The following is a 56,390-nucleotide window of genomic DNA, read 5'->3' on the forward strand; positions in this document are numbered from 1 at the left end:
GCGATCGAAGATCGGCTCGCGCGGCGTGTCCAGTACATGCAGCGCCTCCAATGCGGCTAGCCTTTTCTGATCGTCCGGCGGATAAGGGTTCATTGCTGCGCAGGATATGCGATGGCGGGGTCGGTCTTTCGATCGTACGTGAGCATGAAATTAACCGTTTGTAGCTAATCAATAATTACTAAGGATCAGTTCTTAACGGAGAGCGGCGGCGCGCCAAAGCAGGGGGATGTAGGGTGAAATATTGGAAGACCGTGCAAGTGGTGGAAATCATGTTGCCGGAAGGCTAAACTTATATCCCCCTGCAGTGACCACTGCCAATCCCACCGTTGCCCGGATCGCGCGTTTTGCACTTCATGCGGATCGGGCGAGCGATAGCGCCGCCATGTACAGTTTTTCCAAGTTGATCCAGATTATCGAAGTCCTCGGCATCCTTGCGTTCGCGTTTTCCGGATTCGTCGAAGCCAGAAGAAAGGACATGGACCTTGTCGGCGTCTTTACCGTTGCCTTTATCACCGCGTTCGGAGGCGGAACGCTGCGCGACCTCTTGTTGGACAGGCGTCCCTTGTTCTGGGTCGAGCATCAAGAGTACACGCTGCTTGTGTTCATCCTTGCGCTGGTCGTGTCGCCGTTCATGCGCCACCTCCGCTTTGCCTTTTCGGAAAAGATCCTGGTGGCGGCAGACGCGTTCGGCCTCGGATTGTTCAGTGTTCTCGGTGCATCCCTAGCGCTGCAGGCGGGAATGCCGCTGTTTGTTTCAGTGATGATGGGTGTCATTACCGGCATCTTCGGCGGGGTATTGCGCGATGTAATCTGCAATGAAATACCCATGGTTTTCCGGCGCGGCCAGCTTTACGCGACCTGCGCGTTTCTGGGATGCTGGTGTTACCTCTTGCTCGACCGTGTCCGCGTCGCCGAAGTCGTGAGTCTCACCGTGAGCATCCTTCTTACCGTGGTGCTCAGGCTGGTGGCGGTGCGGTTCAATCTGCGATTGCCGGTATGACGCCGGAAGCGGGAAGGCAACCCGGCCGCAAGCCCGGCCAGAAGAAGGGCACCCGGCTCTGCAGGTAGCGCTCGTAGGCATCGCCATACGCATCCCGGAGCCGCGCTTCCTCGTGCAGCGATCCGAGCATCAGGTAAGCGGTGCCGACCACATTGAAGGCCAACCGCCGCGTGGTCATGTGCGGCGTCAGCCAGAACAGCGGCACGCCCGAGAAATTGAGCGGATGCCGGCTCCAGCGGTAAGGCCCGCCGGCAGCCAGCCTGCCGTCGTCCGCCAGTTCCGGGCCCTGCGCCACCGGCGCTGCCGGCATGTCCCGTCCCCGTCGCCAGGCCTGCAGCCTGTCCATGCCGGCCCAGCGCGTCAGGCCGACCTGGCGCAGGCCTGCCAGCAGGTGGACCACGCCGGCGAGCTGCCCGGCGCGCAGCAGCAGCGCGCCCGGCCCGCGGATGCGGTAGACGGTGCGTACCGGCAGGCTGGCGCAGTAGGCGGTCAGCGCGGCGAAGGTAAGCAGTCCCTGGCCGACGTAGAACACCCGGTAGGCGGCATCGCTGCGTTCTCTTCCGATCACGCTGGCGGCAAGCTGTTTCGCCTGCCGGGTGGCAAGCGCGCTATGGACGGCGGCAAAGGCAAGGGTGGCAATCGCGGTCTTTGTGATGGTCTGCATCTTTTGTCCTCGTCCGGGCGGGCGCCTGCGCGGCAATACCCGGCAGCGATGCAAGGCACATGCCCGCAAAGGCATACATTGCCTTCTGCGGTCCGGACCACGCTCGACTACAACCGCAATCCCCGGCGAGGCCCGACTATCGAGGCCGGGCGGCGCCGATGCTAAAAGCGGACCGGCAGGGCAACGGTAATACGGTAATCGGGCGCGTTCCCGGTCAGGCCGGCGCCAACCAGCACATCCAGCGCCGTGCGTTCACTCAATACCACGGAGCCGCCCAGTTCGAGCAGCGCCGACGGGTCCTCGCTGGCCTCGAGCGGCACCCCGCCGACTTTGGTGGAGTCATAGTAGGTAACGTTGAATGCCGCGCGTAATGATGTATTCGGGCCGGTGGCAAGCGCGGTGCCAAAGCGCAAGCCGTGGCTATTGCCAGGATCGACTTTGAGACCGTCGTAGTCGGCCGCATAAGCATGGCTGAAGCTGTAACTGCCGAAAAACACCAATGGATCGACACGCTTGATCGCGGTAAGCGAGGCTTGCAAGGTACGAAAGCCGCTGCCGAGGGCAACCGGAGCAGCGCTCTCGAACACGGTATTTTTTCCGGTGGACGCCGTATAAGCGAGTGAGCCGATCAAGCCCGGCAACGAGGCCCGCTCGGCCATGAATTGATGCGAGACGCCGAGCGTGACGTCGCCGATGCCGCTGGCGTCGGTGGTCAGGCCGGCGCTGCGGCGCCGTTCGAACACATACGGCAGCGAGAGGTCGATCTGGGAGCGCCCGGGGAGGCCGGCGCGCACGACAAGCGCCGGACCGTAAGCGTCGCGGCGAAAGGCGTTTGCGGCCGCCGTGCTGTGGGAGTACACCAGATTCGGTTCGATCTCGAAGCGGCCGGGCGGCAGCAGCACGCCGTTTTCGCGCACCAGCGCGCGCTCCAGTGCGCGGTTGCTGTCTTCCCGCGCGTCTTCCGGCATCGCTTGCGCGCCTTTCGCCTGTTTGATCCGGTGCGGGGTCACCTCGCGCTCAAGTATCTGAATGCGCTCGCGCAGACGCCGTGTTTCGGCTTCCTTTTCAGCGAGCTGGCGCTTCAGTTCTTCGACGCTCTGGCCAAGCGCCGGCAATGCTGCCAGCAGTGCCGCGCCTCCCATCCACATTTTTTTCATGTTATGAGCCTCCCGCACGCGCGCCTACCTGAAAGCCTATGCCGGGCCACGCAGCAGAAAATTCCGGGATCCGCATCCGGTAGTTGCCAAAGCCCGGGTCGGCGATGTCGACAGTGTGTTCCATCACGCGCCGCACGATCACGAAATGGTCGTAACCGCGCACCCGGATCGGCACGATCATCGGCGACTGCGTCGCCAGATCTTCCAGCGTCATATTGGTGTAGCCGTCGGCCTGGAAACCCAGGCTCGCGGCATATTGCTGCATGTCGAGCAGAGAAAAGCCGCCACGATGCCGCACCCGTAACGCATCGGTCTGGCGCAGCATGCCTTGCGCCACCTGCTGCTCAGTAACCGGATAACCCCTGTCAAAGGTAAGGATGGTCGCCAGCGCTGCCGCTCCACAACTATTGTCCCATTGCTGGATGATCAGGTTTTCCTGCCGCATTTCCAGCAGTGAGCGTACTGCACGCTCGGCATGCGCTCCGGCGGCAGGCAACAGCGAAAACGCTGCAACGAGAAGGAGGCGGATCAGCATTGGCGAAATGGGCAGAGAAGTCTCTGCCCGGCTTACGTATTGTTAACGTCCGCTGCTGAACTTGGCTTGCGGTGCTTCATTGACGCCGCCGCCCGAGATGGACGCGTTGTTGCTCTTCGACGGTTCAGTGGCGCCGCTGAAGCTTCCGGGGTTAGTGAAATCCGGACCATTACCCCAGCCATTATTGCCTTTGACTTTTACTTCCGGCGGGCAGACGTATTCGCCGGCGACGACTTGATCGAGTTGGGCTTTCGTCATTTTGACAGGTGCGGCAGTCACAGGTAGCGCGACAAATGCAGTAGTGGCGATGACTGCGATTAAGGACTTAATCATGACAATCTCCTTGGGTATCGGGCCGCGTCAGCGACCCTTCTTACAGATTCGTCGACGCCCATGAGAGGCGCTTGCGCCCGCTCAAACTCGGAGTTGAATCAAAAATTTCTACTCTCGGTTAAAGAATGTTTTTCCGTTCCGGTTCGAACGTCTCCCGATAATCCGACCTGGCAGGCCAGAAGCGGAAGTTCCGGGCTGATGGGGTGTCCCCGGACTTCGTCCAGGGAATCAAAGTCACGGCATCGCATCAAGCTGGATGCCGATCAACTTGATCGCTGCGTCCGTGTCAGTCGGGGTAATCGCCGACGCAATCGCCACGCCGCGCTGGATTGCGCTTGCGGGGTTGTTGTCCACCAGGCCGTCCGTGATCGAATATAGCTTCCCTACCGCTATTTTGTTATCCAGCAGATCGGCGACGTAACCGTACTGCGCGTCACCTTTGAATGTATGCGCGGAACCGAGGATCGTGCTTACCAGGGAGGCGCGCGTTTCGCTTCCCGTTGCGAGTGCGGCGGTCCAGTAGGACAGGCCGTCCGCATCCACAGTGTCCCGCCCCAGGACGTTCTTGTACACAATCTTCACGAACGCGTCGTTAGACATGTCCGCGGCATAGCCGGTCAGGCTCGCATATTGGACCGCGGCAGCATAGAAACTGTCGCTGATTGCCTTGAGCGACGTGCCATTCCTGAGTTCGCCCATCCAGTACGCCATGCCGTCCGCGTCGGGAACCCGGTTGAAGTAGGCGATGTACAGTTCGATCAGCGAATCGAGCTGTCGGGGCGCGAGGGTCGCGGCCGTGGCGCTGACCGCCAGGTTCATGCTCAAGTCGGCGAAAGACAGGCGCTCCACGTTGACCAGTGTGTCGGAAAGGCCCTGGCCCGTGACCCGGACCGTGCCGTCGGCGCTGCGCGAGATGCGATACGAAGAAGCGTCCCTGCTGTAGATGGCGGTGTCGCTGCCAAGCCCGCCATCGATACGGGCGCCGGCTGCCGCATTCGTGTCGCCTATGCTGTCATTGCCGGCCCAGGTGCGCATCCGGCCGCTGCCGTTGCGGTCATCGATCGTCACGTTCTGCGTGAAGTCGGTGCCTGGGTTGTAGCGTACCGGCACATTGACAAACATGTACTGATTGGCCCAGAGCCCCGGGGCCGCCCAGCGTCCCAGCTCTAACTGAGCCACGTAGTTGAGCGCGCCGTCGGCGGTCTGGTAGCCGACAAACTTCGGCACGCCGACAGCATCGAGATCGTTGCCGATGTAGTAGCTTTGATCGGTGCCCTCGTATTGCGGCTGTAATTGCTTGAGGAATTGCACGACCTGGTTGCCGAGGTCGATGAATTGCTCATGCAGCGCGCCATGGAGCTTGCCGGTTCCGTCGTTGAGCAACAGGTAGTTTTGGGAGCGGCTGTTATCGTAAGTCAGCTTGCCGTCGACGAAGTTGCCGGCAGATACGCTGGCGAGCAGGTAGCTGTTAATGCCGCTATTGTCCAGGTCCACCAGCTGCGTCTGGTAATCCAGCTCCACGCCATTCTGGTTGACCACGCCGGCCAGCTGATCCGTCTTGTCGGCGAACTGGTTGTTCCCCTGGTTCTGGATCATCTGCAGGGCAGTGGGGTAGCTGTCGCCTTGCACCCACATGGATTGTTCCGCGATCAGGTCCGCCTTGCCGTCATGGTTGAAATCGTCAGTGAGAATACGGTAGGTGTGGGTAATGCCGGCGCCATAGTGCGACGTGAAGCCAGGATGCTTGGCCGACAAGTACGGCGTGATGGTGGCAAGTGGCGTGGTGGAAGTAATGTCGCCGTCGGCGTAGCCATAAATTTTTATCTTGAAATTTTCACCGGGTGTGCTGCTGAAGACGTCGCCCATCGCGACGGCAGAAGACCCGTTTGCGCCAAAATTTCCGATGACCGCGCTCTGGTGGGAGACCTGCGAAAGCCTGGCGCCGATGGTTTGCTGAAGCGCACCGTTGTTCCAGGTGTAGATCGGGTTGGTATCGCCGGGGGTGAAGGTGGAGGCAATGACAGTCGGCACGCCGTTGACGACGCTCAGCTGCGCGTCATGCGCCATTACCGCATCATTCATCACGATCTTGTTGAACCCCCCCTCGTCGTTGGCGAGATAGAGCGTGCTCGGTTTGGCGACGAACGGGCTTTCGTTGTGCGCGGGCAGGAAGACATCCTCCTTGCCATCCTTGTTGAAGTCGACCACGGCGACGGCATTCGCGCCGTTGGTCAGGTCGGAATCAAGATACTCCGAGGTCGCCAGTTGCAGCGTGCCGTCCGCCAGCGGCTTTAGCACCGCCACGCGCACCGGCTCCGGCGTCGAGACGGTGGCATTCGATCCGAAACCGCCAGTCCAGCCCCATCCGGAAACGAAGAGGCCGTTGCCGCCGCCGAAGCTGACGTGGGCGATCGTGGTCTGGGCGAGGCCGCCGTAGTTCTTGTCTGGAACGAGATAGGCGCGGTCAACAGGCGTCCAGATGCCGGCGAGAGTGAGGGAGGGCTTGCCATTCATTTTATTGCTTTAATAAGTTTCACTAGGGAAACAATTATTATCCGATCCACGGGTGATGCTGGCAAGGCATCGACAGTCAAACAAAGTCGATCCGACGCAAGAAAGGACAGTATTCGCCAGGCGGTCGGTGACTTTGCGGGCAGAAGAAGAGCAGACGGATAGCCGCCTTGCCCGCTTGCAGCCGGGCGGCGTGCATGTCGGCAAGCGGGCGCGATGGGCCGTCTGAATGGAACCACGCACAAACCCGGCTTTCGGAATAAGCCCGGTTATCGTGCTCGATAACGCGTCTATTCCATCAGGCCGGACTGGACGACCTGATCCCTGGCAAGGGGGCCGCCAAGTGGAATGGAGACACAGAGGCAGGTACCGCCCCCCGGTATGGCGTCGATGCTTAACTGGCCGCCAATGATCCTGACACGCTCATTCATACCGAGCAGGCCGTATGCATTTGCTTTCCTCCTGCCCTCGGGCTGAATGCCTATGCCGTCGTCGGAAATTGTCATGATGAAGGCGGCGTTACGAACCGACAGCGCAATTTCCACAAGGTTTGCCTGCGCGTGCCGATGAATGTTGGTAAGCGACTCTTGCACGATCCTGAATACCGCGGTCGTGCTTTCGTCATTGAGCTCGGGAGTTTTTTCGTCCATGACCAGCTTGCACTCGATTCCGCTGCGGAAGCGGAATTGCGCGACCAGCCATTCAATCGCCGCCGCTAGTCCCAGGTCGAGTACAGGGGGGCGCAGGTCGTTGATTATGGCTTTTACGGTCCTGATGGTGGAGTCGATGGATTGAAGCGTGGCCGCACATCGATCGTGAAGCCTCGGATGGCTGGCGCCGGTCCGCGCATGGAGCGATGACACATCGAGGCGCAAGGCCAGCAAGGTCTGTCCGAGTTCGTCGTGAATTTCGCGCGCGATCCGTTTCCGTTCATCTTCCTTGATTCGAACCTGGTCGGCCGCCAGCTGCCTCAGTTCGCTTTGCGATTGCCGAAGTGCCTGCTCGACGACATTGCGGGCATTGATCTCGGCCTGAAGCAGGTCTACCGTTCTTTCCAGCTCGGCAGTTCTGCTGTGCACGGCTGTTTCGAGTTCGGCATTCGCTTCCAATTGCTTGAGCCTGGCGAGACCGCTCTTGCTCAATGATTCCGCCAGCCCGACAAGGAAGTGCATTACGTCCGGCATTCGCTCTTGCGGAACAATTTCGATGCTTTCGATGGCCGCAAGGTACTCTTCCTTGTTAAACGAAAATTCTATGGCCTGCTTCGTAAAGCGGTCGACGTCCGGCGGCCGGTGCAGCAACTGGCCGGTGAAGATGGTAGCCACATGCGCGCCGCCGATCATGACCGGGATCGCATACTCGAAGAGGCCGTTGAGGCATTCGTAGGAGACGTACGGCCCGTCGTGGAGATGCTGCAATATGTATTGATCACTTACCTCGCAGCGCTTGCGGCTTTCCGGGTGCGCCCGGTGAAAATCGGTGCAACACCTCTGCCAGCCGGCCGCGGTCAATACATTTCCTTCCGTGTCCAGTAACGCATGGTTGATTCCCGTTGCACGGTGGAGCGCATCCATTAGCGTTTGCAACTCGTCCAGCTCGACGAGTTCGGAAACGTGATATCTCATCTCTTTGTCGGGGACGGTGGATCGATGTTGAAAACAGTAACTAATGGTAAATGCAGGATTGCAACTTTACCTATCCCATAAACATGGGAGGGAGTGATGTCGGCGGCTTATACAGCGATCCCGGTCCGGGCCGCGAGGAAGGCGAGGACGGACCGCCTCATTTGCAATCCGCTTCCTTTCCCGCGCTTGCGCCTTGGCCGGAATCCCTCTTCATCTTCGTTTGGGCCATTTTTTTCTGCTCGGCGTACTCCCTCTCCGTGATATGCCCTGCCTGTTTCGCATCCTTTGCATTCGCCATGTCCTTCACGCAATCGTCGGGGCCATAGTTTGCTTTGCTTGCCGGGGATGCCATCTCCGATGATCCACTGCTTGTTCCGCTACTTTTACCCTGATCCGGAGGCGGGGAAGCCGATTGGGCGAGGGCGGCTGTCGAAAAAACCGTAGCCGCGAGAGCTGCCAGGGTGGGAAGTGGGCGCATCAGATGACTCCTTTTCGCAGGGTAATGAACAAGGCGGAAGCGCAGGACGACAACGACGCGTTGCGGCTGCTGCATCCTTAAGTTCTGACCATAAGGATGTGCACTGTATCCCCTGCAACCGCAGGCCTTTCCTGAAACATCCTGCGGCTGCCCGCCGCAACAGGTAATGCCGCACGCAATTGTTTTGCGTTTCCATGCCGCGGAAATAGCGCGCGCGGTTCGTGCCTGCCGCCGCAGCGGTAGATCTCCTGCCGTTCCCTTTTTCGCCCTGCCAAAGTCCGACGGGACCATCCGGCTCGGTACAACTTCCAGACGCGGGCTTCGCCTTTGTTCTACATCAATAGACAATTCGTGACGAAGGAACCGTGATCACTGGTTACAGCCCAATCAAGAACTGAACCTTACTCGGGAAGGAACGCATCCGGGCGAGAAACGGTAGCGCCTGAAAGAGTATTGCGCCGACGGCGCATCTGCCAACGACATTCTTTCTCACACGAGTCACGCAGGCGGCTCCACTTCGGGCTCAAGGCATTCCTCGGCGACTGTGAAAGCGCGCATTCGAACCGATGACATGACGCCAGCACTTCCCGCTCACGATCCGGCACTGACGCTCGGCACCGCCGTTATCGGCGTCGGCTATTTCGGCAGCCTGCATGCCTGCTGCTACTCGCGTCTGCCGGGAAACCGCCTGCTGGCTCTGGTCGATCCCGATCCGGCGACGCAAGCGCTGGCCGAGCGTCTTTCCGTTCCGTGGTACAAGCAGCTCGAGAGCCTGCCATCCTCCGTACAAGCCGTCTCCGTAGCAACGCCGGTCGCGTCCCATTACGAAGTGACCAGGACTTTGCTCCTGCGCGGGATCGACGTGCTTCTGGAGAAGCCAATCACCGAAACCCCGGCGCAAGCGGCAGAGCTTCGTTATCTCGCCGAAGCCAGTCAATGTGTATTGCAGGTCGGGCATATCGAACGCTTCAATCCGGCATTCGCATGCGGCCCGGCCTTGCTGTCCCAGGCACGGTCGGTCCGGTCGATACGCACCACGCGCCGCTCGCCTCGTGCCAGCGCACGGGATGTCGTCATTGACCTGATGATCCATGACCTGGACCTGATCCGTTGCGGCATCCGCGCCGATGTGGTGGAACTGCAAGCGTCCGGCCGCAGCCATGGTTTGAGCCCGATCGACGAAGCCGAGGTTGACCTGACTTTCGCGAACGGCTGCCGTGTCTGCCTGCACGCGCACTGGGGCTCCGCCACCGGAGCGGAAGACCGCTGCATGGTCGTCGAAGTCGGCGAGCATGAAACATGGGCGATCGACTTCCGCCAGCGGATCAGTTACCGAATGACAAAGGACAGGGCAAGCGAACCGGATTTCATGCCGGCGGCGAGCGTCCCCGGGCATGACGCGTTGAGCCTGGAACTCGAGTCATTCCTGGATGCTTCCCGCCGCCGCGCGGTACCCAGGGTGACGCCGGAAGATGGCCATGCCGCCCTTGGCCTGGCGCAGCAGATCCGGCTGCAGATACTCGGGGGGCTTTTCAATGAGCGTGCCTCCACTTGACCTGGGTGCCCAATACCGGCAATTGCGTCCCGCTCTCGATGCGGCAATACAGCGCGTCCTCGCCGAAGGCAATTACATCGGAGGGCCGGAGGGTGAAGCGCTGGAACACGAACTGGCCCAGTACCTCGGCGTGCCGGAGGTGGTTGGCGTCAATTCGGGTACCGACGCGCTTTTGCTGTCTCTTAAGGCGCTGGGCGTGGGCGCGGGCGATGACGTCATCGTCCCCGGATTTACGTTCTTCGCCACTGCCGAGGCAGTCAGCCTGGCGGGTGCGCGGCTGTGTTTTGCCGATTGTGCGCCGGGGCACTTCAACATTGACGCAGAGAGCGTGCGGCAGGCGTTGACGCCGCGCACGAAGGCGGTCATTGCAGTGCATCTTTTTGGGCAGCCGGTCGCTCTCGACCCTCTGCGGGATTTGTGTGCGCGGCAGGGCCTGTGGCTGATCGAGGATGCAGCGCAGGCTATTGGCGCTCGCTATCGTCACCGTAACATCGGGTCGTTCGGTTCCACAGCCGCCTTTAGCTTTTATCCTACGAAGAACCTCGGCGCTTTCGGCGACGGCGGCGCTATCGCCTGTTGCGATCCGGCGCTTGCCGCGCGCCTGCGCCGCCTGCGCAATCATGGACGGCAGAGCCGTTATGAACATGGCGAAATCGGTTGCAACAGCCGACTCGACGAGATCCAGGCCGCCATTCTTCGCGTCAAGCTTCCCCTGCTGGATGTGTGGAACGAAAAGCGGCGGCGACTGGCTGCGCTATACCAGGAAGGTTTGCGTGATACCGCTTGCCGCTGGCCGCCTCCCGTTGCGGGCAGCATTCCTGTGTATCACCAGTTTGTTGTCACCCATCCGGAACGAGACGCGCTGCAGGCATTCCTCTTCAAACACGGTATCTCCAGCGCGGTGTTTTATCCGATTCCCTGTCATCTGCAGCCGGCCCTGGCGCAGTCCCATGCGGGGCTCTGCCTGCCCAGGGCGGAAAGGCTGGCGCAGGAGGCGCTGGCACTGCCGATCTATCCCGAACTGTCCGAGGAATCGGTCATGCATATCACACAGCTCATACGGGCGTTCGAAGGTGATGTCGGATAGGTAACCGGAATGCTGGTCCGCTGGGCGGCGCGTTTCGCAATGCGCCTTCATGAGCTATTCCTGAAAGTCGGCTTCCAAGCGGCGGGATGCAGGATTTCATATGGGGCCCGGCTTCAGCTGCCGCTGCCGTGCAGACGAATCCGTCCATTTCCCGCTGCGCATGGGAATGATGATGGCATTGTGCTGGCGCGCGAGTGCCTGCGCCTCCTCGGTGAATACGGTGCCGACGATGAGCACCCCGCCTGGCGCCGGCTCTCCCATTCTGCGCAAGGCCCGCTCAAGCGGCGCAGACATCACAACGTCCCGCTCGCCGTGGTCGCATAGAATCAGCGTGTAGACACCGTCGGGGCGTGTCGCCTTCGCCGCAGCGTCACGGTAGGCCGGCGGCACAGCGTCCCGGATCCGGCTGCCCGGCACTTTTGCTCGAATGTTCGCTTTCATCTGGTTCCTCTGTTTCCAGTTTGGACCTCCGACAGCGTGTTCGATTCCGTGATGCCGGCGCTATGCGATCGCAGGGCGGCACCTGGTGTTCCCTCCCGATGATCTTCGAAATCTGGCTGCTGATTGCCAACGCAACTCCACAGTAACCAGTAGGTACTGACATGTCCCGCGATCCCCCAAAACTACAAGGTTTTTCTTGCAAACGTCGAATACGTTACGTTCGGCTACGGCATGCCGACAGTCAATTCCCCATAACTAGTTGACGCTTTCCACTTCCGTACCCGCACCGGCATGGATTCCTTATGCCGAAGCGCATGCATGACGACTGAAAATAATCCGTAAAAACAGGGGATAACCGCGTGTCCTTGTGGTCCTATGTAAGACAGTCAACATTCAGGCGGCGTCATGATGGACGATAACGAACGCAGCATCCTTGAATTCCCGCCGCCCGCCCCCGGTTTTACCCCAAGCACGCTTCCCTTCTTTGTTGTCGGTATCGGTGCGTCCGCAGGTGGAATCGAAGCACTGAGCCGGTTTTTGGAGGTGATGCCGGCTGATAACGGCATGGCTTTTGTGATCATCCTTCACCTCTCTCCCAAGCATGAAAGCAACATCGACAAAATCCTCCAGGCCAACACAAGGATGCCTGTCAGGCAGGTAACGGAAACGGTACCCATCGAACCGGGCCATGTCTATGTCATCGCGCCGACCCAGGACCTGCTGATGAACGACGGCAAATTGCAAGTCGTGTCTGCAGCGCGCCCGCGCGGACGCCATGTGGCCATCGATCTGTTCTTCCGTACCCTGGCGGAAGTCCATCGGGAGCGGTCGGTCGGCATCATCCTGTCCGGTGCGGGTTCCGACGGCGCGGTCGGCATTGCCCGCATCAAGGAAAAGGGCGGGATGACGTTCGCCCAGGCGCCCGATGATGCGGAATATGAGAGCATGCCGCGTAGCGCCATGGAAACCGGCGGCGTCGATCTGGTCTTGCCGGTGGTCGAGATGCCGCAACGGCTGATCGAACTGTACCGCAACGCGACGTCGCTGAAGCTCCCGCCGGCGGGACAGACGGACCGCAGCATACATAGCGACAGCGCCGAAGTGCAGGCGCAGGAAGCGGAGTACGCGTTGCGCGAAATCATGCAGATCCTGCACCTGAGGACCGGCCATGATTTCAAGCACTACAAGCGCGCAACCGTGCTGCGCCGCCTGGAGCGAAGATTGCAGGTCTCCGGGCTGTCGAGCGTCATTGCTTACCGCAGGTATCTGGAACAGCACGAAGACGAAACGCAGGCACTTCTGCAGGACATGCTCATCAGTGTCACCAATTTCTTCCGCGACCGGAACGCGTTCGAGGCACTGGAACGAGATGTCGTCCCGACCATCTTTCAGCAGGCGCAGGAGACCGAACAGATCCGTGCATGGTCCGTCGGCTGCGCCACCGGTGAGGAGGCCTACACGATTGCGATGCTCCTGGCGGACCAGAATGGCCTGGTGCCCAAGCCAAGGCCGATACAAGTCTTTGCGTCGGATATCGACGAGCGTGCCGTAAACATTGCACGCCGGGCCGCTTATCCGGCGTCGATCATCACTGATGTGAACCCGACCCGGCTGCGCCAGTATTTCGAGCGGGACGGAGAGCATTACTGCGTTAAACGGGAAGTTCGGGAAAAGGTCCTGTTTGCGATACATAACATCCTGCGCGATCCGCCGTTCTCCCGGCTACATCTGATTTCCTGCCGCAACCTCCTGATCTACCTCGACCGCGAGGTGCAGGCCAAAGTCATGGAGATCCTGCATTACGCGCTGCACCCGAACGGCTACCTGTTCCTCGGCACGGCGGAATCTGCTGACTCTGTCGCCCAGTTTTTCACGCCCGTGGACAAGAAAAACCGGATCTACCAGGCCGTTAACATGCGCTCTGGCTCGACGTTCCATGCGCCGCCGGCGATTATCCCCAGGAGCGAACGTTTGCCTTTGACCAAGACCAGGAGGGGGAATACTGAGCAACGCCACCTCTCACCGCAGGACTTGTACCGCCAGCTGGTTGAAGACTATGGACCCGCAGGCATACTCGTCGACCAGCAACACCAGATCATCTATGCGACGAAGCAGGCCGGACGTTTCCTTCATCATCCAGGGGGCGAGCCGTCGCGCGACATCCTGACGACGCTGCATCCCGATCTGCAGCTGGAGCTGCGCGCCGCGCTGTTCCGGGCCGTGCAGGATCACGTCGACGTGGAAACCAGCTACCTGCCGGTCCGGGACGGGGATAAAACGACTTTTGTCCGCATCCTCCTCCATCCGGCGCAAGACCGGCATGCCGCTACCGGCGTCACTCTGCTGGTGTTTGAGGAACGGAATGAAGCGGTAGATCGAGTGTACGCGAGCGACGTGACTGCGGAGAATCAGCTTGTGCTGCATCTCGAACGTGAGCTGATCGAAACCAAGGAGCAACTGCGGTCGGTCATTGAACAATATGAAACGACGCTGGAGGATCTGAAGGGCGCAAACGAGGAGCTGCAGGCCAGCAATGAAGAACTGCGCTCCACGGCGGAGGAGCTGGAAACCAGCAAGGAAGAACTGCAATCGATCAACGAGGAGCTCACGACCGTCAACTATGAATTGAAAATGAAGGTCGATGAGACAGCGAAAGCTAACGATGACCTGCAGAACTTTCTTTCAGCGACGGAAATCGCCACGCTGTTCATCGATCGCAGCCTGCGCATCAAGCGGTATTCGAAGCCGTGTACGCGGTTGTTCAACCTTATCGCGTCAGACATAGACCGGCGGATCCTCGACATCACCTACCGGCTCGTCTATCCGGAACTGGGCCAGGATATCGATCAGGTTTTCGACAAGCTGCAGGCCGTCGAACGGGAAGTGCGCGGCACGGAGGACGGGATGTGGTACATCGCCCGCCTGCTACCGTACCGCACGGCTGAGGACCGCATCGAGGGCCTGGTGCTGTCGTTCATTGACATTACCCGACGCAAGCTGGCCGAGGAAAAGCTGGGACGCAACGAGCAGCGCATGCGGCTCATTGCCGCCAGCACCAGGGACTATGCGATCGCAACATTGGACACGGATGGGATCGTCACGAGCTGGAACGCAGGCGCGGAGCGGCTGTTCGGGTACTCGGAAACAGAGATCGGTGGCCAAAGCGGGGAGATCATCTATACCCCGGAAGATCGTGCGAACGATGTTTTCCGGCAGGAGCTACGCCGCGCGCGGGATCATGGCCGGGCCGAGGATGATCGCTGGCATATGCGGCAGAACGGGAGCCGAGTCTTTTGCAGCGGCATCACGTCACCGCTGATCGATGAAAGAATGCGGGGCTTCGTCAAGATCGCGCGCGACCTGACCGATTCCAAATGGTTGCGCGACCAGCAGGAAGCCAAGCTGGAATGGGAGCGGAAGGAAAGGATTCGGGCGGAAGAAGCAGCGCGGGTACGGGATGAGTTCTTTGCAGTGCTGTCGCACGAACTGAAGCAGCCGCTCAACCTGATCCAGCTGACAGCGGAACTGCTCTCCCGCATCCCGGAGGCCGAGACGCTTCCAGCGATCGCGCGGGGAACCGCCACGATCAAGCGCATGGTCGAGGGCCAGACCCGGATCATTGACGACCTGATGGACCTGTCGCGCCTGCATGCCGGCAAGCTGACCCTGACGCACAGCCAGCTCGAACTGACGGAAAGGGTCAGTCATGTAGTCAGGCTGATGGAAGATGAGGCAAAGCAAAAACAAGTCAAACTTCTTCTCGACGTATCGCCGCGCGAAACGATCATCCAAGGCGATGCGATAAGGATCGAGCAGATCGTCTGGAACCTGTTGAGCAACGCACTGAAGTTTACGCCCGCGGGCGGCACGGTGCAGGTGCAGGTTTGCCAGGAAGGCGAGATGGCCTGTATCGAGGTGACGGACACGGGCAAGGGGATCGCGCCGGACTTCCTGCCGCACGTATTCGACATGTTCCGGCAAGCCAACAGTGGCCCGGCCCGGCAGCACGGCGGCATGGGAATCGGACTGGCGCTGGTCAAGGAACTTGTGCAAAGCCACGGAGGCCGGGTGGAGGTGGATTCCAGGGGCGAGGGGTACGGCGCCCTGTTCCGCGTCTGGCTGCCGGCCACAATCTTACAACCCTCAGCTCCGGGGCATGAAGTCCCGGCTACGCTCAAGCTCGCACGAAAGCGGGTTTTGCTGGTGGACGACGCTACCGAAACCCTGGAAGCTCTGGCAGCTCTGTTGACGTGCGAAGGGGCGCAGGTATCAACAGCGTCAAGCTCTGCCCAGGCGCTCAGGCTTGTGGAACAGTCCCCGGAAACCTTTCAGCTCATTATTTCGGATATCGGCATGCCGGACATGGACGGCTATGAGTTGCTTACCGCACTGCGCAACCTGGAGGCTACTGCAACGACACCGGCCATTGCACTGAGCGGTTTTACCCGTCCGGGAGACGTCAACCGCGCACTTGCTTCCGGCTTCGAGACGCACGTACGCAAGCCGATCGCGTTCGACCAGTTCATTTCGACGGTAGCCAGAATCAGCAGGTAGTCCTTCGCTGCATGCGTCCGGCACCGCCGGACGAAGCAACAAACCTACTACCACCGGCATCGGGTTGCCGTCGGTTGACCGTCATTCATGGATCGGACGCAGTAGTCTGCGGCCGCGCCGTTGGCCGGTCGGCCGCAATATCTTTGTTGTCATTCCTGGCAGCCCGGGCGACCCGGATGACAAGGCCGTGCTGCACCGGTGCGCCGGGCAGGGGCGGCGCGCACGGCCAGGGATCAGAACGCCGGCACGACCGCGCCCTTGTACTTTTCCTCGATGAATTTCTTCACCTCCGGCGAGGTCAGCGCCGCCGACAGCTTCTTGATCGCCGGGCTGTCCTTGTTGTCCTCGCGCGCGACAAGCAGGTTTGCGTACGGGGAGTTGCCGTCTTCGATGAAGAGCGAATCCTTCACCGGATTGAGCTTCGCCTCCAGCGCATAGTTGGTGTTGATCAGCGCCAGGTCGACCTGGTTCAGCACGCGCGGCAGCGTGGCGGCTTCCAGTTCGCGGATCTTCAAGTCCTTCGGATTGGATACGATGTCCTTCTTGGTTGCCGAGATGTTCCGCGAGTCCTTCAGCTTGAGCAGCCCCTGGCGCTCGAGCAGCAGCAGCGCGCGGCCGGAATTGGACGGGTCGTTCGGAATGGCGATGGTCGCGCCGTTCGGCAGGTCGGCGAGCTTCTTGTATTTCGTCGAGTAGCCGGCGAACGGCTCCACGTGCACCTTGGCCACCGGCACTTCGATGTCGTTCTTGTGCCCCTTCTTGAATTCGTCGAGATAGGGCTGGTGCAGGAAGAAGTTGCCGTCCAGGCGCTTTTCATTCACCTGCACCGCCGGCTGCACATAGTCGGTGAACACCTTGACCTGAAGGTCGACCCCCTGGCGCGCGAGTTGCGGCTTGACGAACTCCAGGATCTCCGCGTGCGGCACCGGCGTGGCGGCAATGGTGAGCTTGTCGGCGGCCTGGGCGGCCGACGGCTGGACGAGGCCCAGGGTCGAGGCGAGCAGAAGGGCAAGTTTGAGGCGCATGAATACTCCTGAAAAAAATAAGCGGAATTACCGGCGGGTGAAATGGCGCACCAGGCGATCGCCGCAGTACTGCAGCAACTGCACCAGCACGACAAGAATGGAAACGGTCACGATCATCACGTCCGTCTGGAAGCGCTGGTAGCCGTAGCGCAGCGCCAGGTCGCCCAATCCGCCGCCGCCGACGACGCCGGACATGGCGGCATAGGAAACCAGCGCGATGGTGGTGACGGTGGCGGCGGCAAGCAGGCCGGGCAGGGCTTCCGGCAGCAGCGCGCTGATCACGATCTGGTGCGTCTTCGCGCCCATCGCCTGGCATGCCTCGATCACCCCGCGGTCGACCTCGCGCAGCACGTTCTCCACCAGGCGCGCGAAAAAGGGTGTGGTGCCGACCACGAGCGGCGGGATCGTTCCTTCGACGCCGAGCGAGGTGCCGACCAGCGCAAGCGTCACCGGAATCATCACGATCAGCAGGATGATGAACGGCAGCGAGCGCAGCACATTCACGACGAGCGAAAGCACCGCATACACGCCGCGCTGCTCCAGCAGCTGGCCGCGCCCGGTCAGGAACAGCAGCACGCCGAGCGGCAGGCCGAGAAGCACGGTAAACACCAGGGAGGCGCCCGTCATGGTCAGGGTGTCGATCGTGGCCAGGCCGATGTCGGCCCAGTCGATGTTCGAGAATTCCATCAGTTCAGTACCTCGCAGTGCACGTTCAGGCTGCGGAACAGGCCGATCACGGCCGCCGCGTCCTCGTCCTTGCCGCCGATTTCCACCAGCAGCTGCCCGTAGGGCTTGTCCTTGATGCGTGACACCGCGCCCTGCAGGATGGTGATCGCCGCGCGCGTCTGCTCGACCACATGGGTCAGGATGGGCTGGTAGGCGGTGTCGCCGACGTAGGTCAGGCGCACCCGGCGGCCGCCGCCGGCCCGCAGGTCTGCGAGGCCGGCGTCGTCGTGCGTGTTTTCCGCTACGAGCGCGCGCGTGACCGGATGCCGCGGATGCAGGAACACATCGCTGACCTCGCCCGTCTCGACGATTTCACCCGCCTCGATGACCGCGACCTGGTCGCAGATGCTGCGGATGACCTGCATCTCGTGGGTGATCAGCACGATGGTGAGGCCGAGCCGCGCATTGATTTCGGCCAGCAGCGCGAGGATGGACTGCGTCGTCTCGGGATCGAGCGCCGAGGTCGCTTCGTCGCACAGCAGGAGTTTCGGCGCGTTCGCGATCGCCCGGGCGATGCCCACGCGCTGCTTCTGGCCGCCCGACAGCTGCGCCGGGTACTTGTCCTTGTGTTCGCCGAGGCCGACCAGGTCCAGCAGCTCGTCCACCCGGCGCTGGCGTTGTTCCCGCGTGAAGCCGCCGGCAAGCTTGAGCGGAAACGCGACGTTTTCGCCGACCGTCTTCGCCGACAGCAGGCTGAAGTTCTGGAACACCATGCCGATGTGCTGGCGCGTGCGGTCCAGTTCCGCCTTGCCCAGCGTCGTGATGTCCACGCCGTCGATGCGGACGGCACCGCGGCTGGGGCGCTCGAGGAGGTTGAAGGTGCGCAGCAGCGTGCTCTTGCCGGCGCCGGAACGCCCGATGATGCCGAAGATTTTCCCTTTGGGGATGTGCAGGCTGACGTCGTGAAGCGCGCTTACCTCGCGCTTGCCTACCCGGTAGCTCTTGTGCAGATGTTCAATGTGGATCACGTATGCGGACTGTCTGATTCCAGCCGGCTGCGGCCGGCGTCGTTATTCTGGAGCGACGATGGCGGGACCGGACACGGCGCCCGCCTCGCGCGAAAGGGCTGAAGATTAACGAAAGGGGTATCAATCAGGAACGAAGCATTTCTCATTTGCTTATGAGCCATATTCCCCATACCCGCGCCGGCCGCGGAATTTGCGTTTCTTCCCGAATAAACATCGGCGCGGCCCTTTGCCGGCCGAAGATCGTGAATGCGGAAGGCCGGGGGCTGAAACCCGGGCGTGCCACCCGGGACATTTTCACAGGCATTCCATCGCGCTTCCCCCCTGCTGCCGAAGGCTGGCACAGAAGCGTTACCATGTGTATTATCGCCACCGAATTGGCGGTGCCAGGCAACGCCGAGAACGATCCTGGGGGACACGAGCGAAGATACCCGGCTACCGGGGCGCCAGCCGTGGGGGCGGTCGAACGTGCTCCGCAGAAATCTTTTCAGGCAAGGAAAAGCCCGGCGCGCCGGCGCCGCGAGGGGGTTCACCGCACCTGCAGCCGCGCCCGGTGAACGTCGACTACGAATCGGGGAAAATCGATGAGATTCATTCACGCAGCGGATATCCATCTGGACAGTCCGCTGACCGGCCTCAGTGCCTATCCGGATGCGCCGGCGCAGGCGCTGCGCAGCTCCACCCGCGACGCGTTTACCAACCTGATCAATGAAGCGATCGACCTGCAGGTCGATTTTGTGGTCATCGCGGGCGACCTGTACGACGGCGGCTGGAAAGACCATAACACCGGCATCTTCTTTTGCCGCGAGATGGGGCGCCTGAAAAAGGCGGGCATCGACGCCTATATCAAGTTCGGCAACCACGACGCCGAAAGCGAAATGACCAGGAAGCTGATCCTGCCCGACAACGTGCATACCTTCGAATCGCGCAAGGCGCATACCTTCGTCATCGACGGCCTGAAGGTGGCGCTGCACGGGCGCAGCTTCAAGGATGCGGCAACCACCGAAAACCTGGTGCAGGGCTATCCCGACCCCTTGCCCGGCATGTTCAACATCGGCGTGCTGCACACCGCGCTCGGCGTCCACGCCACGCATGCCAATTACGCCCCGTGCACGATCGACGAACTGTACGCGAAGGGGTATCAGTACTGGGCATTGGGCCATGTGCATGAATACCAGATCTGGCAGGGCCCTTCGACCATTGTTTTCCCGGGCAACCTGCAGGGGCGCCACATCCGCGAAACCGGCCCGCGCGGCGCGGTGCTGGTCACCGCGGACGAGACCGGCGTGCAGAAGGTCGAACGGCTGTTTGTCGACGTGCTGCGCTGGCACAGCGTGAATGTCGACGCGGCCGGCTGCGGCTGCCTGGCGGACGTGGTGCACGCGGTCAACAAGGAACTGGAATCCGTCGTTGCAGGCAACCCGCCCAACATGCCCGCCGCGGTCAGGATCACGATCACCGGCAAGACACCGGTGCATGGCGAACTGTTCGGCATGGAAGCGCAGTTGCGGGCGGAAGTGCTGGCGTTGGCCGCGGCGATCGGCGCCGAGCGGCTGTGGATCGAAAAAGTCAAGACCAGCACGGCGCCGGTGGACGGGCCGGACGCGATCCGCGCGCGCGGTGACGCGCTGGCCGATCTGCAAGAGTTTTTCGAACAGGCGCAGACCGATCCGGAATTCCTCGCCAGCCTGAAGGGCGACCTGATGGCGCTGGTATCCAAGGCGCCGCTGGAATTGCAGAACGCCGTCCCTTACTTCAGGGATATCCGCAACGGCGACCTCGCCGCGCTGGTGAGCGAAGTGCGCCCCGGCCTGATGGCACAACTTGCGGCGATGGAGTAAGCGGCAATGCGATTGCACCGACTCGACCTGATCAAGTACGGCAAATTCACCGGCCGCTGCATCGAATTCCCGCATTCGACGCACGACTTCCACCTGATTGTCGGCCCCAACGAGGCCGGCAAATCGACAATGCGTTCCGCTGTCCTCGATCTGCTGTTCGGGATACCGACACGCTCCGCGCACGCCTTCCTGCATCCATTGAACGAGCTGCGCCTCGGCGCGTCGATCGGCACCCGGACGCAGGCGCTGGAATTCCATCGGGCGAAAGCGCAAAAGCAGACGCTGCGCACGCCTACGGACGCGGTACTCGCGGACAACACGCTGATGCCTTTCCTCGGCACCGCCGACCGCCATTTCTTCGACCAGATGTTCGGTCTCGACCATACCCGCCTGGTCGAGGGCGGCAACAGCATCCTGAACGCGGAAAACGATGTCGGCCAGGTGCTGTTCCAGTCGGCGGCAGGCATTGCCGGCCTGGGCAGGATACGGGATGTGCTGCTGGCGGAAGCGGACAAGTTGTGGGCGCCGAGGAAGGCCGCGGACCGCGCGTATTACAGCGGCGCCGATCTGCTTGACAAGGCCAACGCCGCGTTGAAGGAAGCGACGGTGCGCACCAAGGTATGGATGGAAGCCCATACGCGCCTGCAGGCGGTGACCGACGAGCTCGCCGGCGTGGGCGACCTGCTGCGGCAGCTGGAGATCAGGCGCAGCCGGCTGGAACGCATCCGCCGCGTCGCGCCGTTCCTGCAGGCGGTCCGCGACATCGAACGGCAGCTCGGCGAGCTCGGCCCGGCGGCCGATCTTCCGGCCGACGCCGCGGGCATCCTGGCGACGGCGGAACGTGACCTGTCGACCGCGGGGCAGCTGCTGGCGCTGCGCAGCGCGGACGTCGAAAAGGCACAGGACGAGCTCGCGCGCATCCGGATCGACGACGCCGTGCTGGACGCCGCGTCCGACATCATGGCGCTCGAGGAATGCCGCATGCGCTTTGGCTCCCATGAGCGCGATATCGGCAAGCGGCAGGAAGAGATTGACGCGCTGCTGTTTGACATTGAAAAGGCTTGCGTGCAACTGGGCTGGGAGCACGGCTCGGAGCAGGCGCTCGGCGCGCGCCTGCCGTCCCTCCTGGTGCGGCGCGAACTTTCCCGCCTGTCCCAGGCATATAGCGGATTGGCGCAGGCATTGCGGGCGGCGGAACAGGCCGGACAGGCGAAAACATCGGAAATCCGGCAGCTCTCCGACGAACTGGCAGGAATGCAAACCGGCGTGGTCCCGCCTGCGCTGCGCGCGGCGCTCGCGAGCGGCCGCGCACTCGGCGATACGGAATCGGCGATGCAGAAGCAGCAAAGCCTGCTGTCAAAGGCGAAAGGCGCGCTGGCCAATGCGGAGGCGGCGCTGGGGCGGTGGAACAAGCCGGCCGCGGAGCTGGCTGCGATGCAGTTGCCGGGGCAGGAGGAGCTTGCGCATGTGACCCAGGACCGGCTCACGCTGGTCAATGACAAGAAGGCGCTGGAAAAACGCATCCAGGACCAGGCCGGGGCCGTGTCGACCCTGAAACTCAGGATCTCCCAGCTCACCGAGCTGCACCAGCCGACGCCGCGGGAAGAGGTGATGCAGGCGCGCCAGGAACGCGACGCGTCCTGGGACGCGATCAAGACGGGGGCCGCCGGCGTCGAGGACGGCGCGCAACAGTTCGAATCACATCTCCATCGCGCCGACGAACTGGCGGACAGACGGTTTGAAAACGTCGAAGCGGCGGCGCAGCTGCAGAGCCAGCAGCATCAGCTGCAGCAGGCGATCCACCAGCAATCGATACTCGACGGCGAGTTATCCCAGCTCACGGAACAGCTGGCGCAATTCGACAGACTCTGGGCGGAGATGGCGATGTCGTTCGGCCTGCCCGGCATGAAGCTGGACAATATCGGTGAATGGATAGCCCGGCGCGACAAAGCGCTGGCGGCGGCTGCGGAATGCCGGGACGCGCAGGACAGCGCCGATGCGCTGGCGCGCCAGGTGGAGGAACACCGGTTGCGCCTGACCGCGGCGTTGCGCGATGCCGGACTGCAGGTCGAGGAAACGGACAAGCTGGCTGCGCTGTGCGCGCAGGCGGAATTCCATATCCAGACGGCCGACAGCACCAGGGTGCGCCGCGAAGCGCTGGAGGCGCAGTTGAAGACCGCTAAAGCGCAGGCGCATGTGCTGGAGCAGGCGACCATTGACGCAGCGGCCGCGGTGAACAACTGGAAGGAAGAATGGTCGCGCGCGCTGGCGCAGGCAGGCCTGGCGCAGGAGAGTGCGGTGGGCACGGTCAGCGGCGCGCTGGAGCTTTTCGCATCGCTGGATGAATTGCTGGGCAAGGTGCGGCAGATCCGGGTGGAGCGCATCGACGCGATGCGGGCCGATCTGGAAAAATTCGCCGAGGAAGCCCGGCGCCTGGCAAGTCATTTCGGCACTGAATTCGACGGGGCAGCGCCGGACCGTATCGCGCGCGAATTGGGGAAGCGGCTGGCGCGCGCGAAGGAAGCGCGAGCCGAGGCAGACCGGTTGAAAGAGACGATCCGGGTGGCGAAGGAACAAGCGAGACACGCACAGGAGTCGATAGAAACCGCCAACGCCATCCTGAAACCGCTGATGGAAAGGGCCGGCGTCAATTCGCGCGCGCTGCTGTCCGAAGCGATTTCACGCGCCGACGCGCGGCGGCGGCTGCTGCTGGATCTGGCCAGGGCGAAGGCGCAGCTGGTCGACGGCGGCGACGGGCTCAGCCGCGAACAGCTTGAACAAGAGATCGACGGCGCCGACTTGTCGCAAGTGGCGGGCGAGCTGGCGCACACCACCGCCGGGCACGGCGAAGCGGTGCAGCGCCAGGCAATGCTGGCGGCCGAAAAGGAAAAGGCGGGCAGCGTGCTCGAAGCGATCGGCGGCTCGGGCGCTGCCGCGCTGGCAGAAGCGCAGCGTCAGGAAGCGATTGCGCAGATGGCGGACGCGGCGGAACGCTATATCAAGGTCTTCACCGCGGCAAAGCTTCTTCGCTGGTCGATCGACCGTTACCGGCAGGAGAAGCAGGGGCCGATGCTGGGACGTGCCAGCGCCATCTTTGCGCGGCTCACGCAAGGGACGTTCCAGAGGCTGGTCGTGGATTTCGATGCGCAGCCGATGACGCTGCACGGCCAGCGCATGGACGGCAAGCTGGTCGGCATTGCCGGCATGAGCGACGGAACGAGGGATCAACTGTATCTCGCACTGCGCCTGTCAGCGCTGGAAATGCACCTGGAAAAAGCGCCGCCCTTGCCGTTCATTGCGGACGACCTGTTCATCAACTACGACGACGGCCGCGCGACGGCCGGCTTCGAAGCGCTGGCCGCATTGTCTGAAAAAACGCAGGTGATCTACCTGACCCATCATGACCACCTGGTAGAGACGGTGCGGGCCGCCGTCGGCCGCAACGTATCCGTTGTGTACCTGTAGGTGGCTGAGGGCCGCGCCGTCCTGCAGGAACGGTGCGGCTTTCCGCAACGCGCCGCCCGAACGCAGGTTCGCGGCCCGGCGCGGACTGTCGCGATCACGGCCGATATCAATCAACGCTACAGAACGGCGCTTGTTTCGCCTCGACCGGGAGGCGGCATTCGTCATTCCCATATATTCGGTATTGCCGGGCGCGGCGCTCCCGTGGCAGCATCCCGCCGGTATAACCATGGCGGCCGTCCGCCGAAGACAGTGAATTTCCGGCGAGCCGGCTCTCACCTGGCCGCAATTCCATTGGAGGAAACGTGCGCTTCTTTTTTCTCGCATTCGTTGTCACCCTTTTTTCGCAGCCATCCCTGGCGCAACTAAGGGATGAAAACCTCCTGCAAAATCTGCCTTCCGGATATCGGATTGCATATCAGGACAGGAAGGGCAACATGATCATCACCGAGATGATCCCTCAGAATGAAGCGCTGGATACCTGGACAGAAATGCTTACGACCCAGGTCTTTCTCGGCTTGAAGAATGCTACACCGCAGCAGTTTCGGGACCTCATGCAAAAACAATGGCTGGCCTCGTGCAAAGGCGGGGAATCTGCATCCATTGCAGAAGGTCATGAAAACGGCTACCCGTTTGCTGTTTGGATTCAAGCCTGCCCCGCGAACCGGAAAACCGGCAAGCCTGAGAAAACCTGGTTAAAGGCCATCAAGGGAACAGACAGCTTTTATATCGTGCAAAAAGCTTTTCGATTCGATCCATCCGCGGAGCAGATAACTAAGTGGGTTCAATACCTGAAGTCGGTGCAGGTCTGCGATACCAGATTGGAGGGAAGCCCGTGTCCGGATCTTGCAAGAGTGAGCCGGTAGGCTCGGCCATGTGGAGGCGTGACATGCCGGCCGCTACAGTAGCAGGAGGATTAATCTTGTATTGCACACGCCGATCCACGGGCAAGACTTGAAGCGGTTTGATTCCGAGGGCCGCGAAGACGCAGCAAGCGGATCCGATACATTCCAAGGAGAAACGCAGGCCGGCAAGCGCATGCCTTTGGTGCATTAGACATAAGGCACTTGCGGCCGGCCAACAGCGTCCTCCGCAGTACGACGAGATAAGCACGTAAAATGGGGAAGACTTTTTCGATGGACGCTTTTCCCATGAATGCAGCCCCACAATGCATTGCCCGTCATCCTTCAGCCGGATTTCTTTCCGGCGGAGGAGAAATGGGCGCACTTATGCGACTGTACGATTGGGAGGCAAGCCCGCTCGGGCCGCCGGAAACCTGGCCCCAGACCCTCAGGACCGCTCTCCGTCTGTTGCTTAACACCAATCACCCGATGTTCATCTGGTGGGGCCCGGACTTGATCCAGTTCTATAACGACGCGTATCGCCAGACCCTGGGCCCGGAGCGTCATCCGAGCGCGCTCGGCCAGGGAGGGCGGGAATGCTGGAGCGAAGTGTGGGACATCGTCGGGCCGCAGGTCGAGTTCGTGATGTCGGGGCAAGGAGCCACCTGGAACGAAGACCATCTGATTCCGATCACCCGGGACGGGACACGCCAGGACAGCTGGTGGACCTACAGTTATAGCCCGATAGAAGATGAATCCGGCGTGCAAGGCGTCCTGGTGATTTGCAAAGACGTCACCGCGCAGCATGAGTGTCGGCAAAGACTCGAACAGCTGAATCAGGCACTGGCGGTGGAAGTCGATATACGGAAGCGGGCACAGGCGCACCTGTCTGAAGAGCGCGACCGTATCGATGCCGCGCTGGAGAAGTCGCAAAGCGATCTGGCGCAACAGGTGTGTGACTGGCAGCAACTGCACGCAATGGTGAGCAAACTGTTGCAGGCACGCAGCCTGCGCGAGCAGTTCGAGATCGTTCTCCGGACAGTCGCGGATTTCCACCGGTGCCAGCAGGGCGTGGTGTCGCTGTATGACGCCGGCAAGGGCGGCCTGGTTGCGCAGGCCAGCCTGGGACTTACCGAAGAAGGCCTGGTGCAACTGGCTTGCGTGCCGCGCGGCGCGGGCGCGTGCGGGACCGCCTTCCGGGACAAGCGCCGCGTCATCGTGGAAGACACCGAGACCGACCCGCTGTATGCAGGCTATCGGGGCTTCGCGCGGGGGGAAGGGATACGCGGGCTGTACAGCACGCCGTTCTTCAACCTGGCGGGCGAGCCTCTCGGCGTACTGAGCATCTACTTTCCGGCGCCGGGGAAGCCGAATGAGCGGGAACTGCGGCTGACCGACATCTGCGTCGCGCAGATTGCATCGTTCGTCGAACGTGCGCTGGCGGAGAAGGCGCTGCGCCAGGTGCAGGAGCGCAGCCACCAGATCCTCGAAACGATGACGGACGGATTCGTGCTGATGGACCGGGATTTCCGGGTTCTGCAGATCAATGCGGAAGGGCTGAGGATGGATGGCAGGCCCGCCTCGGAGATACTCGGGCGCACCCATTGGGAGCTTTGGCCCGGCAGCGAAGAGCTGCCCGTCGGGCACGCCTACAAGAAGGTGATGCGGGACCGCACGCCCGCCAAGCTTGTGCAGTGCTATACCCATTTCGGAAACGAGATCTGGGTCGATATCCGTGCCTGTCCGCATGAGGACGGCATCGTGCTCCTCTACCGTGACATCACGGAGCAGAAGCAGGCGGAACGGGCGCTCGTCGAGCTGACAAGGGAGTCCGAGCGGCGCCGTCGCCTCTACGAAACCGTGCTGTCGAATACGCCAGACCTCGTCTATGTGTTCGGGCTCGACCACCGGTTTGCCTACGCCAACGATGTGCTGCTGAAGATGTGGGGAAAAACATGGGACGAGGCCATCGGCAGGAATTGCCTGGAACTCGGCTATGAGCCATGGCACGCCGCGATGCATGACCTGGAGATCGAACAAGTCAAGGCAACGAAGCAGCCGATCCGCGGCGAGGTTCCATTTTCCGGCACGTTCGGCCGCAGAATTTATGAATACATTTTTGCGCCGGTGCTCGGACCGGATGGTGAAGTAGAGGCGATCGCGGGCACAACGCGAGACGTCACCGACCGCAAGCGGATCGAAGACGCGCTCAGGGACGCCAATGTACGCAAGGACGAGTTCCTGGCGATGCTGGCGCACGAGTTGCGCAATCCGCTGGCGCCGATCGCCGCCGCCGCCGAACTCCTCGGCATGGCGCCCGACGGGGAACGGCTGCGGCAGACGAGCCAGGTGATCAGCAGGCAGGTCCGGCACCTGACCGGCCTGGTGGACGATCTGCTGGATGTGTCGCGGGTGACGCGCGGCCTGGTGACCATGAAGAAAATGCCGCAAGACTTCAAGAGCATCGTTTCCACTGCTGTCGAACAGGTGCGCCCTTTGGTTGAATCCAAGCGCCACCAGCTGATGATTGAACTCGCGGCCGAACCCGCGCATGTCCTCGGAGACCAGAAGCGGATGGTGCAGATCGTCGCCAATGTCCTCAACAATGCGGCCAAATACACGCCGGAGGGCGGCAGGATTTGCGTGAAGATGAACGTGGAGGATGGGCAATTGAGATTGACCATCCAGGATAACGGGATCGGCATTGCGCCGGAACTGCAGGCGCGCGTGTTTGAATTGTTCGCGCAGGCGGAGCGAACCGCGGACCGGTCGCAGGGCGGCCTGGGAGTCGGCCTGGCACTGGTAAAAAGCCTGCTTCAGTTGCACGACGGCACAATCGAATGCACGAGCGATGGCATCGGCAAGGGCAGCCGGTTCACGATCACATTGCCGACGTTGTTGGCAACCGGGAACGCTGCGGCCGGTACGAATTGCAATTTTCCTTCCCCAAACAGCCACAGGAAGCTCCATGTGATGATCGTCGACGACAATGTCGATGCAGCAGAAATGCTGGCCCTTTACATGGAATCGATCGGCCATTCCGTTACCGTGGCGCATGACGCCGCCAGAGCGCTCGAGCGCAGCGCAATTGAAGCGCCGGACATCTGCCTGCTGGATATCGGCTTGCCCGGAATAGATGGAAACGAACTCGCACGCCGCTTGAAGAGCAATCCCAGGCTGGACAAGTCGGTTCTCATTGCCGTAACCGGCTATGGCCAGGAACAGGATAAAAAAAATGCGCTGGCGGCGGGATTTGACTATCACCTCACCAAGCCGGTGGATCTTGAGCGGCTCAGTCGCCTGATCTGCGAGTTGTGAGTTGTGGTTACCGGAAGGATATCTCGCTGCGGACACGCAACAAACCATCCCGGTACACCGTCCGGCCCTTCGCTTTCAGGCGCCGATTGAATAAAAACATGAACAAAATTGAAACTTCTGCCCGGCCGGGAGTCAAACCCTCCTCGCCCGATACAGGGACCGGCAGTTGGAAACGGAATGATTGAAGGACGATGGAAGTGCTAGGAATGGCTTGTTTCAATGAACCAGAGCGTCTGGCTGCGGCGGCAGTTGTTGAGGCAAGGCTAGTGAAACTTGCGGAAGAGTATGGTATTACCTTCGATCATTGCGTGTGGAACCTTGATCAGGGGATGAATAATGGCGGTCCGCACCGCCTAGATATCCATTTTTGCGGAAGCGCCCTCCGTATCTACTTTACGGATTACGAGCTCGCCTCGTATTGGGGGATGGGCGAAACAACCACGACCGATGCGCGGCTGCGTGAACTGACTGCGGGCATGCATGATGTCTTGCTTGAACTCCTCAGGCAGCAGGATGATGCCGCAATCGAGGCCGAAACAACGAGCAATTCCTGGCTGCAGTGCCCGCAAAAGAGTGTGCCGCGGCGCGCCAGGTGACTTTGCAGCCATCGGCTCCACGCCATATGCAACGCCGACGGGAATGCATGAACCTTGTCCGGGTGACGTCCGTCGGCCTTCCGCCTTTTTCCGTGCTCTCCTGAAGGATTGGGAACAGGAGGGCGGGCACGGGTCAATGACTATGTTTCAGCACGCGTTGCGCCAATTCTTTCGCTTCTTCCACCTCGTCACGCCCGAAGGCGTGATCGAACACGACCGTGTGTTTCGACCGGATCGCCCCTTCGCCGCGGCCTGCCACCGCCGTGATGATCGCCATCCGCGATCTCTCGCTTAATTCATGAAAGACCGCTTCCACGGTCCATATTCCGGTTTGGTATTTGAGGGTTTGCATATGCGTCGTCAATGAGTTCTGTGGGCTCGCAGCCCGCCGGTCGACGGCAAAATGCCGCGGACCTTGCTGCGCGGTTCACGAGCACGCGGCGTTCATGCCCCTTGCCATAACTTCGTATGCCCCGACGCGCTCCGCAGCAACAGGCGGTCGGTGCGGATCGCTGTCATTTGCCGGAAGCGCTGCGGATGGCGCAGGTCATGTCCTTACTAAAGACATGTTCGTCACTTTGTAAAGGAAGCGGCAATGCTCGAAGTATGGGCCTGCGCAGGGCGCTTTTCTGTTTGCTACCTGACAAAGGGTGGAAAGAAAATCTGAAAGAGGATGATTGCGCCGCCGCGAGCAGGTCTTTGTGTATTTGAAGAGCACGCGTGCTGCTTCCATGCGGCGTTGCAATCCTCCGGTATTCGATGAGCGCTCACCAGCCTTTTGTCCATTGCAATCATCTTGCACGCCGCACCCATGGCGTCGCCAGCAGCTGGAGAGCAAGCTTGACGCGGACCACGAAAAAAAATCCCGCCGGGGAGGCGGGATAAAACGGTCAGGAGCGACCGAAGGAGACATGTGGCATTACGCCCGGATCATCAATGCAAGCGCCGTGCCGACGAAGCCGACGAGACATGGGAACGCATGCACGCCGTGCTTCCGCGCCCGCGCCGGGGCGCTGTCTGACAAGCTGCTGCGCGGCCCGGATTGACGCCTGCGTTGCTCTGCGTACCTCACATACGCGTGCACTGCTCGACGCCGATCCGGCCCGTTCGCTACGCTTGTCAAACAAAGCCTAGGCCGGCCCTTCGGCAGGAGCCGAAGTGGCATCCGGAACAGCGGATCTTTTGCTGGCCGGGCGGTGTTCGAGTTCGCAGTGTTCGGCGTCGGCCACCGCCACGCAGGCTTCAAATGCGTCGGCAAGCTGTACGCGTTCAAACAAGTAGATCGTGTCGTCCACCTGGACTTCGGTTGTCGATTTGCGGATGGTAGGCATGTTGAATATAACGATGAGCAGGAAATGAACGGCTGTTTGCGGTAAGTGAAGTGATTCATCCATGGCCGACCAGGGCCGCCTGTCCGGAAAAATCCTCTTCGTCGGCCTGCGCCTGCAGGCCCAGATAGCGCGAGATCGCATCGTCGAGCGGCGGCAGGAGAATCGCCTTTTCCGTTCCCAGTGCGCTGAACACCGGGCGCGCGGCAGCATGGCCGAACTGCGAGCATGACCATGCCTCGAGCCGGCTGGTATCGACGTTTGCCAGGGAAGCCGCCTTGCACGCGAAGTCCAGCCATGTGATCGGTTCGCCGTTGCTGAGGTGCCAGACGCCCTTTTCCTTGTCAATCAGGAGGTCGAGACAGGCGTGCACCAGGTCGGGCACATAGGTGGGCGAAACGGTGGTGTCGTTGGCAGCGACAAAGGAAGCGCCTGTTCTTAAGGTGTTGAGCGCCTGCGTGAGAAAGTTGTGACTGTCCCAGGGGCCGAAGAATGCGCTGGTGCGCACCACAAGGGCTTCAGGATGCGTATCCAGCACCCTGCGCTCCGCTTCGGCCTTGCTTCTGCCATAGACATTGAGCGGAGAAACCGGGTCGGTTTCGACGTAGGGAGCGTTCTGCTGCCCGTCGAACACGAGGTCGCTCGAAAAGGTCAGCAACTGCAGATTGTGACGGATGCAGGCAATGGCGAGCAGTGACGGCCCAAGGGCGTTCTCGCGGAAGCAGCGCTCGACATCCTGCTCTGCGTCGTCGACGCGGACATATCCGCCCGCATTGATGACCGCCCACGGCTTGTACTGCGCAATGGCGCGTTCGACGGACGCAGGGTCGGCGATGTCCATCTCCTGCCGGTTGACCATCCGAAAAGCGAGATTGCGGCTGCGGCAGATGCGGGCAAATGCGCTCCCGAGGGTGCCGGTGGCGCCGGTGATCAGGATGGGCTGCACATAGCCGGGAGTCTTGTTGCGGGTATCCGAATGGAGGGTGGCAATGGCGGCATTGTTTGCGACAGGCGGGCAAAGGAAGCGGCCCGGGCGGCGCCACCAGCCTTGTCCCTGGAGCACAGGATGGGACAAGGGGCGGCCGGCAGAGAGTTCCCGCATCAGGTCGGCAACCGCGGTCGGCCGCGGCTTCGCCGCCCGCACGTCGTACGGGCCGGGCTCGTAATAGCCTTTGCATTGCGTGACCAGGCAGTTCCAGTCATACGAGCCCAGCAGCGCCCAGACCGTCACCGCCCGGATATCCACGCCGCCGCGCCGTGCTTCCTGCGCGGCTTGCCAGATCTCGAGCAGCCAGCGCAACTGGTCTTCGCGGTTGGCATCGATGTGCGCCTCGGTGACGGCCAGTGGCAGGCGGTAGCGGTCCCAGGCTTCCTGCAGAAGCGGTCCGATGCCGGGCGTCGGGGTGGCAACAGCGCTCGCAGCATGAATGTCGGCATGCTGTTTCCCGCGGTAGCCGCCCACATACTCGCGCGGATAGCGCTCGACACGGTGGTCAAGCCAGCGCTCGCTGGTGATGTAGTAGTTGATCCCGATGATGTCGGGCGGGCAGCGGTTGTCCCTGAACCAAAGGAATTCGGCCGCATCGATGCCCGTGTCGAGGAGATAAGTCCAGAGCGGATGCGCTTCATCCACCTTGCCGCACAACAGGTCCCATGAGAGCCAGCGCCGCTCGTTGTAGAACTCCGCCAGTTCCGACATTTCCGATGTGCTGTAAGTTTTACCGAGGTCGTCGGTCTGGACCAGCTTGGCGTCCGGATTGACTTCACGGATGGCGCGCATCGACAGGACGACCGCCCGGCACTGGTTCAACAAGGCCTGGATGAAGCTGCGCTCGTCCCGGCCGTGCGGATACCACACCCCGTACAGCCCGCTGAAGCGAGCGGTGGTCAACGGTTCATTGACCGGCGTATAGTAGTCGATCCAGGGATAGCGCCGGGCGACAGCGCCGGCGAACTCAGCCAGTTGCCCGGCAAAACCGGGATCGACAAGGCTGGTGTGGCGCGGCCCGCTGCCGTGATGGACCAGGCCCACGATCGGCGTCACGCCGAGGCTTTGCAGTCCGGGCAGCCGTTCATCCGGCCACGACCAGTCGGCGTCGGCCAGGCCGTCCGGCGCTGTCCGCTCCCAGAGCACGGGATAGCGGATGGCGCGGATGCCCAGTGACGCAAACCGTTCGAGGTCGTCCCTGCGCGCGGCATGGCCGTTTCTTTCCATCTGGCTGAAATATTCGTCCAGCACGCGATTGACGGTGCATTCAAGGCCGCCCCATAGTTCGACGGCGGAATGATTTGTTTGTTCTTTGTTCATATTGGTCCAGTAGGAAGCGGGGACTTTCGGCGATGGCAGTCATGTCAGCGCAAGTTGGCGCGTCAGGTTTTCGCGCAATGCAGACGCTGCTGCAATCGTCGTGCCAATGTCTGCATGGAAGAAGCAACGACGATTCAAATGGGAAGAGAAACGACGCGATCTACAGGCGTCATCAAGCGCGGCCAAGGCCAGCTATCGCGCCCGGGTCGAACCAACGCCGTGCAGCGCATGCATCGTTGCGCGAAACCCTTCAGGCCAGGAACCTCGACAGGGTCGGCTCATGTGCAATGGCCCCGGCCGCAAGAAGCGCTTCGACAGCGCGGGCGCCACCTGCAGCGGCAGGGCGAAGCGCGGGACAGTACGTCCCGTTGTCCTGACGGCGCGCCGTTCAATCGTTCAGCTCTGCCTCGTTCATCCAGTCGCTTTGATTCCGGCGCGCGCCTGCCGGCATCCCATTCAGGTGCAATACGGCTTCGAGGAAGCGATGCCTCGTTCCTTCCTGTCCTGCCTCCTTAAGCCTTCGGTATGAGCCGTGTGTCGCCAGGCTCTACGCGTCGGATCGCGCTGCGAATGCCCTTCAAATGTTTGCCTGCCACGCGCGCCGGGACATACGCGCCTTGCACCGTCGATCTCCGAGAACGCGCCGTAATTCGTCGACGCCCTTGCCAGCACCTTCGGCCATCGTAATGAGGATGGAAGCCCTGAGAGGGAGGCTGCCTGTCCGGATGCCGCGCAGGATTTGCGGAGACAGCCTGAGCATGCGGGACAACATTCTGTCGCTGTGCGCGCCGAGCCATGTCGAAAGCGCGTCGAGCAAACGGTCAGGATCGTAGGTAAGGAAAACGCTGGAATCGGACATGACTCTTCCTACGAAGACGTTAAGACGGCGGTCGGCATGATCAGGCGTGAACGCATGAATGGCGTACGGCCGCGCCGCAGACCGGACCAGCGCCTGGAACCGGTCACTTCAAACAACTCAGCTGCCGCGGCTCGAACGTCATGTCAATCCAGTCCACGTCCTCGCCGCTTTCAAGTGTTACCGTCCCAAACGCTTGGGTACGCTTGCCGGCGGAGAGAAGGTCGTACGCTTGTCGTGCTGCGTGCAGATTCGGCGCGTACACGGCCAGGGAACCAAGGAGCCAGGGGCGTGCAGGGTTTGCTATAAACATGGCGGCTCGCAGATCAAAACAAGCAATGAACCGATTATCGCGATGCGTGAATGGCATTTCCGTTCGATAGCTGACATAAAGCGGCGAAAGCTTTCGAAATAGTTAGTCGCATTAATACGTGGAAAGTTCTGTTGATGAGATCGCAGGAATCTGAAGAAAGCCGGGCGGTTCGCCCTGGCGCCGCCGCCGTTCGCCGCTCCGGTCGTGACGACTTTTCTTCAAGGAATTTGTCGTTTTTGAACGTTGCGCTGGATTTGCCGTCATACCATGACGTTGCAGCGTTGCAGGTCATGCTCCAGGACTTGCCACACTCTTTCCGGCCCCGGCAGACATTCCCCTCTGCGTACTCACCGCTAAGACCCGCTACCAGGTCGATATTCATGCCAGGCCTCGCCTCATCGGGCACGGCTTCTTCGGTTGTCATCACACCTGTTGTTGAAGGAAGCGCTATGTCCGTGACTCTGATCGAGGCGCGCGGGTGCGCAAATCACCTGCTCGCCAGACTCTCCGATAAAGACTTCGAGCCTTTGTGTTCGCAACTCGTGCTCGTGCATACGGCACAAAAACAAGTTCTGCATGAACGCAATGGTCCGATCCGATTTGTGTATTTCCCGTGCTCCTGCGCCATGTCCAACATGATCTTTTTCGAAGATGGCACTGCAGTCGAGGTAGGTACGGTGGGCAATGAAGGGGTCAGTGGAATTGAGCTGCTGGCCCGGGCTTCCGTGGCAACGGAAACGTCCATCTGCCAGGTTGAAGGCAAGAGCCTGCGCATGGAAGCCGGCGAATTTGCTAAAGCGATTGATGGACGGACGCCGCTGCGCCGCGTCAGCGAGTGCTATCTGCAGGGGTATCTGTCCCAGGTGTCCCAGTCAGTGGCATGCAATCGCAAGCATTCGCTGGAGGCGCGGTTTGCGCGCTGGCTGCTGGTGACGCACGACCGGGTGCTGGGAAACGAGTTTTGCCTGACCCAGGAATTCCTGGGTGACATGCTTGGCGTACAGCGGCCCAGTGTCAGCCTGGTCGCAGCGGAATTCCAGAAAGAAGGCTTGATCCAGTATGCGCGAGGTCATATAAAAATATTGGACCGGGAGCGGCTGGAAGCGACCTCGTGCGAATGTTACGCCGCGGTGCGCGCCCAGTTCAAACGCGTCCTCGGCCTGTCCTACGGTTGACACCCAGCCGGCACGGTGCGTCCAGAGCGCAGCCCGGGAGCTGTTAGCTCATCCGCATGGATTCAACGGTAGAGAGTCCGTAGGGGGGCGAAGCGAAACCCGCCGGGCGCTCCGGATGCGGGCAGGCTGGTTGCGCTTTGCCCGACCCAGCCTGCCTCACTCCTCTGGTTCATCTGGAAATCGTCATCGCCTGCGCCTTTCAACTTTCGGCGTTGAAGGCAACGACAGTGGCCAGTGGCGTTGCAAGTGCCGCCCCCGTGAAGCAGGGGCGGCGTCGCCTTGCTATAGCGCGTCGCGCAGCGCTTGTATCTGCTGCATTATCGTCGTCACCTCTCCTCCGAGGCCGCTTAACAGCGTGCGGGCCTCATCGCGGTGAGCGGTCAGGGTGGGAAGCAGCGATTGCGCGAATGCCTGCGTCTGCGTGCCGGTCGGCCGTTGTGTTTCCTCTGTAAACCGCTCGATCGCCCTGTCATGCAGCCGCTCGTTGTAAAGGGCGAAGCCGGCGTTGAATTGCTGGCCCTGCGCTACCACCAATGTTCCGTACACCAGTTGCTGCTCCGGCGATAGTTCGATTGGCAGAACGACGCCCTGGGTCTGCGCCAGCTGCTCGAGCTGCAACTGCACCGGCGTGTGCTCGGTTGCCATGCGCTGGCCATAGCCCATCACGCTGGCATTGGTGGACCTGAGAGCGCCAAGGTAGCCAAACCGGATCTCGGCCAGGTTGGACTGCGCTGCGCTGTACAGGAAGCTCGGCGTGATGTTCCTTGCCAGTTCCGATGCGTGCGCCAGATGCCCGGCGAGGTCGGGTTCCAGCGAGCGCGCCACTGCGCGGACATCGACGTCACGGCCTTCGTTGGTCATCTGCGTGCGCGCGTACCGTACCGCTTTCGCATGCGCGACGACATTGACCTCCATGTACGCGCGGTCGAAATCAGCGCCGGAGAAGCGGGCAAGATCCTCCGCGATGGCTTGCTGCTCGGGCGCGATTTCGTCGGGCAACGGCAGTTCCTTGGTCTCGGCGAACGCGGTGATGCGGCTGTTGGCCTCGGTATGCTCGTCGATCATGTTTTGCGCGAAACGCCGCACGTCCTCGTCGGTGGCGCGCTCCACCGCCAGTTCCGCCCATTCGATTTCGGCAAGGCTGCTCTGGTAGGTGAAGGCGATGAATGCCGCCGGGTCGAGGCGTTGCAGGATGTCTTCCCCGACTGCGAGGTGGGTCTTCAGGAGCGGCAGGGCGATCGCGGCGAGATAGCGCGCATTCTGATCGTCGCCGGCGCGTGCCCGCCGCATCGCGTCCGCCACGGCGGTCCGGTGTGCGGTAACGGTTTGCCACATGAAATCGCGATCGAACGGCAAGCCGGTCAGTGCGGACAGCCTTGTCACCGCGGCCGCCTGGTCGGCCGTGATATCGGTCGGCAATGTCACGCCCTTCTGTTGCGCCAGCTGCTGGATCTGGGTATTGACGATCGAATGGTGTTCAATCATTGCGCGGGCATATTCCTGGACGCCAGTGCTTTCCGCACGCGTCGGTGCGAGTTGCGCCAAACGGATCTCTGCAAGGCCAGTCTGGTAGGCGGTAGTCAGGAATGCGGTCGACGCCGCAGTGGCCGGGGTGATTGGTATTGGATTCGGTATTGTGGCTACGGGCGGCGTCGCTCCCGGCGCACCGGCTCCCGGGGTGGCGGGCGTTGCCGGCGTCGCCGGGGTTGCAGGCGTTGCCGGAGTTGCCCCTTGCGCACCGGCTCCCGGAGTGGCAGGCGTTGCCGGGGTTGCGGGCGTTGCCGGGGTCGCTCCTGTTGTGCCTGCACCGCCTGCACCGGTATCGGTTGTTTGCAAGAGGGTGGAACCGCTTCCGGTGCCACCGGCGATGATGCCGCCGTCGCCATCACTGCCGCCGCATGCGGCTAGTGACATAGCCAAAGCCAGTACAGAAATTCGTTTCATCATTTTCTCCAAGGGGATTGTCGGGCTGCCGAAAGTCCCCGTTAGCAGGTGCCGGGGATGCGCGTAGGACGGAAGGTCCGCCAGGGTAAGCTGGGACGGGTGACAAAAAGTCGACCCGCCCACCTGACACGCGGTTATGGACAGAGTCGTTTTGGCAGTCTATTACGGCCCATCGCCTTTGCAAGACGAACCGGACAGCGGCATGTGCAAGCTGGCACGGTCTATGATCTGGCGCAAAAAGAATTCCCCATGGATCGAGCTTGTGACGCAAATACGCAGCATGCCTGCAGGAAGATAGTTGCTTGCTGGTGAAGGACCGGCCTGCTGTCTCCGTTACTTGCAGCGCACGCTCCCTCAGTACGGATCGCCGTATCGCTACGGACGCAGGGATGCGTTCCTGTTTTTCTAACTGTAAGTGGCTGGCTGCATCGTGGATGCCAGCGCCCGGTTGAACTTGTACTGCGTCAACTGGCATCGTCCCGCCACGCTTCCGCCATATTCATGGGATTGAACAAGTAACTTTTGATCAGGTTTAATACCGACACCTTTGGTTCGGCGAAATTGGAGGCGATCACGCCGCACCTCCGCCGTCGCCATGCCTGACCCGGAAGTGCGTCGCTAACTATCTTCGGTATCGGAGCGCAGGGTATGTTGAGTTCAATGGTTTGCCGCTACGCGGATTTCTCCCAGGCCTGGTACAAGGCAAAGGAATGCGAGCTGAGAATTCGCGAGATCTACCGGGGCCACTCGGCGACAGAAGTGGATTTCGTCGGACGAAAATTCTGGGAGTGGTGCGCGATCGCGCAGGCGCTGGACGAACGTGCGATGCTGCGGCCGGGGAGATCCGGTTTGGGCTTTGCGGTCGGCACCGAGCCGCTGGCTTCCTTTTTCGCGTCGCGAGGATGCCGGATACTGGCGAGCGATCTCAATCCGAAGGAATCGAATACGGGTTGGATCGAGCGCAATGAGCACGCGGCCTGCCTGGACGCGGTCTACCATCATCAATTGCTCGACCGCCGCGAGTTCGACAGGCTGGTCGACTTCCAGTACGCGGATATGCGTACCCTGCAGGGACTGTCCGGGACTTACGATTTCGTCTGGAGCTCCTGCGCGCTTGAACATCTCGGCAGCCTGCAGGCCGGGCTGGATTTCGTCCTTGCGTCCGCAAGCCTGCTCAGGCCGGGTGGCGTCGCCGTGCACACGACCGAGTTCAACGTGCGCTCCAATGTCGATACGCTTGAGACGGGCGACAACGTGATTTACCGGCAGCGGGATATCCTGGCCCTCTCGGAATCCCTGAAGAAACAGGGAATGACCCTGGCAACGCCGAACTTCGACTGCGGCGACCACCAGTTCGACATCGACTTCGACCGGCCGCCTTATTTTTCCTCCGGAAAGCCGCACATCAAACTGGAACTCGGCGGGCATGTCTGCACGTCTTTCATGCTGATCGTGGAAAAGTCCGAGAGCAAGGTTTCACGGAAGCACTCTCCGCTGGAAACATTGCGCCGTCTCGGTTCACGCTTCATTGCGGCCCATCCGCCCCGGTGACAGGGGCAAGTGCGCGATGATCGTGGTCCGGCTAAAGCTTTCCTGCGCGTGCCGACTGCGGCCCGCCCTTGAGCCATTGAAATCCTTCGTGCTTGGTGATGGCGGCGATTTCGATCGCGCCACCGACGGTCTTCGGCCTTGATACGGAAAACCGGACGAAGCCAATCGTGGTTTCGACCAGAAATCGCGCAAGTTCGGCGGCGTCCCGGATCGGCATGGCTTCCAGGAACAGCAGTTCGTACAAGGCGGGCGCAAGCCGGCTGCGAAGATCCTGGCCGTCAGGCGCCGTCGGGTAAAGTTCCTGGACCAGGTCATTGAAGCGGCCGCTCAGGCCCAGCACCAGCCGGTCCAGCGCCTCTCCGTCGCCGGCCCAGCGCGGCCCGAAATCGGCCTCATGCTGCACACAGACCGGCGGCGGGCAGCCGGTATCGTCCAGCAGGATATCCCAGGCTTCGGCAAGCGGCCGGCCGGCGGAGTATCCGCACAGACGTACCTGCGAGCGGACCGTGCCCGCGAAGGCTTGTACCTTTTCCTCGAACAGGAATTGCCGCACGCGCCACGCGAGCTGCTCCACCGTATAGCTTTCCGGCTGCAGTTTCCAATCCTGATAGCGGATGTCGCCGCCACTCAGGCGCACGCCCAGGTCCTTGAGCAGGGTGTCAAGCGACTCGTTGCCGATCCCGCCCGATCCGGCAACCATCACGCCTACCGGTATGCCGTCGACGATATTCCTGATTTTGTGCGAGTGGTGATAAACCATGCCGCTGGCAAACGAACTTGCGCTGTCGGCCGCCATCACGATGCCGTCATTGATCTTTACGGATACTAGTATGGTCATCCGGAACGCTCCTTTCCGTATCGGCGGTAGTCGAGAACAGGTCCCATGCGGCAATGAACAGGGCGGCGATCACCGGGCCGATGACAAAACCGTTGAGGCCGAAAAGCCCCATCCCGCCCAGCGTCGAGATGAGCACGACGTAGTCGGGCATCTGGGTGTCTTTGCCGACCAGGATAGGACGCAACACGTTGTCGACCAGCCCGATCACGACGATGCCGAACACGATCAAGGTCGCGCCCTGCCAGATCGCGCCGGTGAGAAGAAAATAGATCGCGACCGGACCCCAGATCAAACCGGCGCCGATCGCGGGCAGCAAGGACAGAAACGCCATGACGACGCCCCATACCAGCGGGCTCTGGATGCCAAGAATCCAGAACATCAGGCCGCCCAGGGCGCCTTGCGTTGCTGCGACGACGATGTTGCCCTTGACCGTCGCCCGGATCACGGTCGTGAACTTGCCGAACAGGTTGCGCTTGTGTTCGGCGCTGAGGGGGATCGCCTGCTTGATCGTGCGCGACAAACTCCGCCCGTCGCGCAACAGGAAGAACAGCAGGTACAGCATGATGCCGAAGCTGATGATGAACTCGAACGTGTTCTGGCCAATGGTGAAGGCCTGCGTCGCGATGAGCTGGCTGCCCTGGACCGCCGCGGCCGACATCTTTTCTTGCAGCGCCAGCAGGTTGCCCAGCTCGAAGCGGTTCAGCAGCCTGACGATCCAGGATGGCAGCGCGTTGATGATCTGCTGAAAATATCCACCGAAATCCAGCGTCCCCGACCGGATCTCCTGATACACCGCCGTTCCTTCCTGCACCAGTGCGGCGGCAATCAATGCGAGCGGGAAAATCACGATAATCAGCGACAGCAGCAAGGTCACGAGCGCAGCCAGGTTTTGTCTGCCAGGCATCGCGCGCAGAAACTGGCGGTGGAACGGTTCGAACAGAATGGCGAGCACGGTTCCCCAGAACAGGGCACCATAGAAAGGCCAAAGTATCCATCCGAATGCGAGGGAGACCGCCAGCAACAGGCTCAGAAACGCTGTCCGGTGAAGCTCAGGGTGATCCATCGATTCCTCCTTTGGGAAGAACCTTGCACGAAATGCGCCCGCTCCGGATTGCGAGCAGTCATCCCGGCGCGCAAAAACTTTTGCTGGATGATCGCCAAAAGAAAGGCGGGACAAAACAGAGGAAGGGCGGGACCTCGGCGGAGGTCAGGCAAGCGCGCCCTGGACAGACGTTGGTTGCCGTGAGTCAAACCGGAAATGCCGCGATGCAGCCGCGGCGCCTGCGGCGGCCGTAGCGCACGGTGCGTTTGGCACATTCCCGGTTCGCTTACGACCGGCTGTGCGGAAAGGCGCGCTTGAAGAATTCGATCGTGAGTCGAAGTTGCCGCCGCTTCGGCGCCAGGAGCGCGGTCACCGAACAGTTGAGCGCGACGGGATCGCTGGCGGGAAAAGTGAAGCCCAATGCTTCGTCCAGGGATGCATCACGCCGTTCCTGTTCGCGCCTGTTTTCCTGGCGTTGCTGCAAGCTTGCATCCTCGCCGGAGGTGGCTGAAAAATATTTGTCCATGATGCAGTTCCTTCCTAAAATTGTTGAGGCGCTCCGCATATCCGGCAGGTAAAAAGGGAATGCAACAGTGGAGACCTGCAAATCTATCATTGACCAAAACAGCGGCCGCGTCGGTGGGCAGCCGCACATAAGGCTCCTTGTCTGCAACGGCTTTTGGAGCCCCGGGAGGCACGGTGGCTGTCTTGCATACTCCACAGCAGAACCATCTTCTGGCGGTATTGCCTCCCGAGGAATTCGGACGCCTGCAGCCGCACCTTGAACTGGTTTCGATGCCGCTTGGAAAAGTGCTTTACGAATCGGGCAGCCAGATGCAGCATGTCTACTTTCCCACGACCAGCATCGTGTCCCTACTCTATGTGATGGAGGATGGCGCGTCCGGCGAGATCGCCATGGTCGGCAACGAAGGGATACTCGGCATTGCGCTGTTCATGGGGGGCGGTACCACGCCGAGCCGGGCGGTGGTGCAGAGCGCCGGGCACGGTTACCGGCTGCGAGCGGCACTGCTCAGGGATGAATTCAACCGCGCCGGTCCGATGCTGCACTTGCTGCTTCGCTATACGCAGGCGCTGATTACGCAGATGGCGCAGACCGCCGTCTGCAACCGGCACCATAGCGTCGATCAGCAGCTCTGCCGCTGGCTGCTGATGAGCCTTGACCGTCTTTCTTCAAGCGAGCTGTTCATGACGCAGGAACTGATCGCCAACCTGCTAGGCGTCCGCCGCGAGGGCGTGACCGAGGCGGCGGGAAAACTACAGAGCGCCGGCCTGATCCACTATCGCCGCGGCCATATCACGGTCGTCGACCGGGCCGGACTCGAATCACGCGCCTGCGAATGCTATCAAGTCGTGAAAAAAGAGTTTGAACGGCTGTTACCGGACCTCACCGCGGCCTGAGCGCCTTCATCGTCAAGCTAGGGCGACCCGGCGGTATTTCCGGTATTCAGGACGGCGCGACGTCGTCAACCACCCGCTTCGCTCGTAAAGATGACCAGGCTGCATACAGCATTGCGCGATGTTGCGTCCAGGAACGCATGGTGCCTGCCCAGGTGATGCGATCGTTGTCGACCGCAAACTCATAGCTGCCGCTCTTCATGCGCTGCGCCGGCGCGGAGGCCGCGTCGCTGCCGGCCAGGGGCGGCCGGACTTTGACCTGGCTATTGACGCCGTGGACACTGAGCAGGCTGCTGACCTCCGTTTCCGCAATGCGGCGTTCATAGCCCGCGGCAACGTTCCCCGACAAGGTCACCCAGCCGTTTGACACCATGACACCGATCGCGTAATCCTGCTCCGGCTTCAGGCGGCGCAGCACGCGTTCGCAGTCGTGGGCGATGTCGTCGTCCGCAGGAGTGATATCGGGAGCGAATACCTTCAGCTGTGCCGATATTCCTTTTACGCCGACGATGCGTCTTGCCGCCGATTCGATCAGCCAGCGTTCGCCGTCGCCGTCTACCACGCCGGTCAATGCGACCACACCGTCCCTGACCTGAATGCCTATCGCCGCCGCGCGCACGGAGGGTTCCATTTCCAGTTCATCCCTCACGTCCTGCTCGATCTGCAGATCCGTTCTCGCGCCGAAACCAGGCTGTGCACCCTGATCTGCCGACGCAGGTGAATTTTCCGAATGCCGGCCGGGCTGTCTAAAGGCTGCGAAATAGGGGTTGCTTTGGGGCCAATAGGCGGTTTGGTAGTGGTGCATACATATTCCCGTTCGTGGTTCATGTGAGGCTGGTGGCGCAAGAAGTGGAGCGCGAAGCGGTATGCGCCAGGCCGAAAATCCGGAGCTTTTGAAGCAGGGTGGGCCGGCAACGGGGCGGCGTCTGTGCGGCGCCGAACATAGACCGCGCCGCGCGTGCTCTCTCATGTGCGCACGCGAGAACCTCCAGCCTTATTCGCAATCAAAACCTGTGCGACCAGTTCTTTCTGCATGAAAGGAGACGACATGAATCGCGATCAAATCAAGGGCGGCTTTAAGGATACAGCCGGCAGGATTCAAAGAAAATTTGGCCAGCTGTTTGGCAATAATCGACAGGAAGCGAGCGGCGCGACGACTCAGGCGGAAGGCAAAACGCAGAAAACGGTTGGCGACGTGAGCGACACGCTTGGAAAGGCGAAGGAAAACCTGAAAGACACCCTTAAGAGGTGAGAAACCGGGTCGAGGCATGTTTTGCAGAGAACGGCGGGTTTTCCCGCCGTTTTCATTTTTCAGCTATGTTCGCTCCCGCACCGACGGCGTTGCGTCCATCACCGATCATCACCAAGAACTCCCCCCTGTCGTGACATGACCGGTCCCTGGGGCTCGGCTTCCGTCGTAATGAGTCAGTCATCCGACCTCCCAAAGCAAAGGACTCATCATGTCCATTCCTACACTCCAGTACAAAGGATACGCGCTGCGCGCTTATGCCCAGCGCACGCTTCCGCTTTATCGCGATCCCTATGCGGCCGGGCCGCATCGATATGCGTCCGTCGTCCGCATCGATGCCATTCCGCCAGGTGAAGGCATACCCCGGCGTTACCAGGCAGAGTTCAAAGGCACCGACCCGACTACGGACGTCGACGCGCCTGAACGGGCGATGCAGTACGCAAGGGACATCGTCGACGGCAAGGTGCAGCCGCAAATGCTCTGAGCGTGCCGGGGGCTGCGCCCCCGCGCAACGCCGGCCCAAATGTTCGTCACAACAGGAGCACACCATGGCTACCACCGGATCCACAAACAGCAACGCGAGCCAGGACTGGCAAATGGAAAAAGAACGCCGCGCGTTGCCTGCCGATGAAAGAGATGCCGCGGCATCGCTGGGTGTCGGCTTTGACGGCCGTTTTTATCGGTACAGGGCGTTTCGCTACGACCTATGCTCGGATGCGGTCCGTTACGCAAAGCTGGATCGAGACAAGCCGCAATATCGGGGAAAGGTGATTCGCGCCGTTCCCTGGGAAAAGCCGATCGAACCGACCGACGAGGAACAGCGCCTGATGCAGGAGCTGAAGATTACGTTCGACGGAAGATACTATCGCTATGAAAGTTATCGCTACGAAAACTGCGCCGACGCGGCGAACTATGCAAGGCTGCGATATCGTGAAAGCGGGCGGTGACCCCGTGACCCCTTGACGCCGGGAGCGGCGCCAGTGGCCGGCGGCAAAAAGACCGCAGGGCGGCGCCCCTCTAGTGATAACTCATCCCCGCGCGCACCTTGCCGCGGAACACCCAGTACGACCAGAATACATAGAGCAGGATGACCGGAAGCAGGAACATCGTGCCCACCATCAGGAATTGCTGCGACATCGGCGGGGCCGCGGCGTCCCACAGCGTAATCGACGGCGGCGCGACGTACGGCCACAGGGAAATGATGAGCCCGGTGTAGGACAGGAAGAACAGGCCCATCGTGCACAGGAAGGGCAGCACGTCGCGCCGCCGGTCCAGCGCGTACCAGAGGAGCCCGGCCAGCACGACGGTCAGGATCGGCACCGGGGAGAAGTAGATCAGGTTCGGCAGGCTGAACCAGCGCTGCGCAATGCGCGGCTCTTCCAGCGGCGTCCACACGCTCACCATCAGGATGAAGGCGAGCAGGCCGAGCAGGAACCAGCGCGACATCCGCCGCGCCCACTCCTGCAGCTCGCCTTCGGTTTTCATGTACAGCCAGGTTGCGCCGAGCAGGCTGTATCCGACGATCAGGCCCAGCCCGGTCAGCAGCGGAAACGGCGCGATCCAGTCCCAGCTGGTGCCCGCGAACACCCGTCCCTCGACCGGAAAGCCGCGGATGAAATTCCCCAGGACCACGCCCTGCGCAAAGGTGGCGATCAGCGAGCCGTAGGCAAAAGCCGCGTTCCACAAGTGCTTGCGCGCATCCGGCGCGTCGCGGAATTCAAAGGCCACGCCGCGAAACAGCAGGCCGAGCAGCATCAGCAGGATGGGGAAATACACGGCGGGGATGATGACCGCGAACGCCAGCGGGAATACCGCCAGCAGGCCGCCGCCGCCGAGGATCAGCCAGGTTTCGTTAAAGTCCCAGATCGGCGCCACCGAGGCCACCATCACATCGCGGTCTTCATCCTGCCGGCGGAAGAAGAACAGGATGCCCACGCCGAGATCGAAGCCGTCGAGCAGCACGTACATCAGCACCGCGAGCGACAGGATGAAGGCCCACAGCGGCACCAGGTCAAGCGTCATGGCGTCCTCCCAGCCCGCGGACCACGGGCACGTTTACCGTATCGTCATGCGCGGCGACCGCCGACAGCGGCCGCTTCGGATGCGCCTGGGCCTCATGCTCCTCCTTTTCCGGCGGTCCGATGCGCACCAGGCGGCGCAGCAGGATGAAGCCGGCGCCGAAGATGATCAGGTAGCTGATGACGTAGGTCGCAAGCGATATCGCGACATCGCTTGTGGTCAGGGAAGGCGTGACGCCCTCGCTGGTGCGCATCAGCCCGTAGATGACCCAGGGCTGGCGCCCGACCTCGGTCGTGGTCCAGCCGGCGAGCACCGCGATGAAGCCGAGCGGCGAAACCAGCATGCACAAGCGCAGGTACCAGGGCCTGTCGAACAGCCGCTTTCTTTTCCACAGCACGAGGCCGATGACCACGGTCGCCAGCATCACCAGCGCGATGCCGACCATCGTGCGGAAGGCGAAGTAGACAATGGCGACCGGCGGACGGTCTTCCTTCGGCCACTCCTTCAGGCCCTTCACCTCGCCGTCCCAGTCATGCGTGAGGTACAGGCTCGCGAACTTCGGTATCGCGATCTCGTAATGATTCATTTCGGCCTCTTCGTCGGGAATGGCGAAGATCGAGGCCGGCACGCCGCGCCCGGTTTCCCACAATCCTTCCATCGCCGCCACCTTGGCCGGCTGGTGCTCCAGCGTATTCAGGCCGTGCAGGTCGCCGAGCAGGATCTGCAGCGGAACCATGATGCCAAGAAAGGCCAGCGACATGCGCATCATGATCTTGCTCTCCGCCGGGAACCGGTTTTGCCGCAGGTAATACGCACCGACGCCGAGGATCACAAAGGCGGTGGTCACCAGGAAAGCGGTGACGGTATGCGTGAGCCGGTAGGGAAAGGATGGCGTGAAGATGATCTCGAACATGCTGGTCGGCATATACCGTCCGTCCACCACCTCGAATCCCCGCGGCGTCTGCATCCAGCTGTTGACCGCCAGGATCCAGAACGAGGACATCAAGGTGCCGAGCGCGACCATTACCGCAGACAGTGCGTGCGCCCATTGCGGCACCAGGTTGCGCCCGAACAGCAGTACGCCGAGGAATGCCGCTTCGAGGAAGAATGCGGTCACGACCTCGTATGCGAGCAGGGATCCGGTGACATTCGATGCCTGGTCCGAGAAGCGGCTCCAGTTGGTGCCGAACTGGAAAGGCATGACGATGCCGGACACCACACCCATGCCGAAGGAAATCGCGAAGATCTTGATCCAGTAGGCGGAGAGCCGCCTGATCGTATCGTCCTTCGTGATCCACCATCGCACTTCCAGGGTCGCGATATAGCAGGCCAGCCCGACGGTAAATGCCGGCAGCAGGATATGAAATGCGACAACCCAGGCGAACTGTATCCTCGAGAGCAACAATGCATCCACGGAGAGCCTCTTCGTTTTTCACGACGGTTCAAACACATCCGTGGAAAGCGGCAGGGCGCCTTTCCGCCGGAAGACTCTGGATTGCAGTCCGAACAATATGACCGGATCGCGGCGCTGGTGGTTCATTGCAGTTCCTTACACAACCCCTTGCTGCCGGCACGCGGTGACGCGGCTCATGACCGGCGTCCGGGCGAAGAACTTTTGACGCTTCCCGCGCGTCGCAGAGAGACCGGCGGCCGTTTGTCGCCGACCGCAAGGAATCGCCATGAATGAACAGCAAGCAAGGGATATCGCCGGCCGCTTCATTGACCAGCTGCATCAGCTCGAAGACGGCGACAAGGCAGTCGCGGACCGGCTTGCCGACATGTTTGCCGACGGCGCCGAACTGACCAATCCGGTGATCGAACACAATGGCGGAAGCCGGCGCGGCCGCGACCAGATCGCCGCCTTCTGGCGGCAGTATGCCGATACCTTCGGCGCGATCCATTCCGAATTCTTCGACGTCACTACCAGCGACCACTCCGCCGGCCTGTTCTGGCGTTCCAGCGGCACCGGTCCCGCGGGCGACCCGATGGAGTACGACGGCGTGAGCCTTCTCGTTTTCGACGACGCCGGGAAAATCACCCGTTTCCAGGGATTCTTCGACACGCGCCGGCTTTCGGCGCGGGCAACGCACTGAACAGGGAGGCATCATGCGGGCAAGCGACCTGCGTCAACTGATCGGCCGTCTCGAGCACCTGAGAGACGCGCTGCGCGAGGTGCCGGCCAACCGCGCACTGCCGCAGGACGATCCGCTGGTGAGGGATGCATCGGATTGCGAACTGATGCTGCCTTCGATCCTGACCGCCGGCTCCCTGAGGGAAACGGTGATGCGCAAGTTGAATACGGCCGCCGTTCTGCTCGAGCGCGCGATCAAGCACGAAGAACTTGCGCCCGATGTGCAACTCGCCGCCGATGAAGGCTACCTGGCGGACGAAGATGACCTTGATGCTGCCGCACGGCAGTCCCGGCAGGAACGGCGGCGCGCGGATTCCTAGGCGCGCGACCGATGCCGTCTGCCGCCGCCCGCCAGGCATGCGGTCTTCGGCGGTACTTTTAGAACTTTGACCAGAAATGATGATCGGACAACGGTTAGCGGAATGATTAATTCGTCCGGCCATTACCCGGACTCAGTGATAAGAAAGGACATTCTATGCTTGGTCGTCGCATTGCTACCGCCGTTGCACTTGCCGCTGGCGGATATCTGTTGTCGAAACAATTGAAACGGTCTCGCGGTTCCGATATGGAATCGACGGTGGAAGAATCAATTGAAGTGGATGTGCCCATCAGCACGGCTTACAACCAGTGGACGCAGTTCGAGGACTTGCCCAAGTTCATGGACAGCGTTCATGAAGTGCGCCAGCTTGATGACAAGCACCTGCACTGGAAAGCTAGTGTTGCCGGCAAGGAAAAGGAGTGGGATGCCGAGATAACGGAACAGCTTCCGGAAGAGCGCATCGCATGGCGCAGTCTCGGCGGCGTGCGCAATGCCGGCGTGGTGACCTTCCACAAGATCTCTGACAACAAGACCCGCGTGATGCTGCAGATGGATTACGATCCGCAATCGATCGATGAAAAGATCGGTGACGCTCTCGGTTTCGTGAAGATGCAGACAAAATCCAACCTCCAGCGCTACAAGCAACTGGTGGAAAGCCGCGGTACCGAAACAGGTGCGTGGCGCGGCACGATACCGCGTCAGTAAAGCGCTTTTTTCTCGCTCGCTACGACCGCTGGTCCCGCTGTGACGGAATCAGGCACATCGGGACCAGCCGCATGAGGGCTGGCAGTCAAGCGACGGCCAGCCCTTTTATTTCGGGCTGCCGGCGTTCCGCCACCGCGCATGGCTTTGCATCGCCTCGAAGCGGGAGACTTTGGTTATGGCCGGCGAGAGCCGTCAGACCGGCCCGGATGCCTGTAACGCGCCGGCATCGAAGCGGCGCTCGCGTTTGAACTGCTCGAGTGCCTGGATCACTTTCTTCCGGATACCGGGCTCGGATGGCGAGTGACCGGCGTCCGCGGCGATATGCAGCACCGATCCCGGCCAGGCACGGTGGACTTGATAGGCGGCCGCGGGCGGCGCGATGACGTCATGTCCCCCTTGCACGATCATCAGCGGCAGATGGGCGATGCGGTCGATGCGGGCGATCAGCTGATCCTGTTCCAGGAACATGTTGTTCCTGAAGTAGAACGCATCGAGCCGGCCCACGCCATAGACCACCGTGTCGTTCTTCGCCGCTTCCTCGACCAGCTGCGGATCATGGCGCAGCAGCGAACAGGCTTCCGTGTACTTGAACCACATCCGCGCGGCTTCCATGCGGCGCTCCGCATCCGTGCCGAAGAGCCGCTTCTCGAAGGCGGTCAAGATGTCGGATCGCTCCTCTGCCGGCAGCCACTGCACAAAGTCGTCATGCGCCTTCGGGAAAAACAGGCGCATCCCGTGCAGGAACCAGTCGATCTCCGAGGGCGTGCCGAGAAAGATGCCGCGCAGTGTGAAGCCGAGGCAGGAATCCGGATAAGTCTGTCCATACGCGAGGGACAGCGTGGTTCCCCACGAGCCGCCGGCGACCAGCCATTGTTCGATGCCAAGCATCTTGCGCAGCTTTTCCATGTCGTCCACCAGGAGCCGGGTCGTATTGCCTTCTACCTCGGCCAGGGGCGTGGAGCGATAGGCGCCGCGCTGGTCGAACAGGATGATGCGATAGGCATCCGGGTCGAACCACTGGCGCTTTTCCGGGGACGAACCGCCGCCCGGGCCGCCATGCACGTACACCACGGGGATCCCGTCCGGGTTTCCGCTTTCTTCCCAGTAAATGGTGTGCAGGCTATCCACCGGGAGCATGCCGGTGCGCCGCGCTTCAATCGGCGGAAACAGGGAAAGATCGGGGGAGGCATCCATGGCGTCGTGTGCGAAGTGGTAAAAGGCGAGATCAGGGGGTGTTCTGATCCTGACAGCGCCGGCATGAAAAAGGTCAATGGTTTTGGCAGCGTTCCGTTGGCCGGCGGCTGATGCGCAAGAATATGCAGGCAACGCGAGGACGCTGCATTCGGAAATGCGATGCCGCACCATATCCCGGCTGCACTTTCGAAAACGACGGTGAAAGCCCGGCTCCTGCCCGCTTATTTCCGACGAAGTTATGCGCTATCCGTTGTTGTGCTTGTGCCGGCTGTGCCAGGATCAATCCGATTGCCGCCATCAACCGATAAGGAGTGCCGCCCATGATTGCCAATGCCCGCACCGATTCCATTTGTCATGCACGTCGCCGATCGCTGAATTTCTGCGGCCTAGCTGTCGTGCTGTCGCTGACCGGGATGCCCGTGCATGCCGAGTCGGCAGTCCCGCTGGATGTGCCGTACGTGCCCACGCCGCAGCTGGTGGCAGAGCGCATGCTGAAGATGGCCAGGGTCGGCAGGAGCGACGTCGTGTATGACCTGGGTTGCGGCGACGGGCGCCTGGTGATCACGGCCGCGAAAAAGCACGGCGCGCGCGGGGTCGGCATCGACATCGATCCGGCGCGCATCCGGCAGGCGCAGGCCAGGGCGAAGGCCGCGCGGGTCGAGAATCGCGTGGAATTTATCCTTGGCGACCTGTTTCAGGCCGACCTGGCCAGGGCGACCGTGGTCACGCTCTACCTGCTCCCCAGGATCAACCGCCAGTTGCGCCCTCAGCTGTGGCAGCAGCTCGCGGTAGGGACCAGGGTCGTCTCGCACGGCTTTGACATGGGGGAAGAGTGGCCGCCCGAACGCACCGAAACTGTCGACGGGTCGCCGATTTACTACTGGACGATTACCGAAGCGCACAAGAAACCGGCCAAGGGATAAGCGTAACGGGCAATACGGGGAGTGCGGCCGCGGCGACCGGGCCGCCGCCTCCCGGACGGTTCAAGGCCGGGACGCAAGGCCCGTCCATTGCAGGAATTCCCTCAACCGGTGCCCTCTCCAGAGCGGTCCCCCGAGTCCCGCATATCCGGCTATGCCGGCAGGATGCCAGTCGATATGGCGTTCCGCGCCTTTACCGTCGCTCGCATACCGCTGTGCAGGCCGGGTTCGCGACAAGACGCGCAGAATCTCCGCGTCAGGAAGGGCATGAGCAAGATCCAGCGGCGTATCGCCGGCCATATCCATGACGTGCATGCCGGCATCGGCGGCAAGAAGGAGCTGCACCGTGCGGAGGTCGCCGGAGCGCACTGCAAGATGCAGGGCGGTTTGCCCTGCGCTGTCCGGCTGGTCAACCCTGGCGCCGGCGCCTGACAGAACACGGATGACGCCGGTACTGCCGGAAAGTACAGCCAAATGTAATGCGGTCATCCCTTCACTCTCTTCCGCATCCAAAGGAACGCCATGAGCCAACAGGAGGTGCGCGATACTTGGCGTCTTATTGGCGGCGGCCCAATGCAATGCGTTGTAGCCAAGGTCATCGGCATGATCGAGCCGGCTTCCTGCCTGCAGAAGAAGGCGGACGACATCATAGTGCCCGCTTCCCGCGGCCAGAAACAACGGCGTCACACCGTAATCATCCGGCTCGTCTTGTATGGCGCCCGCGTCGAGAAGCGAAATCACGGCGTCGGTCTGGCCGCCAATGGCAGCGATATGCAGGGCAGTCATTCCACCGTGATCTTTCGCATTCACGTCACTGCCTCTTTCCAGAAGCACGCGCAGGATGCCGGGATCGTCGGAACTGCAAGCGAAGTGCAGTGCCGACCAACCGTTCAGGTCCATGCCATTGACCAGGGCGCCTCCGTTCAGGCACTTGTTTGTTGCAAGGACGTCGGCGCGCGTCACGGCATCGATTAAGTGGTGATCCAGCTCGTTCATCTCACGTACCTCTTTTGACTCCTGCCAGGCCGTGACAGGATCGGAAGGGAAAGCAATTGCAGTTATCGGAACTGGTTGCGGTGTGTGGGACCGCCGGTCGTATCGACCCGGTCGATCTCCTCACCAGTATCCAGCGCCTCAATGCCAATGCCAGCGCCTTCGGATGGGAAAAGTGCATGAACCCGCTGCGCAAGCGACAGCCCGGATTTTTCGCACCAACTAAAGCGCTGTTCGCCACCAGCAGTAAGTGGCAGGCCTGAAAAGATCAGGCAATGAACACAGTATTGGCGTGTATCAGCGGCCCTTCTGTCCGGTAGCTAACAGAAGGGCACGGAAATATCAGAAAAATTGCGCGCTGATGCAGGGAATTTCTATACGAGACGTAAGAAATGGCCTTTACGGAGCGGGGCTGGTGGCGATCCGGGCTAGAGCAACTGATTGAACTGCTTGCTCACAATGGCATCGCACTTGCAGCACGTCTCCTTATATACCTTCACGATTGCAAGGCAATGGCACCCCGCGCAACTTGCAAGCAGCCGAACCTTTGCCCTGTGGCGGCGGTCAGAACTCCTCTCTTGAAGCCTGGATATGCCGGGCTCCGACACCTGAATGGAGGGAAATTGCGATGGCAGCGAAAATGAAGGCCGCGGTGGTGCATGAATTCGGCAAACCCCTTGTGGTCGAGGACGTCGACGTGCCTGAGGTTGGTCCTGGTCAAGTCCTGATCAAGGTGGTGGCCTCGGGCGTTTGCCACACCGATTTGCATGCCGCGGAGGGCGACTGGCCGGTCAAGCCGGCCTTGCCCTTCATTCCGGGGCACGAAGGGGTGGGCTATGTCGCCAAGGCAGGCGCCGGCGTGAAGATCCTGAAAGAAGGCGACCGCGTCGGGGTGCCATGGCTGCATACTGCATGCGGGCACTGCGAGCATTGCATGACGGGATGGGAGACGCTGTGCGGCGGGCAGCAGATGACGGGCTACTCCGTCAACGGCGGTTATGCGGAATATGTGCTTGCCGATCCTTTTTACGTCGGCCGGCTGCCGGACAATCTTGAATTCGCGCCGGCGGCGCCGATCCTGTGCGCCGGCGTGACCGTCTACAAGGGAATCAAGGTGCTCGATTGCAAGCCGGGTGAATGGATCGCGGTGTCAGGTATCGGCGGACTGGGCCACATGGCGGTGCAGTACGCGAAGGCGATGGGTTTTCATGTGATCGCTGTGGATATCGACGACGCCAAGCTGAGCCTCGCACAGAGCCTCGGTGCGGACATGACGATCAACTGCTCGCAGCAGGACGCGCCCGCGGTGGTGCAGTCCGCCATTGCCGGCGCCCACGGCGTGCTGGTCACCGCCGTGTCGCGCCCGGCCTTCGCGCAGGCGGTAGGCATGCTGCACAAGCGGGGAACGATGTCGCTGGTCGGACTGCCGCCCGGGAGCTTCGAACTGCCGATCTTCGATGTCGTGCTCAATGCGAAGACGATCAGGGGATCGATCGTGGGTACCCGCAAGGACCTGGAGGAAGCATTGATGTTCGCCGGCGAAGGCAAGGTCAAGTCCCATATCTCGACCGACCGCCTCGATAACGTCAACGCCATCCTCGGCAAGCTGAAAGGCGGCCAGGTCGAAGGACGGATTGTGATGGAAATCTAGGCCATGGGGCGGCGCGGAGCGCTCGCGGCGCTCCCCGCCGCCGAAAGCGGCTAAAATTCCATGCAGCCCTGCCGCATGTGAAGCCATCCTCGTGCTCCGGCCGGCGGGCATTCAGCCACCACACACAAGCGAGTCGCGACCGATATGGCAATCAATCCGCAGGCAGTCGAGGAGTTGATCAAGGAAATCGAGCTGGCCGATCCGATCGATTGGGGCATGCTGAATATCAGCGAGGAGGATGCAACGCGCCTGATTGCCTTGTCCGTGGTTGACCACTATGAACAGTACATCAGGCCGATGTCCGAGAGCGATCGCGAGTATATCTATGTATCCTCGATCGCCAAGCTGACACTCGAAAACTTTGTGCTCAACATCAAGCTGGCACAGGCGACAGGGACCGGCGGTTAGGGAGCCGTCTCCGCCGCAACGATTGTCGCTGCGTCCGCCCGCGGCGCCCCTCAGTGAACACTGCCGGCGAGTGCCGCCGGCGGCGCGATCCAGTGTCCCTGCACATAATCGATCCCGATGCGGGACAGCACGTCCGCGGTAGCCTGGTCCTCGACGCACAGGGCGATGGTTTTTTTTCCCATCAGGTGCGCGATATCGTTGACCGACTTCACCATTTCCTCGTCGACTGCACTATGGGTCACGGCTGACACCAGTTCGGTATCGATCTTGACGAAATCGGCGGGCAAGCGCTTCAGATGCTGGAACGACGCCATGCCCTTTCCAAAATGGTCGAGCGATACCTTGCATCCGATCGCGTGCAGCCCGTCGACCATCGCCAGGCTTTTCCGCATGTCGGCCACGACCGCGGATTCGGTGACTTCGAAACAAAGCTTTTCCGCGCCGATTCGGAATTGCGGCAGCAGGCCGGCGACATGGGCGAGAAACGATTCATCCATCAGGGTCGTGGGCGAGAGGTTGATCACGCACAGTTCGAGCTTCTCGGCATGCGCCGGATTCGCTTCCAGCCAGTGCAGGACCTGCTCTATCACCCAGCGATCGATCGTGGGCATCAGGGCATGCCGCTCGGCGGCAGGCAGGAACCGCTCCGGCAATATCACTCCCTCGTGCGGGTCGGCCAGGCGCACCAGCACCTCGTAGCGCAGGCCGCTGGCGCCGCTCGCATCGACAATCGGCTGGTAATGCAGCTGCAGCCGGCCCTGGCGCATCGCGTCGCCCAGGCGCGAAGGCCAGTCGATGTCGTCCTTGCGTTGTGCCGCGGCCGTTTCGCCCGGCCGCTGGCATACGATCTGGCCGCGGCCTTTCGCCTTCGCCGCATAACACGCATGATCGGCCAGCTGCAGCAGTTCCTGGATGTTGCGGACGGTCTCGTCGAAGCTCACCAGGCCGATGCTGACGCCGACCTTGAAAATCCGATCCTTGCACACGAACTGGAAGTCGCGGGTCGCCTGCAGGATCTTGTTCGCGATCGCGTACGCCTCCTCAAGCGAACAATGGTCGGCGATGAGCGCGAATTCATCGCCGCCGAGCCGGGCCAGGGTGTCGCGATCGCGTATCTTGCCGAGGTAGACCGCGGCGAGCTGGTTCAGCAGCCGGTCGCCGGCCTGGTGGCCGCAGGCGTCGTTGACGATCTTGAACTGGTCGAGGTCCATGAAGAGCAAGGCGCCGGCGAAATGCCCATGCGAGGCGTGCTCCAGCGAACGCTGCAGCCGGTTTTCGAACTCGCTGCGGTTCACCAGCCCGGTGAGCGCGTCGTGCGCCGCCCGGTAGGCGGTTGCCCTCTGCTGCTGCCGCGACGCCGTGACGTCCCGGAACACGATCACGCCGCCGGCGGTCTGCCCGTCGGGCAGGCAAATCGCGGTGGCGGTATCTTCGATCGCATATTGCGTGCCGTCCCTGCCAAGCAGTACGGCGGGAGAATTCTGCGGGGTAAGCCGCCCGTGTTGCAGCCATGTGATCAACTGGTGTTCCTGCGACTCGCCGGACACTTCGTCCACCGCGTGAAATACCTCCGAGAACGGGCGGCCGAGTGCATCCGCGCTGCGCCAGCCGGTCAGCCGCTCGGCGGTCGCATTCAGGTAGTCGACCTTGCCGTTCGTGTCGACCGAAATCACCGCTTCCCCGATCGCTCCCAGCGTCACCTGTGCGCGTTCCTTTTCGGCGGCAAGCTGCTCCATGAGCGACTTGCGGACGCCGATGTCACGCGTGATCTTGCAGAAGCCTTTCAGCTCGCCATCGGGATTCTTGATGGCAATGAGCTCGATCATCGCCCAGAAGCGCCCGCCATCCTTTTTGCGGCGCCAGGTTTCTTCCTGGTAGGTACCGTTTTCCGCCGCCAAGGCAAGGTTGTGTTGCGGCCGTCCCGCCTCGCGGTCTTCATCGGTGTACAGAAGTCCGAGGTGGCTGCCGATGGCGTCCATCGCCGTGAATCCCTTCATCACCTCGGCTGCCTTGTTCCATGAACGGATCGTTCCGCCGGCGTCCAGCAGGAAGATCGCGTAGTCGCGCACGTTCTCGACCATGCAGGTCAGGAACTCGGCTTTGTCTTGTTCTGATGCCGTCTTATCGTCGTGTGCTTGGTCCATGGCAAGCCCGTTCTGGTCCCATGCATCAGATAATTGATTGACGCACGCCATTTATTGACCACCAGGCGTTTTGAAGGTTGCACGTATCGGTTGTCGACGCACTGCGCAGCAACGGTGGCATCTGTTGATGTGGCTCAATGGAACCGGCTCTTTGATTCCGTATGGCTGCCATCTTGAGCCAACATGGCCGATACGGTCTGCGCTCTCCGGGCCCTGCAATGCCCTGCACGCTGCCCGTCAGGCAGGTAGTGGGTGCCGGAGGCTGCTGCATCGGATAACCCCGCAACAGCGGGCGCACAAAGGCCGCTGGTGCATGCCGGCGTATTGCACATCATCGCGGCAACCGAACCGGAGAAATCAAGACCATGACGCAGGACGAAATTCTGGAAATGTTCAGGCAGCAGTCGGAAAGCATGCCGCCCGAGTCACCCATTGCGACTTCCATCATTCTGGAACTTGCACAGATGCTGGCGGACTCGCGCGGCCGGCTGTCAAAGGAAAACTTCGAGACACTGGTGCGGATCGGCGGGGTGCTCTACAAGGAAGGGCGCAGCCAGTTCGATGCCCGTTCCGACGTCGCGGAAATCATGAAGAAATCGGCCGAGTGCCGCGGGCTGGGCTGATCCTTTTAGTCCCGTGCCGGGCCCGGCCGCCTGGTTTCCCTTTCAAGGTCGGCCCTGGCAAGATGCACCGCCGTGCCCGCGCTTAGCTGCAATTGTCTCAGCGTGCGATTGATCTCCCGGAGCGCCGCCTGCAGTTCCATTTTTTCGACAAACAAGCGTTTCGCTTGCATATAGTCGGCCAGTTCGCGTATGTCGTCGAGGATCTGCGTTTCCGGATCTGGAATCATTGTGTCCTTTGATTAGAGATCCATTCTACCTTCTTTGTATTGGGCATTGTGACTTCCTGTAGATTTGGAACGGACGAAGCGGTGCCAACCGGATGGCGCTTCTCCGTCCCAGGGCGAACCGGCATGCTGCAACGCTGTCCTAACTTGTCGGATGTCGTCATCACGCACCTCCCGTCGCGGCCGCGATCGAAACCGGCGACTCCGAAAGGAGGGCGCCGACATGACTGCCAACACTGTTCTCATCGTTACCGATGACACCGCCGACGCGAAGCTGCTGAGGGAGACGCTTGCGACTGCGCGCGACGGACCGTTTGCCATTGA

52 protein-coding genes (2 of these 52 cut by a window edge) are annotated in these 56,390 nt (G+C 61.4%); 24 read left to right on the forward strand and 28 right to left on the reverse strand.

Features of this window, described 5'->3' with window-relative positions; genetic code table 11:
- Positions 1-93, reverse strand: partial view of a sensor domain-containing phosphodiesterase gene (locus tag VEC01_RS08135; RefSeq protein WP_324900309.1) — the 5' end (the start) only. Its footprint begins 2,469 nt before the window's first position; the window shows 93 of its 2,562 coding nt (coding positions 1-93); the start codon lies at positions 91-93; the stop codon falls past the left edge of the window.
- 289 nt (positions 94-382) lie between these two features.
- Here VEC01_RS08135 and VEC01_RS08140 point away from each other — a divergent pair, with 289 nt between their 5' ends.
- Positions 383-1,000, forward strand: a complete 618-nt coding sequence (locus tag VEC01_RS08140; protein WP_324900378.1) for a trimeric intracellular cation channel family protein — start codon at positions 383-385, stop codon at positions 998-1,000.
- Here the strand turns inward: VEC01_RS08140 and VEC01_RS08145 are convergent.
- The 7 genes from VEC01_RS08145 to VEC01_RS08175 form a co-directional block, all read right to left on the reverse strand.
- Entirely contained in the window at positions 978-1,664 is a 687-nt protein-coding gene (locus VEC01_RS08145) for a hypothetical protein (RefSeq protein ID WP_324900310.1), read from the reverse strand. The genes VEC01_RS08140 and VEC01_RS08145 overlap by 23 nt on opposite strands.
- A gap of 161 nt (positions 1,665-1,825) precedes the next feature.
- Entirely contained in the window at positions 1,826-2,821 is a 996-nt protein-coding gene (locus VEC01_RS08150) for a transporter (protein WP_324900311.1), read from the reverse strand.
- 1 nt (position 2,822) lies between these two features.
- Positions 2,823-3,356, reverse strand: coding sequence for a C39 family peptidase (locus VEC01_RS08155; RefSeq protein WP_324900312.1), 534 nt, complete (start codon positions 3,354-3,356; stop codon positions 2,823-2,825).
- 42 nt (positions 3,357-3,398) lie between these two features.
- Entirely contained in the window at positions 3,399-3,689 is a 291-nt protein-coding gene (locus VEC01_RS08160; RefSeq protein WP_324900313.1) for a hypothetical protein, read from the reverse strand.
- Between the two features lie 234 nt (positions 3,690-3,923).
- Positions 3,924-6,203 (reverse strand): DUF4214 domain-containing protein, encoded by a 2,280-nt coding sequence (locus tag VEC01_RS08165; protein ID WP_324900314.1) that lies wholly within the window; start codon positions 6,201-6,203, stop codon positions 3,924-3,926.
- 287 nt (positions 6,204-6,490) lie between these two features.
- Complete coding sequence (locus tag VEC01_RS08170; RefSeq protein ID WP_324900315.1) at positions 6,491-7,825, reverse strand: PocR ligand-binding domain-containing protein; 1,335 nt, start codon at positions 7,823-7,825, stop codon at positions 6,491-6,493.
- Between the two features lie 157 nt (positions 7,826-7,982).
- Positions 7,983-8,177: a hypothetical protein gene (locus tag VEC01_RS08175; protein ID WP_324900316.1), complete on the reverse strand. Its 195-nt coding sequence runs from the start codon at positions 8,175-8,177 to the stop codon at positions 7,983-7,985.
- Between the two features lie 697 nt (positions 8,178-8,874).
- Here VEC01_RS08175 and VEC01_RS08180 point away from each other — a divergent pair.
- Together VEC01_RS08180 and VEC01_RS08185 are read left to right on the forward strand one after the other, a co-directional pair.
- Positions 8,875-9,858, forward strand: a complete 984-nt coding sequence (locus tag VEC01_RS08180; RefSeq protein ID WP_324900317.1) for a Gfo/Idh/MocA family oxidoreductase — start codon at positions 8,875-8,877, stop codon at positions 9,856-9,858.
- A complete protein-coding gene (locus VEC01_RS08185) occupies positions 9,839-10,945 on the forward strand; it encodes a DegT/DnrJ/EryC1/StrS family aminotransferase (RefSeq protein WP_324900318.1) in 1,107 nt (368 codons plus the stop codon). Before VEC01_RS08180 ends, VEC01_RS08185 begins: the two co-directional genes overlap by 20 nt.
- A 96-nt stretch (positions 10,946-11,041) precedes the next feature.
- Here VEC01_RS08185 and VEC01_RS08190 read toward each other — a convergent pair whose 3' ends face one another.
- Positions 11,042-11,386 (reverse strand): hypothetical protein, encoded by a 345-nt coding sequence (locus VEC01_RS08190; protein WP_324900319.1) that lies wholly within the window; start codon positions 11,384-11,386, stop codon positions 11,042-11,044.
- A gap of 405 nt (positions 11,387-11,791) precedes the next feature.
- Between VEC01_RS08190 and VEC01_RS08195 the strand changes: the two genes are divergently transcribed.
- Complete coding sequence (locus VEC01_RS08195; RefSeq protein WP_324900320.1) at positions 11,792-15,940, forward strand: CheR family methyltransferase; 4,149 nt, start codon at positions 11,792-11,794, stop codon at positions 15,938-15,940.
- A gap of 233 nt (positions 15,941-16,173) precedes the next feature.
- Here VEC01_RS08195 and VEC01_RS08200 read toward each other — a convergent pair whose 3' ends face one another.
- Genes VEC01_RS08200 through VEC01_RS08210 form a run of 3 tightly spaced genes read right to left on the reverse strand, consistent with a single transcriptional unit; the run spans position 16,174 to position 18,659 of the window.
- Positions 16,174-16,965 (reverse strand): MetQ/NlpA family ABC transporter substrate-binding protein, encoded by a 792-nt coding sequence (locus tag VEC01_RS08200; protein ID WP_324900321.1) that lies wholly within the window; start codon positions 16,963-16,965, stop codon positions 16,174-16,176.
- 27 nt (positions 16,966-16,992) lie between these two features.
- Positions 16,993-17,652: a methionine ABC transporter permease gene (locus tag VEC01_RS08205; protein WP_324900322.1), complete on the reverse strand. Its 660-nt coding sequence runs from the start codon at positions 17,650-17,652 to the stop codon at positions 16,993-16,995.
- A complete protein-coding gene (locus VEC01_RS08210) occupies positions 17,652-18,659 on the reverse strand; it encodes a methionine ABC transporter ATP-binding protein (RefSeq protein WP_324900323.1) in 1,008 nt (335 codons plus the stop codon). The genes VEC01_RS08205 and VEC01_RS08210 overlap by 1 nt, the downstream gene beginning before the upstream one ends.
- Positions 18,660-19,240: 581 nt before the next feature.
- Here VEC01_RS08210 and VEC01_RS08215 point away from each other — a divergent pair.
- The 5 genes from VEC01_RS08215 (at position 19,241) to VEC01_RS08235 (ending at position 28,715) form a co-directional block, all read left to right on the forward strand.
- Positions 19,241-20,497, forward strand: coding sequence for a DNA repair exonuclease (locus VEC01_RS08215; RefSeq protein WP_324900324.1), 1,257 nt, complete (start codon positions 19,241-19,243; stop codon positions 20,495-20,497).
- Positions 20,498-20,503: 6 nt separating this feature from the next.
- On the forward strand, positions 20,504-23,962 hold the full coding sequence (locus VEC01_RS08220) for an ATP-binding protein (protein WP_324900325.1): 3,459 nt from the start codon (positions 20,504-20,506) through the stop codon (positions 23,960-23,962).
- Between the two features lie 434 nt (positions 23,963-24,396).
- Complete coding sequence (locus VEC01_RS08225) at positions 24,397-24,825, forward strand: hypothetical protein (protein ID WP_324900326.1); 429 nt, start codon at positions 24,397-24,399, stop codon at positions 24,823-24,825.
- A gap of 270 nt (positions 24,826-25,095) precedes the next feature.
- A complete protein-coding gene (locus tag VEC01_RS08230; RefSeq protein ID WP_324900327.1) occupies positions 25,096-28,119 on the forward strand; it encodes a PAS domain-containing protein in 3,024 nt (1,007 codons plus the stop codon).
- A gap of 191 nt (positions 28,120-28,310) precedes the next feature.
- Positions 28,311-28,715 (forward strand): hypothetical protein, encoded by a 405-nt coding sequence (locus VEC01_RS08235; RefSeq protein ID WP_324900328.1) that lies wholly within the window; start codon positions 28,311-28,313, stop codon positions 28,713-28,715.
- 133 nt (positions 28,716-28,848) lie between these two features.
- Here the strand turns inward: VEC01_RS08235 and VEC01_RS08240 are convergent, their stop codons facing one another.
- The 5 genes from VEC01_RS08240 to VEC01_RS08260 all read right to left on the reverse strand — a co-directional run bounded on the left by VEC01_RS08240 (position 28,849) and on the right by VEC01_RS08260 (position 33,902).
- Positions 28,849-29,067 carry a hypothetical protein gene (locus VEC01_RS08240; RefSeq protein ID WP_324900329.1) on the reverse strand — a complete coding sequence of 73 codons (219 nt, stop codon included), beginning with the start codon at positions 29,065-29,067 and terminating at the stop codon, positions 28,849-28,851.
- Positions 29,068-29,845: 778 nt separating this feature from the next.
- Entirely contained in the window at positions 29,846-30,109 is a 264-nt protein-coding gene (locus VEC01_RS08245) for a hypothetical protein (protein ID WP_324900330.1), read from the reverse strand.
- Positions 30,102-32,351, reverse strand: a complete 2,250-nt coding sequence (locus VEC01_RS08250) for a family 1 glycosylhydrolase (protein ID WP_324900331.1) — start codon at positions 32,349-32,351, stop codon at positions 30,102-30,104. Before VEC01_RS08250 ends, VEC01_RS08245 begins: the two co-directional genes overlap by 8 nt.
- Positions 32,352-32,928: 577 nt before the next feature.
- Entirely contained in the window at positions 32,929-33,210 is a 282-nt protein-coding gene (locus VEC01_RS08255; RefSeq protein WP_324900332.1) for a hypothetical protein, read from the reverse strand.
- A 344-nt stretch (positions 33,211-33,554) separates the two neighbouring features.
- On the reverse strand, positions 33,555-33,902 hold the full coding sequence (locus VEC01_RS08260; protein WP_324900333.1) for a hypothetical protein: 348 nt from the start codon (positions 33,900-33,902) through the stop codon (positions 33,555-33,557).
- Between the two features lie 67 nt (positions 33,903-33,969).
- On the opposite strand from VEC01_RS08260, the gene VEC01_RS08265 reads away from it, so the two are divergent.
- Positions 33,970-34,695: a Crp/Fnr family transcriptional regulator gene (locus VEC01_RS08265; RefSeq protein WP_324900334.1), complete on the forward strand. Its 726-nt coding sequence runs from the start codon at positions 33,970-33,972 to the stop codon at positions 34,693-34,695.
- A 282-nt stretch (positions 34,696-34,977) separates the two neighbouring features.
- Here the strand turns inward: VEC01_RS08265 and VEC01_RS08270 are convergent, their stop codons facing one another.
- A complete protein-coding gene (locus VEC01_RS08270) occupies positions 34,978-36,642 on the reverse strand; it encodes a DUF4142 domain-containing protein (RefSeq protein ID WP_324900379.1) in 1,665 nt (554 codons plus the stop codon).
- Between the two features lie 645 nt (positions 36,643-37,287).
- Here VEC01_RS08270 and VEC01_RS08275 point away from each other — a divergent pair.
- Complete coding sequence (locus VEC01_RS08275) at positions 37,288-38,190, forward strand: class I SAM-dependent methyltransferase (RefSeq protein WP_324900335.1); 903 nt, start codon at positions 37,288-37,290, stop codon at positions 38,188-38,190.
- A gap of 31 nt (positions 38,191-38,221) precedes the next feature.
- Here the strand turns inward: VEC01_RS08275 and VEC01_RS08280 are convergent, their stop codons facing one another.
- The 3 genes from VEC01_RS08280 to VEC01_RS08290 all read right to left on the reverse strand — a co-directional run bounded on the left by VEC01_RS08280 (position 38,222) and on the right by VEC01_RS08290 (position 40,686).
- On the reverse strand, positions 38,222-39,028 hold the full coding sequence (locus VEC01_RS08280) for a hypothetical protein (RefSeq protein WP_324900336.1): 807 nt from the start codon (positions 39,026-39,028) through the stop codon (positions 38,222-38,224).
- Entirely contained in the window at positions 38,997-40,091 is a 1,095-nt protein-coding gene (locus VEC01_RS08285) for an AI-2E family transporter (RefSeq protein ID WP_324900337.1), read from the reverse strand. The genes VEC01_RS08280 and VEC01_RS08285 overlap by 32 nt, the downstream gene beginning before the upstream one ends.
- A 265-nt stretch (positions 40,092-40,356) precedes the next feature.
- A complete protein-coding gene (locus VEC01_RS08290) occupies positions 40,357-40,686 on the reverse strand; it encodes a hypothetical protein (protein WP_324900338.1) in 330 nt (109 codons plus the stop codon).
- Positions 40,687-40,769: 83 nt separating this feature from the next.
- Here VEC01_RS08290 and VEC01_RS08295 point away from each other — a divergent pair, with 83 nt between their 5' ends.
- Positions 40,770-41,489, forward strand: coding sequence for a Crp/Fnr family transcriptional regulator (locus VEC01_RS08295; RefSeq protein ID WP_324900339.1), 720 nt, complete (start codon positions 40,770-40,772; stop codon positions 41,487-41,489).
- 46 nt (positions 41,490-41,535) lie between these two features.
- On the opposite strand, the gene VEC01_RS08300 is transcribed toward VEC01_RS08295, so the two are convergent.
- Positions 41,536-42,456, reverse strand: coding sequence for a BON domain-containing protein (locus VEC01_RS08300; protein WP_324900340.1), 921 nt, complete (start codon positions 42,454-42,456; stop codon positions 41,536-41,538).
- Between the two features lie 78 nt (positions 42,457-42,534).
- On the opposite strand from VEC01_RS08300, the gene VEC01_RS08305 reads away from it, so the two are divergent.
- The 3 genes from VEC01_RS08305 (at position 42,535) to VEC01_RS08315 (ending at position 43,682) form a co-directional block, all read left to right on the forward strand.
- Entirely contained in the window at positions 42,535-42,738 is a 204-nt protein-coding gene (locus tag VEC01_RS08305; RefSeq protein ID WP_324900341.1) for a CsbD family protein, read from the forward strand.
- 208 nt (positions 42,739-42,946) lie between these two features.
- Positions 42,947-43,219, forward strand: coding sequence for a hypothetical protein (locus tag VEC01_RS08310; RefSeq protein WP_324900342.1), 273 nt, complete (start codon positions 42,947-42,949; stop codon positions 43,217-43,219).
- Positions 43,220-43,283: 64 nt separating this feature from the next.
- On the forward strand, positions 43,284-43,682 hold the full coding sequence (locus VEC01_RS08315) for a hypothetical protein (RefSeq protein WP_324900343.1): 399 nt from the start codon (positions 43,284-43,286) through the stop codon (positions 43,680-43,682).
- Between the two features lie 70 nt (positions 43,683-43,752).
- Here the strand turns inward: VEC01_RS08315 and cydB are convergent, their stop codons facing one another.
- Positions 43,753-44,757: a cytochrome d ubiquinol oxidase subunit II gene (gene cydB / locus VEC01_RS08320; protein WP_324900344.1), complete on the reverse strand. Its 1,005-nt coding sequence runs from the start codon at positions 44,755-44,757 to the stop codon at positions 43,753-43,755.
- Positions 44,747-46,168 carry a cytochrome ubiquinol oxidase subunit I gene (locus tag VEC01_RS08325; RefSeq protein WP_324900345.1) on the reverse strand — a complete coding sequence of 474 codons (1,422 nt, stop codon included), beginning with the start codon at positions 46,166-46,168 and terminating at the stop codon, positions 44,747-44,749. The genes cydB and VEC01_RS08325 overlap by 11 nt, the downstream gene beginning before the upstream one ends.
- A 265-nt stretch (positions 46,169-46,433) precedes the next feature.
- Here VEC01_RS08325 and VEC01_RS08330 point away from each other — a divergent pair, with 265 nt between their 5' ends.
- From VEC01_RS08330 to VEC01_RS08340, 3 genes are all read left to right on the forward strand, one after another.
- The gene (locus tag VEC01_RS08330) at positions 46,434-46,847 is read left to right on the forward strand and encodes a nuclear transport factor 2 family protein (protein ID WP_324900346.1); all 414 of its coding nucleotides are present in this window, start codon (positions 46,434-46,436) and stop codon (positions 46,845-46,847) included.
- Between the two features lie 13 nt (positions 46,848-46,860).
- Positions 46,861-47,205: a hypothetical protein gene (locus tag VEC01_RS08335; RefSeq protein ID WP_324900347.1), complete on the forward strand. Its 345-nt coding sequence runs from the start codon at positions 46,861-46,863 to the stop codon at positions 47,203-47,205.
- A 155-nt stretch (positions 47,206-47,360) separates the two neighbouring features.
- Positions 47,361-47,909 (forward strand): SRPBCC family protein, encoded by a 549-nt coding sequence (locus VEC01_RS08340; RefSeq protein WP_324900348.1) that lies wholly within the window; start codon positions 47,361-47,363, stop codon positions 47,907-47,909.
- 192 nt (positions 47,910-48,101) lie between these two features.
- On the opposite strand, the gene pip is transcribed toward VEC01_RS08340, so the two are convergent.
- Positions 48,102-49,103: a prolyl aminopeptidase gene (gene pip / locus VEC01_RS08345; protein WP_324900349.1), complete on the reverse strand. Its 1,002-nt coding sequence runs from the start codon at positions 49,101-49,103 to the stop codon at positions 48,102-48,104.
- A 320-nt stretch (positions 49,104-49,423) separates the two neighbouring features.
- On the opposite strand from pip, the gene VEC01_RS08350 reads away from it, so the two are divergent.
- A complete protein-coding gene (locus VEC01_RS08350; RefSeq protein WP_324900350.1) occupies positions 49,424-50,026 on the forward strand; it encodes a class I SAM-dependent methyltransferase in 603 nt (200 codons plus the stop codon).
- Positions 50,027-50,086: 60 nt separating this feature from the next.
- On the opposite strand, the gene VEC01_RS08355 is transcribed toward VEC01_RS08350, so the two are convergent.
- Entirely contained in the window at positions 50,087-51,019 is a 933-nt protein-coding gene (locus tag VEC01_RS08355; RefSeq protein WP_324900351.1) for an ankyrin repeat domain-containing protein, read from the reverse strand.
- Between the two features lie 56 nt (positions 51,020-51,075).
- On the opposite strand from VEC01_RS08355, the gene VEC01_RS08360 reads away from it, so the two are divergent.
- The 3 genes from VEC01_RS08360 (at position 51,076) to VEC01_RS08370 (ending at position 53,075) form a co-directional block, all read left to right on the forward strand.
- Positions 51,076-51,279, forward strand: coding sequence for a hypothetical protein (locus tag VEC01_RS08360; RefSeq protein WP_324900352.1), 204 nt, complete (start codon positions 51,076-51,078; stop codon positions 51,277-51,279).
- A 365-nt stretch (positions 51,280-51,644) separates the two neighbouring features.
- On the forward strand, positions 51,645-52,667 hold the full coding sequence (adhP, locus tag VEC01_RS08365; protein ID WP_324900353.1) for an alcohol dehydrogenase AdhP: 1,023 nt from the start codon (positions 51,645-51,647) through the stop codon (positions 52,665-52,667).
- A 144-nt stretch (positions 52,668-52,811) separates the two neighbouring features.
- Positions 52,812-53,075, forward strand: a complete 264-nt coding sequence (locus VEC01_RS08370) for a hypothetical protein (RefSeq protein WP_324900354.1) — start codon at positions 52,812-52,814, stop codon at positions 53,073-53,075.
- A 50-nt stretch (positions 53,076-53,125) separates the two neighbouring features.
- Here VEC01_RS08370 and VEC01_RS08375 read toward each other — a convergent pair whose 3' ends face one another.
- Complete coding sequence (locus tag VEC01_RS08375; protein ID WP_324900355.1) at positions 53,126-55,219, reverse strand: EAL domain-containing protein; 2,094 nt, start codon at positions 55,217-55,219, stop codon at positions 53,126-53,128.
- A gap of 365 nt (positions 55,220-55,584) precedes the next feature.
- Here VEC01_RS08375 and VEC01_RS08380 point away from each other — a divergent pair, with 365 nt between their 5' ends.
- Positions 55,585-55,842: a hypothetical protein gene (locus VEC01_RS08380; RefSeq protein ID WP_324900356.1), complete on the forward strand. Its 258-nt coding sequence runs from the start codon at positions 55,585-55,587 to the stop codon at positions 55,840-55,842.
- A gap of 5 nt (positions 55,843-55,847) precedes the next feature.
- Here the strand turns inward: VEC01_RS08380 and VEC01_RS08385 are convergent, their stop codons facing one another.
- The gene (locus VEC01_RS08385) at positions 55,848-56,069 is read right to left on the reverse strand and encodes a hypothetical protein (protein WP_324900357.1); all 222 of its coding nucleotides are present in this window, start codon (positions 56,067-56,069) and stop codon (positions 55,848-55,850) included.
- A 220-nt stretch (positions 56,070-56,289) separates the two neighbouring features.
- On the opposite strand from VEC01_RS08385, the gene VEC01_RS08390 reads away from it, so the two are divergent.
- On the forward strand, positions 56,290-56,390 hold the beginning of the coding sequence (locus tag VEC01_RS08390) for a putative bifunctional diguanylate cyclase/phosphodiesterase (protein ID WP_324900358.1). The gene runs 2,005 nt beyond the window's last position; the window shows 101 of its 2,106 coding nt (coding positions 1-101); the start codon lies at positions 56,290-56,292; its stop codon lies off the right edge, out of view.

Source organism: Noviherbaspirillum sp. (assembly GCF_035627455.1).
GTDB lineage: Bacteria > Pseudomonadota > Gammaproteobacteria > Burkholderiales > Burkholderiaceae_D > Noviherbaspirillum.

What these genes read in the sequence shown, in the direction of transcription:
- VEC01_RS08275 (WP_324900335.1), top strand. Translation starts at nt 37,288, where the DNA reads ATGTTGAGTTCAATGGTTTGCCGCTACGCGGATTTCTCCCAGGCCTGG.
- VEC01_RS08225 (WP_324900326.1), top strand. Translation starts at nt 24,397, where the DNA reads ATGATCATCACCGAGATGATCCCTCAGAATGAAGCGCTGGATACCTGG.
- VEC01_RS08175 (WP_324900316.1), bottom strand. Translation starts at nt 8,177, where the DNA reads ATGGCATCCCCGGCAAGCAAAGCAAACTATGGCCCCGACGATTGCGTG.
- VEC01_RS08140 (WP_324900378.1), top strand. Translation starts at nt 383, where the DNA reads ATGTACAGTTTTTCCAAGTTGATCCAGATTATCGAAGTCCTCGGCATC.
- VEC01_RS08255 (WP_324900332.1), bottom strand. Translation starts at nt 33,210, where the DNA reads ATGTCCGATTCCAGCGTTTTCCTTACCTACGATCCTGACCGTTTGCTC.
- VEC01_RS08310 (WP_324900342.1), top strand. Translation starts at nt 42,947, where the DNA reads ATGTCCATTCCTACACTCCAGTACAAAGGATACGCGCTGCGCGCTTAT.
- VEC01_RS08230 (WP_324900327.1), top strand. Translation starts at nt 25,096, where the DNA reads ATGGACGCTTTTCCCATGAATGCAGCCCCACAATGCATTGCCCGTCAT.
- VEC01_RS08330 (WP_324900346.1), top strand. Translation starts at nt 46,434, where the DNA reads ATGAATGAACAGCAAGCAAGGGATATCGCCGGCCGCTTCATTGACCAG.
- VEC01_RS08160 (WP_324900313.1), bottom strand. Translation starts at nt 3,689, where the DNA reads ATGATTAAGTCCTTAATCGCAGTCATCGCCACTACTGCATTTGTCGCG.
- VEC01_RS08290 (WP_324900338.1), bottom strand. Translation starts at nt 40,686, where the DNA reads ATGATAGATTTGCAGGTCTCCACTGTTGCATTCCCTTTTTACCTGCCG.
- VEC01_RS08215 (WP_324900324.1), top strand. Translation starts at nt 19,241, where the DNA reads ATGAGATTCATTCACGCAGCGGATATCCATCTGGACAGTCCGCTGACC.
- VEC01_RS08220 (WP_324900325.1), top strand. Translation starts at nt 20,504, where the DNA reads ATGCGATTGCACCGACTCGACCTGATCAAGTACGGCAAATTCACCGGC.
- VEC01_RS08300 (WP_324900340.1), bottom strand. Translation starts at nt 42,456, where the DNA reads ATGAGAGAGCACGCGCGGCGCGGTCTATGTTCGGCGCCGCACAGACGC.
- pip (WP_324900349.1), bottom strand. Translation starts at nt 49,103, where the DNA reads ATGGATGCCTCCCCCGATCTTTCCCTGTTTCCGCCGATTGAAGCGCGG.
- VEC01_RS08285 (WP_324900337.1), bottom strand. Translation starts at nt 40,091, where the DNA reads ATGGATCACCCTGAGCTTCACCGGACAGCGTTTCTGAGCCTGTTGCTG.
- VEC01_RS08280 (WP_324900336.1), bottom strand. Translation starts at nt 39,028, where the DNA reads ATGACCATACTAGTATCCGTAAAGATCAATGACGGCATCGTGATGGCG.
- VEC01_RS08180 (WP_324900317.1), top strand. Translation starts at nt 8,875, where the DNA reads ATGACGCCAGCACTTCCCGCTCACGATCCGGCACTGACGCTCGGCACC.
- VEC01_RS08315 (WP_324900343.1), top strand. Translation starts at nt 43,284, where the DNA reads ATGGCTACCACCGGATCCACAAACAGCAACGCGAGCCAGGACTGGCAA.
- VEC01_RS08150 (WP_324900311.1), bottom strand. Translation starts at nt 2,821, where the DNA reads ATGAAAAAAATGTGGATGGGAGGCGCGGCACTGCTGGCAGCATTGCCG.
- VEC01_RS08170 (WP_324900315.1), bottom strand. Translation starts at nt 7,825, where the DNA reads ATGAGATATCACGTTTCCGAACTCGTCGAGCTGGACGAGTTGCAAACG.
- VEC01_RS08370 (WP_324900354.1), top strand. Translation starts at nt 52,812, where the DNA reads ATGGCAATCAATCCGCAGGCAGTCGAGGAGTTGATCAAGGAAATCGAG.
- VEC01_RS08340 (WP_324900348.1), top strand. Translation starts at nt 47,361, where the DNA reads ATGCTTGGTCGTCGCATTGCTACCGCCGTTGCACTTGCCGCTGGCGGA.
- VEC01_RS08350 (WP_324900350.1), top strand. Translation starts at nt 49,424, where the DNA reads ATGATTGCCAATGCCCGCACCGATTCCATTTGTCATGCACGTCGCCGA.
- VEC01_RS08385 (WP_324900357.1), bottom strand. Translation starts at nt 56,069, where the DNA reads ATGATTCCAGATCCGGAAACGCAGATCCTCGACGACATACGCGAACTG.
- VEC01_RS08245 (WP_324900330.1), bottom strand. Translation starts at nt 30,109, where the DNA reads ATGGATGAATCACTTCACTTACCGCAAACAGCCGTTCATTTCCTGCTC.
- cydB (WP_324900344.1), bottom strand. Translation starts at nt 44,757, where the DNA reads ATGACGCTTGACCTGGTGCCGCTGTGGGCCTTCATCCTGTCGCTCGCG.
- VEC01_RS08195 (WP_324900320.1), top strand. Translation starts at nt 11,792, where the DNA reads ATGATGGACGATAACGAACGCAGCATCCTTGAATTCCCGCCGCCCGCC.
- VEC01_RS08200 (WP_324900321.1), bottom strand. Translation starts at nt 16,965, where the DNA reads ATGCGCCTCAAACTTGCCCTTCTGCTCGCCTCGACCCTGGGCCTCGTC.
- VEC01_RS08145 (WP_324900310.1), bottom strand. Translation starts at nt 1,664, where the DNA reads ATGCAGACCATCACAAAGACCGCGATTGCCACCCTTGCCTTTGCCGCC.
- VEC01_RS08265 (WP_324900334.1), top strand. Translation starts at nt 33,970, where the DNA reads ATGTCCGTGACTCTGATCGAGGCGCGCGGGTGCGCAAATCACCTGCTC.
- VEC01_RS08335 (WP_324900347.1), top strand. Translation starts at nt 46,861, where the DNA reads ATGCGGGCAAGCGACCTGCGTCAACTGATCGGCCGTCTCGAGCACCTG.
- VEC01_RS08270 (WP_324900379.1), bottom strand. Translation starts at nt 36,642, where the DNA reads ATGATGAAACGAATTTCTGTACTGGCTTTGGCTATGTCACTAGCCGCA.
- VEC01_RS08190 (WP_324900319.1), bottom strand. Translation starts at nt 11,386, where the DNA reads ATGAAAGCGAACATTCGAGCAAAAGTGCCGGGCAGCCGGATCCGGGAC.
- VEC01_RS08380 (WP_324900356.1), top strand. Translation starts at nt 55,585, where the DNA reads ATGACGCAGGACGAAATTCTGGAAATGTTCAGGCAGCAGTCGGAAAGC.
- VEC01_RS08375 (WP_324900355.1), bottom strand. Translation starts at nt 55,219, where the DNA reads ATGGACCAAGCACACGACGATAAGACGGCATCAGAACAAGACAAAGCC.
- VEC01_RS08260 (WP_324900333.1), bottom strand. Translation starts at nt 33,902, where the DNA reads ATGAATATCGACCTGGTAGCGGGTCTTAGCGGTGAGTACGCAGAGGGG.
- VEC01_RS08305 (WP_324900341.1), top strand. Translation starts at nt 42,535, where the DNA reads ATGAATCGCGATCAAATCAAGGGCGGCTTTAAGGATACAGCCGGCAGG.
- VEC01_RS08205 (WP_324900322.1), bottom strand. Translation starts at nt 17,652, where the DNA reads ATGGAATTCTCGAACATCGACTGGGCCGACATCGGCCTGGCCACGATC.
- adhP (WP_324900353.1), top strand. Translation starts at nt 51,645, where the DNA reads ATGGCAGCGAAAATGAAGGCCGCGGTGGTGCATGAATTCGGCAAACCC.
- VEC01_RS08155 (WP_324900312.1), bottom strand. Translation starts at nt 3,356, where the DNA reads ATGCTGATCCGCCTCCTTCTCGTTGCAGCGTTTTCGCTGTTGCCTGCC.
- VEC01_RS08185 (WP_324900318.1), top strand. Translation starts at nt 9,839, where the DNA reads ATGAGCGTGCCTCCACTTGACCTGGGTGCCCAATACCGGCAATTGCGT.
- VEC01_RS08165 (WP_324900314.1), bottom strand. Translation starts at nt 6,203, where the DNA reads ATGAATGGCAAGCCCTCCCTCACTCTCGCCGGCATCTGGACGCCTGTT.
- VEC01_RS08240 (WP_324900329.1), bottom strand. Translation starts at nt 29,067, where the DNA reads ATGCAAACCCTCAAATACCAAACCGGAATATGGACCGTGGAAGCGGTC.
- VEC01_RS08235 (WP_324900328.1), top strand. Translation starts at nt 28,311, where the DNA reads ATGGAAGTGCTAGGAATGGCTTGTTTCAATGAACCAGAGCGTCTGGCT.
- VEC01_RS08355 (WP_324900351.1), bottom strand. Translation starts at nt 51,019, where the DNA reads ATGAACGAGCTGGATCACCACTTAATCGATGCCGTGACGCGCGCCGAC.
- VEC01_RS08250 (WP_324900331.1), bottom strand. Translation starts at nt 32,351, where the DNA reads ATGAACAAAGAACAAACAAATCATTCCGCCGTCGAACTATGGGGCGGC.